This window comes from Bacillus sp. 7705b (assembly GCF_002289525.1).
GTDB classification, from domain to species: Bacteria; Bacillota; Bacilli; order Bacillales; family Bacillaceae; genus Bacillus; species Bacillus halotolerans.
On record NZ_NSDH01000015.1, the window covers coordinates 1 to 57,257 of the forward strand.

General features: G+C 43.3%; 66 protein-coding genes. 6 read left to right on the forward strand and 60 right to left on the reverse strand.

The genetic code is table 11. The features are described 5' to 3' along the window. Positions 1–98: 98 nt before the first annotated feature. From gpsB to CJU60_RS05170, 7 genes are all read right to left on the reverse strand, one after another. Positions 99–395, reverse strand: a complete 297-nt coding sequence (gene gpsB / locus CJU60_RS05145; protein ID WP_010334692.1) for a cell division regulator GpsB — start codon at positions 393–395, stop codon at positions 99–101. Between the two features lie 78 nt (positions 396–473). Then, a complete protein-coding gene (locus tag CJU60_RS05150) occupies positions 474–1,019 on the reverse strand; it encodes an SLOG family protein (RefSeq protein WP_141243765.1) in 546 nt (181 codons plus the stop codon). 89 nt (positions 1,020–1,108) lie between these two features. Continuing rightward, a complete protein-coding gene (gene cotD, locus CJU60_RS05155) occupies positions 1,109–1,336 on the reverse strand; it encodes a spore coat protein CotD (RefSeq protein WP_081638329.1) in 228 nt (75 codons plus the stop codon). 84 nt (positions 1,337–1,420) lie between these two features. Then, a complete protein-coding gene (locus tag CJU60_RS21310; RefSeq protein WP_003230707.1) occupies positions 1,421–1,549 on the reverse strand; it encodes a hypothetical protein in 129 nt (42 codons plus the stop codon). Between the two features lie 100 nt (positions 1,550–1,649). Next, the gene (locus CJU60_RS05160) at positions 1,650–2,891 is read right to left on the reverse strand and encodes a ribonuclease H-like domain-containing protein (protein WP_095713159.1); all 1,242 of its coding nucleotides are present in this window, start codon (positions 2,889–2,891) and stop codon (positions 1,650–1,652) included. A gap of 16 nt (positions 2,892–2,907) precedes the next feature. Beyond that, the gene (gene mrfA / locus CJU60_RS05165; RefSeq protein WP_095713160.1) at positions 2,908–5,157 is read right to left on the reverse strand and encodes an ATP-dependent helicase MrfA; all 2,250 of its coding nucleotides are present in this window, start codon (positions 5,155–5,157) and stop codon (positions 2,908–2,910) included. Positions 5,158–5,261: 104 nt separating this feature from the next. Beyond that, a complete protein-coding gene (locus CJU60_RS05170; protein ID WP_044155315.1) occupies positions 5,262–5,768 on the reverse strand; it encodes a PTS sugar transporter subunit IIA in 507 nt (168 codons plus the stop codon). Positions 5,769–5,904: 136 nt separating this feature from the next. Between CJU60_RS05170 and CJU60_RS05175 the strand changes: the two genes are divergently transcribed. Further along, positions 5,905–6,324: an Hsp20/alpha crystallin family protein gene (locus CJU60_RS05175; RefSeq protein ID WP_095713161.1), complete on the forward strand. Its 420-nt coding sequence runs from the start codon at positions 5,905–5,907 to the stop codon at positions 6,322–6,324. Positions 6,325–6,345: 21 nt separating this feature from the next. On the opposite strand, the gene CJU60_RS05180 is transcribed toward CJU60_RS05175, so the two are convergent. Then, on the reverse strand, positions 6,346–6,720 hold the full coding sequence (locus CJU60_RS05180; RefSeq protein WP_095713162.1) for a YppG family protein: 375 nt from the start codon (positions 6,718–6,720) through the stop codon (positions 6,346–6,348). A gap of 187 nt (positions 6,721–6,907) precedes the next feature. On the opposite strand from CJU60_RS05180, the gene CJU60_RS05185 reads away from it, so the two are divergent. Next, positions 6,908–7,096: a YppF family protein gene (locus CJU60_RS05185; RefSeq protein WP_024121829.1), complete on the forward strand. Its 189-nt coding sequence runs from the start codon at positions 6,908–6,910 to the stop codon at positions 7,094–7,096. Positions 7,097–7,130: 34 nt separating this feature from the next. Here the strand turns inward: CJU60_RS05185 and CJU60_RS05190 are convergent, their stop codons facing one another. Continuing rightward, entirely contained in the window at positions 7,131–7,502 is a 372-nt protein-coding gene (locus CJU60_RS05190; protein WP_024121830.1) for a YppE family protein, read from the reverse strand. Positions 7,503–7,547: 45 nt separating this feature from the next. Next, positions 7,548–7,793 (reverse strand): DUF5446 family protein, encoded by a 246-nt coding sequence (locus CJU60_RS05195; protein WP_095713163.1) that lies wholly within the window; start codon positions 7,791–7,793, stop codon positions 7,548–7,550. A gap of 197 nt (positions 7,794–7,990) precedes the next feature. On the opposite strand from CJU60_RS05195, the gene sspM reads away from it, so the two are divergent. Beyond that, complete coding sequence (sspM, locus tag CJU60_RS05200) at positions 7,991–8,095, forward strand: acid-soluble spore protein SspM (RefSeq protein WP_010334703.1); 105 nt, start codon at positions 7,991–7,993, stop codon at positions 8,093–8,095. Between the two features lie 25 nt (positions 8,096–8,120). Here sspM and CJU60_RS05205 read toward each other — a convergent pair whose 3' ends face one another. After that, positions 8,121–9,083: a DUF2515 domain-containing protein gene (locus CJU60_RS05205; RefSeq protein WP_095713164.1), complete on the reverse strand. Its 963-nt coding sequence runs from the start codon at positions 9,081–9,083 to the stop codon at positions 8,121–8,123. Positions 9,084–9,123: 40 nt separating this feature from the next. Here CJU60_RS05205 and recU point away from each other — a divergent pair, with 40 nt between their 5' ends. Then, a complete protein-coding gene (gene recU / locus CJU60_RS05210) occupies positions 9,124–9,744 on the forward strand; it encodes a Holliday junction resolvase RecU (protein WP_095713165.1) in 621 nt (206 codons plus the stop codon). A gap of 21 nt (positions 9,745–9,765) precedes the next feature. Continuing rightward, a complete protein-coding gene (locus CJU60_RS05215) occupies positions 9,766–12,510 on the forward strand; it encodes a PBP1A family penicillin-binding protein (RefSeq protein WP_095713166.1) in 2,745 nt (914 codons plus the stop codon). A 72-nt stretch (positions 12,511–12,582) separates the two neighbouring features. On the opposite strand, the gene CJU60_RS05220 is transcribed toward CJU60_RS05215, so the two are convergent. The 18 genes from CJU60_RS05220 to CJU60_RS05305 all read right to left on the reverse strand — a co-directional run bounded on the left by CJU60_RS05220 (position 12,583) and on the right by CJU60_RS05305 (position 28,809). Next, positions 12,583–13,077 carry a YpoC family protein gene (locus tag CJU60_RS05220; protein WP_095713167.1) on the reverse strand — a complete coding sequence of 165 codons (495 nt, stop codon included), beginning with the start codon at positions 13,075–13,077 and terminating at the stop codon, positions 12,583–12,585. Next, a complete protein-coding gene (gene nth / locus CJU60_RS05225; protein WP_010334708.1) occupies positions 13,074–13,733 on the reverse strand; it encodes an endonuclease III in 660 nt (219 codons plus the stop codon). The genes CJU60_RS05220 and nth overlap by 4 nt, the downstream gene beginning before the upstream one ends. A gap of 18 nt (positions 13,734–13,751) precedes the next feature. Beyond that, on the reverse strand, positions 13,752–14,450 hold the full coding sequence (dnaD, locus tag CJU60_RS05230) for a DNA replication protein DnaD (protein ID WP_095713168.1): 699 nt from the start codon (positions 14,448–14,450) through the stop codon (positions 13,752–13,754). 93 nt (positions 14,451–14,543) lie between these two features. Then, positions 14,544–15,836 carry an asparagine--tRNA ligase gene (gene asnS / locus CJU60_RS05235; protein ID WP_095713169.1) on the reverse strand — a complete coding sequence of 431 codons (1,293 nt, stop codon included), beginning with the start codon at positions 15,834–15,836 and terminating at the stop codon, positions 14,544–14,546. A 140-nt stretch (positions 15,837–15,976) separates the two neighbouring features. Continuing rightward, positions 15,977–17,158 (reverse strand): aspartate transaminase AspB, encoded by a 1,182-nt coding sequence (aspB, locus tag CJU60_RS05240; RefSeq protein ID WP_024121838.1) that lies wholly within the window; start codon positions 17,156–17,158, stop codon positions 15,977–15,979. Between the two features lie 22 nt (positions 17,159–17,180). Beyond that, positions 17,181–17,666, reverse strand: coding sequence for a cell wall elongation/penicillin-binding protein regulator TseB (gene tseB, locus CJU60_RS05245; protein ID WP_095713170.1), 486 nt, complete (start codon positions 17,664–17,666; stop codon positions 17,181–17,183). An 8-nt stretch (positions 17,667–17,674) separates the two neighbouring features. Then, positions 17,675–17,845: a YpmA family protein gene (locus CJU60_RS05250; protein WP_003225588.1), complete on the reverse strand. Its 171-nt coding sequence runs from the start codon at positions 17,843–17,845 to the stop codon at positions 17,675–17,677. Positions 17,846–17,987: 142 nt separating this feature from the next. After that, a complete protein-coding gene (gene dinG, locus CJU60_RS05255; RefSeq protein ID WP_095713171.1) occupies positions 17,988–20,783 on the reverse strand; it encodes an ATP-dependent DNA helicase DinG in 2,796 nt (931 codons plus the stop codon). A 125-nt stretch (positions 20,784–20,908) separates the two neighbouring features. Beyond that, complete coding sequence (gene panD / locus CJU60_RS05260) at positions 20,909–21,292, reverse strand: aspartate 1-decarboxylase (protein WP_044156733.1); 384 nt, start codon at positions 21,290–21,292, stop codon at positions 20,909–20,911. 2 nt (positions 21,293–21,294) lie between these two features. After that, a complete protein-coding gene (panC, locus tag CJU60_RS05265) occupies positions 21,295–22,155 on the reverse strand; it encodes a pantoate--beta-alanine ligase (protein WP_095713172.1) in 861 nt (286 codons plus the stop codon). A 1-nt stretch (position 22,156) separates the two neighbouring features. Beyond that, positions 22,157–22,990, reverse strand: coding sequence for a 3-methyl-2-oxobutanoate hydroxymethyltransferase (panB, locus tag CJU60_RS05270; protein ID WP_024121843.1), 834 nt, complete (start codon positions 22,988–22,990; stop codon positions 22,157–22,159). Positions 22,991–23,230: 240 nt separating this feature from the next. Beyond that, positions 23,231–24,214 carry a bifunctional biotin--[acetyl-CoA-carboxylase] synthetase/biotin operon repressor gene (locus CJU60_RS05275; protein WP_024121844.1) on the reverse strand — a complete coding sequence of 328 codons (984 nt, stop codon included), beginning with the start codon at positions 24,212–24,214 and terminating at the stop codon, positions 23,231–23,233. Continuing rightward, positions 24,199–25,392, reverse strand: a complete 1,194-nt coding sequence (locus tag CJU60_RS05280) for a CCA tRNA nucleotidyltransferase (RefSeq protein WP_024121845.1) — start codon at positions 25,390–25,392, stop codon at positions 24,199–24,201. Before CJU60_RS05280 ends, CJU60_RS05275 begins: the two co-directional genes overlap by 16 nt. A gap of 4 nt (positions 25,393–25,396) precedes the next feature. Beyond that, complete coding sequence (bshA, locus tag CJU60_RS05285) at positions 25,397–26,530, reverse strand: N-acetyl-alpha-D-glucosaminyl L-malate synthase BshA (RefSeq protein WP_024121846.1); 1,134 nt, start codon at positions 26,528–26,530, stop codon at positions 25,397–25,399. Then, positions 26,527–27,237 carry a bacillithiol biosynthesis deacetylase BshB1 gene (gene bshB1 / locus CJU60_RS05290; RefSeq protein ID WP_024121847.1) on the reverse strand — a complete coding sequence of 237 codons (711 nt, stop codon included), beginning with the start codon at positions 27,235–27,237 and terminating at the stop codon, positions 26,527–26,529. Before bshB1 ends, bshA begins: the two co-directional genes overlap by 4 nt. Continuing rightward, on the reverse strand, positions 27,230–27,643 hold the full coding sequence (gene mgsA / locus CJU60_RS05295; protein WP_044155160.1) for a methylglyoxal synthase: 414 nt from the start codon (positions 27,641–27,643) through the stop codon (positions 27,230–27,232). The genes bshB1 and mgsA overlap by 8 nt, the downstream gene beginning before the upstream one ends. A 15-nt stretch (positions 27,644–27,658) precedes the next feature. Beyond that, positions 27,659–28,462, reverse strand: coding sequence for a 4-hydroxy-tetrahydrodipicolinate reductase (gene dapB, locus CJU60_RS05300; RefSeq protein ID WP_095713173.1), 804 nt, complete (start codon positions 28,460–28,462; stop codon positions 27,659–27,661). A gap of 11 nt (positions 28,463–28,473) precedes the next feature. Then, positions 28,474–28,809: a nucleotide pyrophosphohydrolase gene (locus CJU60_RS05305; RefSeq protein WP_095713174.1), complete on the reverse strand. Its 336-nt coding sequence runs from the start codon at positions 28,807–28,809 to the stop codon at positions 28,474–28,476. Positions 28,810–28,948: 139 nt separating this feature from the next. Here CJU60_RS05305 and CJU60_RS05310 point away from each other — a divergent pair, with 139 nt between their 5' ends. Further along, the gene (locus CJU60_RS05310; protein ID WP_044155146.1) at positions 28,949–29,821 is read left to right on the forward strand and encodes a YitT family protein; all 873 of its coding nucleotides are present in this window, start codon (positions 28,949–28,951) and stop codon (positions 29,819–29,821) included. Between the two features lie 44 nt (positions 29,822–29,865). Here CJU60_RS05310 and ypjB read toward each other — a convergent pair whose 3' ends face one another. From ypjB to CJU60_RS05465, 31 genes are all read right to left on the reverse strand, one after another. Further along, a complete protein-coding gene (ypjB, locus tag CJU60_RS05315) occupies positions 29,866–30,660 on the reverse strand; it encodes a sporulation protein YpjB (protein ID WP_095713175.1) in 795 nt (264 codons plus the stop codon). Between the two features lie 68 nt (positions 30,661–30,728). Then, complete coding sequence (lhaT, locus tag CJU60_RS05320; RefSeq protein WP_176471067.1) at positions 30,729–31,322, reverse strand: lipoprotein heptaprenylglyceryl N-acetyltransferase LhaT; 594 nt, start codon at positions 31,320–31,322, stop codon at positions 30,729–30,731. A 110-nt stretch (positions 31,323–31,432) separates the two neighbouring features. Next, positions 31,433–32,200, reverse strand: a complete 768-nt coding sequence (locus tag CJU60_RS05325; protein WP_010334724.1) for a menaquinol-cytochrome c reductase cytochrome b/c subunit — start codon at positions 32,198–32,200, stop codon at positions 31,433–31,435. 32 nt (positions 32,201–32,232) lie between these two features. Continuing rightward, on the reverse strand, positions 32,233–32,907 hold the full coding sequence (gene qcrB / locus CJU60_RS05330; protein WP_003225560.1) for a menaquinol-cytochrome c reductase cytochrome b subunit: 675 nt from the start codon (positions 32,905–32,907) through the stop codon (positions 32,233–32,235). A 1-nt stretch (position 32,908) separates the two neighbouring features. Continuing rightward, positions 32,909–33,412, reverse strand: a complete 504-nt coding sequence (locus CJU60_RS05335) for a Rieske (2Fe-2S) protein (protein ID WP_010334725.1) — start codon at positions 33,410–33,412, stop codon at positions 32,909–32,911. Positions 33,413–33,553: 141 nt separating this feature from the next. Then, positions 33,554–34,000 (reverse strand): YpiF family protein, encoded by a 447-nt coding sequence (locus tag CJU60_RS05340; protein WP_095713176.1) that lies wholly within the window; start codon positions 33,998–34,000, stop codon positions 33,554–33,556. A gap of 58 nt (positions 34,001–34,058) precedes the next feature. Beyond that, positions 34,059–34,598 carry a ReoY family proteolytic degradation factor gene (locus CJU60_RS05345; RefSeq protein WP_003225551.1) on the reverse strand — a complete coding sequence of 180 codons (540 nt, stop codon included), beginning with the start codon at positions 34,596–34,598 and terminating at the stop codon, positions 34,059–34,061. 69 nt (positions 34,599–34,667) lie between these two features. Beyond that, the gene (locus CJU60_RS05350) at positions 34,668–35,939 is read right to left on the reverse strand and encodes a tetratricopeptide repeat protein (protein ID WP_095713300.1); all 1,272 of its coding nucleotides are present in this window, start codon (positions 35,937–35,939) and stop codon (positions 34,668–34,670) included. 348 nt (positions 35,940–36,287) lie between these two features. After that, positions 36,288–37,574 carry a 3-phosphoshikimate 1-carboxyvinyltransferase gene (gene aroA / locus CJU60_RS05355; RefSeq protein WP_095713177.1) on the reverse strand — a complete coding sequence of 429 codons (1,287 nt, stop codon included), beginning with the start codon at positions 37,572–37,574 and terminating at the stop codon, positions 36,288–36,290. A gap of 10 nt (positions 37,575–37,584) precedes the next feature. Continuing rightward, on the reverse strand, positions 37,585–38,700 hold the full coding sequence (locus tag CJU60_RS05360) for a prephenate dehydrogenase (RefSeq protein ID WP_095713178.1): 1,116 nt from the start codon (positions 38,698–38,700) through the stop codon (positions 37,585–37,587). A 48-nt stretch (positions 38,701–38,748) separates the two neighbouring features. Next, complete coding sequence (gene hisC / locus CJU60_RS05365) at positions 38,749–39,831, reverse strand: histidinol-phosphate transaminase (RefSeq protein ID WP_024121856.1); 1,083 nt, start codon at positions 39,829–39,831, stop codon at positions 38,749–38,751. Between the two features lie 11 nt (positions 39,832–39,842). Further along, the gene (trpA, locus tag CJU60_RS05370; RefSeq protein ID WP_024121857.1) at positions 39,843–40,646 is read right to left on the reverse strand and encodes a tryptophan synthase subunit alpha; all 804 of its coding nucleotides are present in this window, start codon (positions 40,644–40,646) and stop codon (positions 39,843–39,845) included. Continuing rightward, positions 40,639–41,841, reverse strand: coding sequence for a tryptophan synthase subunit beta (gene trpB / locus CJU60_RS05375; protein ID WP_095713179.1), 1,203 nt, complete (start codon positions 41,839–41,841; stop codon positions 40,639–40,641). The genes trpA and trpB overlap by 8 nt, the downstream gene beginning before the upstream one ends. Continuing rightward, positions 41,822–42,475 (reverse strand): phosphoribosylanthranilate isomerase, encoded by a 654-nt coding sequence (locus CJU60_RS05380; protein WP_095713180.1) that lies wholly within the window; start codon positions 42,473–42,475, stop codon positions 41,822–41,824. The genes trpB and CJU60_RS05380 overlap by 20 nt, the downstream gene beginning before the upstream one ends. Positions 42,476–42,479: 4 nt before the next feature. Beyond that, on the reverse strand, positions 42,480–43,232 hold the full coding sequence (gene trpC, locus CJU60_RS05385; protein WP_095713181.1) for an indole-3-glycerol phosphate synthase TrpC: 753 nt from the start codon (positions 43,230–43,232) through the stop codon (positions 42,480–42,482). Further along, positions 43,225–44,241 (reverse strand): anthranilate phosphoribosyltransferase, encoded by a 1,017-nt coding sequence (gene trpD / locus CJU60_RS05390; protein WP_095713182.1) that lies wholly within the window; start codon positions 44,239–44,241, stop codon positions 43,225–43,227. The genes trpC and trpD overlap by 8 nt, the downstream gene beginning before the upstream one ends. Further along, the gene (trpE, locus tag CJU60_RS05395; RefSeq protein WP_095713183.1) at positions 44,213–45,760 is read right to left on the reverse strand and encodes an anthranilate synthase component I; all 1,548 of its coding nucleotides are present in this window, start codon (positions 45,758–45,760) and stop codon (positions 44,213–44,215) included. The genes trpD and trpE overlap by 29 nt, the downstream gene beginning before the upstream one ends. 217 nt (positions 45,761–45,977) lie before the next feature. After that, entirely contained in the window at positions 45,978–46,361 is a 384-nt protein-coding gene (aroH, locus tag CJU60_RS05400; protein ID WP_095713184.1) for a chorismate mutase, read from the reverse strand. Next, positions 46,358–47,446 (reverse strand): 3-dehydroquinate synthase, encoded by a 1,089-nt coding sequence (gene aroB / locus CJU60_RS05405; protein ID WP_095713185.1) that lies wholly within the window; start codon positions 47,444–47,446, stop codon positions 46,358–46,360. Before aroB ends, aroH begins: the two co-directional genes overlap by 4 nt. After that, a complete protein-coding gene (aroC, locus tag CJU60_RS05410; RefSeq protein ID WP_024121865.1) occupies positions 47,446–48,618 on the reverse strand; it encodes a chorismate synthase in 1,173 nt (390 codons plus the stop codon). The genes aroB and aroC overlap by 1 nt, the downstream gene beginning before the upstream one ends. 74 nt (positions 48,619–48,692) lie before the next feature. Beyond that, positions 48,693–49,463 carry a protein-glutamate O-methyltransferase CheR gene (gene cheR, locus CJU60_RS05415; RefSeq protein WP_095713301.1) on the reverse strand — a complete coding sequence of 257 codons (771 nt, stop codon included), beginning with the start codon at positions 49,461–49,463 and terminating at the stop codon, positions 48,693–48,695. Positions 49,464–49,695: 232 nt separating this feature from the next. Continuing rightward, complete coding sequence (ndk, locus tag CJU60_RS05420; protein WP_081638330.1) at positions 49,696–50,145, reverse strand: nucleoside-diphosphate kinase; 450 nt, start codon at positions 50,143–50,145, stop codon at positions 49,696–49,698. Positions 50,146–50,260: 115 nt separating this feature from the next. Further along, positions 50,261–51,223 carry a heptaprenyl diphosphate synthase component II gene (hepT, locus tag CJU60_RS05425; RefSeq protein WP_024121868.1) on the reverse strand — a complete coding sequence of 321 codons (963 nt, stop codon included), beginning with the start codon at positions 51,221–51,223 and terminating at the stop codon, positions 50,261–50,263. 25 nt (positions 51,224–51,248) lie between these two features. Continuing rightward, positions 51,249–51,950 carry a demethylmenaquinone methyltransferase gene (gene menG / locus CJU60_RS05430; protein ID WP_095713186.1) on the reverse strand — a complete coding sequence of 234 codons (702 nt, stop codon included), beginning with the start codon at positions 51,948–51,950 and terminating at the stop codon, positions 51,249–51,251. A 5-nt stretch (positions 51,951–51,955) separates the two neighbouring features. Further along, the gene (gene hepS, locus CJU60_RS05435) at positions 51,956–52,711 is read right to left on the reverse strand and encodes a heptaprenyl diphosphate synthase component 1 (protein ID WP_095713187.1); all 756 of its coding nucleotides are present in this window, start codon (positions 52,709–52,711) and stop codon (positions 51,956–51,958) included. Between the two features lie 165 nt (positions 52,712–52,876). Further along, positions 52,877–53,104 (reverse strand): trp RNA-binding attenuation protein MtrB, encoded by a 228-nt coding sequence (mtrB, locus tag CJU60_RS05440; protein WP_024121871.1) that lies wholly within the window; start codon positions 53,102–53,104, stop codon positions 52,877–52,879. Between the two features lie 21 nt (positions 53,105–53,125). Then, complete coding sequence (gene folE, locus CJU60_RS05445; RefSeq protein ID WP_010334745.1) at positions 53,126–53,698, reverse strand: GTP cyclohydrolase I FolE; 573 nt, start codon at positions 53,696–53,698, stop codon at positions 53,126–53,128. Positions 53,699–53,873: 175 nt separating this feature from the next. Then, positions 53,874–54,152, reverse strand: coding sequence for a non-specific DNA-binding protein Hbs (hbs, locus tag CJU60_RS05450; protein WP_003153447.1), 279 nt, complete (start codon positions 54,150–54,152; stop codon positions 53,874–53,876). A 372-nt stretch (positions 54,153–54,524) separates the two neighbouring features. After that, on the reverse strand, positions 54,525–56,003 hold the full coding sequence (gene spoIVA, locus CJU60_RS05455; protein WP_010334746.1) for a stage IV sporulation protein A: 1,479 nt from the start codon (positions 56,001–56,003) through the stop codon (positions 54,525–54,527). Positions 56,004–56,185: 182 nt separating this feature from the next. Next, positions 56,186–56,920 (reverse strand): hypothetical protein, encoded by a 735-nt coding sequence (locus tag CJU60_RS05460; RefSeq protein ID WP_095713188.1) that lies wholly within the window; start codon positions 56,918–56,920, stop codon positions 56,186–56,188. 21 nt (positions 56,921–56,941) lie between these two features. Next, positions 56,942–57,145 (reverse strand): DUF2768 domain-containing protein, encoded by a 204-nt coding sequence (locus tag CJU60_RS05465; protein ID WP_024121873.1) that lies wholly within the window; start codon positions 57,143–57,145, stop codon positions 56,942–56,944. Between the last annotated feature and the right edge of the window lie 112 nt (positions 57,146–57,257).

Below are 57,257 nucleotides of genomic sequence, written 5' to 3' on the forward strand. Positions count from 1 at the left end.
AGATTCAAGATCTGCAGCGATTACCCGAACGTTAAGAACATGAATTATTATATAACAACTGATTGTCATTTACAAGCGCCATTTTTTACAAGCGCAGATCAATCATAAAGCTTGCTGCCAAAAACATGCTTTTCTAAGTTAGACAGCCGTTTTAAGATATCAAAGTTCGTGGTGTTTGATTGCACTGGCTGTTTTTTGCTGGCTTCTTCAAGCTGTTTTTTCAGCTGCAAATTTTCCTGCTGCAGTTCTTCAATTTCTTGATGGAAGGTTTCATAATCCTTAATGATCATATCTAAAAATTTGTCAACGTCTTCTTGTTTGTAACCTCTAACGCCTGTTTTAAATTCTTTTTCCAAAATGTCTTTCGCAGAAAGCTTTACTTTATCAGCAAGCATCTTTTTCACCTCGTATCGTGAATCATCATCTTATATTTTTTCAGAAATCTGGACGATTGTCAAATTTCTCTTTCTTTGTTATGAGAAGCTGTCTTCCTCTACTGTCACTCTCAGATCATCCATTGTGATAAAGTAGATCGGATAGCCATCCTGTTCGCGTCTTTTTTCAGCTGTCTCAAGCATATACTTTGGGGAACCTGCCATTTCAGAGTCAAATAAAAGCATAAGCGCGTCAGACTTATCAATGAAGAACTGATTTTTTTGTTTAAACTGAAGCGGGCTTTCATACGGACGATGAGTCAGGCTTTCCTCGTAGTCCGCCTGGGCCAGAACAGCTTCATACAGTTCCTTATTCGGTTCTTTCCAGTTCTTTTCCTGCTCGTAAAATGGTGTGATGACAGCAACCTTTAAGTCAGGGTATTCTTCTTGCAAATCATATGCAACTTCGGCCGACCAGAGTTCCGTTCCAAGCTGCCCTGAAATTAAAATCCATTCTAATCCTTCATCCAAAAAAGCAATCAGCCGGTTCTTAATGGCTTTTTTTATGTAATACAGCGCCTTGTCATCCTGTTTAAATATCCCGAGTTCAAACGGTTTATATCCTGTTATTGCTAATACTTTCATCTTTTCACCTGCTTTAAAAAATGGGGCTCCCATTGGGCCCCATTTTATGTGCTGCGTTGGTTTACACCATCAAGCTGCACGTTTCCATACTAGTAATCGCAACAAGGTCTTCCTGCTTGAAAATGCTGATGCGTAGCCGGATCAACATTTGAGAAAGTGTGTGGAAAGTAGTGAACGTGCTGGAAATGCTGGTGATTTACGTTTGTTGTGTGCTGTGGGTGAATGTGCGGCACGATTGTTTTTGAAAACGTATGGTGTTCACAGCAATGAGTAGGATGGACAATCGGCGCCATCATGTGCGGTCTGCAGTGATGCATGATTTAAATCCCCTTTCCATAAACTTTATTACAATACTAAGCTATGAAAAATAGAGGGTACATGTTCTGATGCAAAGACCTATTTTAAAAGTGTGCAATTAAGCTGTCTTTAAAGTTTGAAAATACGAAAGCAATCAAAAACACAACGACGAAGAACAAATAAAAAACACCCTTATACATACCAACTCTCCCTTTAAAAATAACTAACGTCATTTTACAGGATTCGCCGGTATTCTACAACAAAATCGATGTGAATCCAGCAAAAAAATTTCATGGCGAAAGAAGTCGTCTTTTGCGCTTTCCCGGGGAATATTTAAAAGGAATATTTCCTCTTCAGACGGGCAATTCTCACGTGCAGATTTTCCGTTTCTTTTTCTGATAAGGATGCCTCATCGGCAAGTAATTGTTCAGCTGTATGTAAAGCTTTCCCGTATTCCTTTTTCTTATGCTCAAAATATTTCGCAAGCTCTATCGCTGAAGTGTACCTGCATTTTTGGTGCTGAGAATGAGATAGTTTCTCCCAAAGCGGGACTGCATCTTCTAGGCGGTTTTGTTTTTTGTACAGCATTGATAAATCTAAAAGAGCTCTGTCTTTATTTTCAAATGACTTTTCTTTAAGTCTTTCAAGCTGATTGACTGCTTGGCCTGTTTCCTTATGGGCCATAAACCATTTCGCCATTGCGTAAGCTTCATCATGCTCTTTTGGCATATCAGAAGCGGAAAGAATTTTCTTTGACATATGAATGTACAGTGAAATTAACGACAGCACATCCATCTCGTTATGGTGCAGCACACCCTTTAAAAGATCCGGTTCCTGTGCCTTAATAAAATGAAAGTACAGCATCGGTGCCAAATAGCCCGGGGTGTCTTCTTTTCTGCGTACGCCGAGCTCTTCTTTTTCAACTGAGCCAAGCGACACGCGTTCCATTTTGTGCTTCCACAAACGCCTTGCTCCATGCAAGAGGTCAAAATGCCCGAATTCCGGGAGCTTCGGAACTCTGTCACGAATCAGTGTATGCCTTGTTTTTACCTGCGGCCAATCAAAAGCTTTTCCGTTGTAGGTAACAAGTGATGTAATATCAACCTCGCTTAAAAAGCTCTGATACAAGGCGACTTCATTCCCCGGTTTGGGCAGAAGATGCTGTTTGATTACCACTCGATCTTTATATACCCTTGCATGGCCGAGCAAAAAAATCGTATTGCCGGCTCCACCGCCAAGACCTGTTGTTTCTGTATCAAAGAAAAAGAGGCTGTTGTTTTCATATCCTTTTGCAGATAGTGTATGCGACAGGCTGCTTTTATTCCATAACGCGATGACTTCATCAAGCTCGGAAAAACAGTAATGTCCGTGCCGATGGGAGAGCGGATATTCTACTTCCCTGATCAGACAGTATTCATCCTCAAAGAAGAAAGGCTTCACGCCATAAGCCTCCCACTCTTTAAGAAACGGTATATCAGAGCGAATGTCTGAGGTCCCATTCTCTTCTATCTTGTGTTCTGCTTCCTCCAGCACCATATGCTTTTTCATACGCTGGAGTTTTCCTTTTAACGACATGCCTAACCTCCTTTCCTTATGACATTTGGTCCAACAGCTGCAAAATTCGTTCCTTGGCTTTTATTCCTTCTATTTCAGTACCTATACAAGACGGACAGCCATCATGACAAGGACATTGTTTTATCAGCCGCTTAGCCGCTTTATTAATGTCAGCAAACCGTGTAAAGACTTCCTCTGCTAAGCCGATTCCGCCCGGATAATGGTCGTACAAAAATACCGTTGGCAAACCGGTATGGGCAGCTTTGATTTGCGAAACGACATGGACATCATTTCGGTCACACATAATATACACAGGGACAATATGCTGCAAAACATTCGATATGCCGAGAAGCAGCTGTTCGAGTGTCTTTTCTCCAATGTCTTCATCAATTGTTTTGATTTCAAGCCAAGCCGCACTCGTGTGGAGTTCTTCTTCCGGTAAATGGATAGGGCCTGATCCGATATTTTCAAAAGTAGTCATCTTAATCTTTTTAAAAATAGTGGGCAATGCATTTACCGTAACATCGCCGTAATGTAGGGATGTACGGCTCCTCTCTTTTGTTTTGTCAATTTCCAGCACCTTCAGCTGGACTGCCAGATTGGCATCCGTGTAATATTCCACATCAACTCTTCTGACATAAGCCTTTTTATGATCCCAATCAAGCTTTTCCACTTGGAATTGCACGCCTTCATGCAAATAAATCGCTTCATCATGAAGAAGCGTCATCGCACTAAACCGATCCATTTCACCGATGATTCTCACATTCGCAATATCCGTTTGATCGACAATGACCACATTTTCTTGTGAAGCCGAACGCAGACTGATATTGGAAGCAGGAAACGATTCGTTTGCCCAATGATAACGTTCCCCATTGCGGTGCAGGACACCTTCTTCCTGAAGGTACTCGAGAATATCACTGACGTCCAGCGGCCCAAACTCTTCATCGGCTTTAAAAGGAAGTTCATAAGAAGCGCATTTTAAGTGATCAACTAAAATAATTAGATTCTCCGGGTTGATTCTTGCCGATTCCGGCGAACGGTCAAAAAAGTATTCAGGATGGCGCACAATATATTGGTCAATCGGTGTTGAATTGGCGACCATGATAATCAAAGACTCACCGTGCCTTCTGCCGGCTCGTCCCGCCTGCTGCCATGCACTTGCCACACTTCCAGGATAACCCGTCATCACACACACTTGCAGCTGTCCGATATCAACACCAAGCTCTAAGGCATTCGTACTGACAACTCCTAAAATCTCGCCTTCTCTTAACCCTCTTTCGATTTCTCTCCGCTCTTTCGGAAGATAGCCTCCCCGATAGCCTCTGATTGACTTTGTCCCGATCTCTTTTTTCACAAGCTCTTGAATATGGCTTAAAATAATTTCCACCCGGACTCTGCTTCTGGCAAAAACAATGGTCTGCACTTTGTTCTTCAGGAACTCTTTCGCCAGCTCGTTTACTTCTACTGTTGCGCTTTTTCTGATGTTAAGCGGCTGATTAACAATTGGCGGATTATAAAATACAAAGTGCTTCCGTCCGCTTGGCGCTCCGTTGTCATCGACCAGCCTCATTGAGTTTCCGGTCAGCTGCTCTCCCAATTCCTTTGGATTCGCGATCGTTGCCGAGGTACAAATAAAGATCGGGTCACTTCCATAAAACCGACAGATCCGTTTCAGCCGGCGGATTACATTTGCCACATGGCTTCCGAATACACCGCGATACGTGTGCAGCTCGTCTATCACAATATATTTAAGGTTTTCAAACAGACTCACCCATTTTGTATGATGCGGAAGAATGGCCGAGTGGAGCATATCAGGGTTTGTAATCACAATGTGCCCTGCTTTTCTGACTTTTTGTCTGATCGCTGGAGATGTATCTCCGTCATATGTAAAACTTTTAATATCAATGCCCATCTCATCAATGATTTCATTGAGTTCACTTTTTTGATCCTGAGCCAGCGCTTTAGTAGGAAATAAATATAACGCCCGGTTTGTATCGTCCTCAGCGATAGATTGCAGGACAGGCAGGTTGTAGCATAATGTCTTCCCGGATGCCGTAGGCGTTACAGTTACAATGCTTTCACCTTTTTGCACATATTGAAAAGCGGCATATTGGTGGGTATATAAGGCATCAATTCCTCTTTTGGAAAGGGCTGTTTTGAGTCTCTCATCTATACGTTCAGGCATCGGTCTTGTCCTTGCTTCACGAGGCTCAATTTCATGCCAGTTCACAACGTTTTCATTTCCTTTCAATTCAGAAATGAGTTCAGTCAGTGATTTCTTTTTCATTCTTTACACCTCTTTATCAAGTACAGTTTACCGAATATTTGTTTGCATGGCTAGGTGCAAATTTTATACAATCGGACAACAAAAAAGCAAGGCATCCGCCCTGCTTATTTCGCTCTTATTGTGAGCAGCTTTGTTTCGCCTTTATGTGCAGCCTTTTCGCCTGCAGGCTCTATTGTTTCCACAGCTTCCCCATTCATAATGACGATTGGGATGACTGTGCTGCTCGCTTTTTCTTTTATTAACTCCAAATCACACGTGATGAGCGGGTCGCCGACCTTTACTTTGTCACCTTCTTTAATATGAGCGGTAAATCCTTCTCCATTCATATTTACGGTTTCTAATCCGACGTGAATTAACAGCTCGATTCCCGAACGTGTCCGGATGCCCACGGCGTGTTTTGTATGAAACAGCTGAATCACTTCACCTTCAGCAGGTGAAACAATTTCACCATTAGAGGGTTCAACTGCAATTCCTTCGCCCATCATTTTTTGTGAAAAAACAGGATCCGGCACATCTGTCAGATCCATTACCGTCCCGTCTGCCGGAGAATAGATGACCTCTTCCGTAATTTTTTCCTCTGATTTTCCCATTCCGAATAATTTTTTCAGCAATGTGTTATCTCCCTTCCAATTCATCAACCGTTATCCCTTCATTCACCACCTATTTAACCACACTTTCAATTTCGCTTCAATTTATAACAACATCCGGCACAAACGCATAGTCTGATAAAAAAAGGCGGTGGCTCATTTGGAATGTAAAGATGACAAAAAGAATGAATTGTCTAAGAAAGAAGAGATCATCAATCAAGCAATGGACCATCTGTTTCAGTCTTCTGCATTAGGAAATCTTCTACATGGTTTTCAAAACTTGATCGACTCTAGTTTCAAAGATGTACAGACAACGATAGACGTCAGAGAAAGTGATGACGGGCTGTATGTCGATATCACAATTCCTGCAACGTTTCGAGACGGCGAGATTCTCATCGACATTAAGTCCCGGTACCTCCATGTAACGCTTCAGGAAAAACAGAAGGAGCAAAACGCCTCCACATTAACAAGCATGACAAGAACCGTACAGCTGCCTTATGAGGTACACCAGGAAGAAATGGTAACGTCATGGAGTGAGCAGACAATGACGCTTTTCTTCCCAACAAATAAGCATGAATGATTTGATTCATTCATGCTTCTGTTATTTGAAAAAGCTGGTAAATCCCTTTATTAATGAGCCGACTTGATTCATGGCACTCATGACTTGGCCTGTCGTATCCATCATTTTATTAAAGTCAAACTGCCCGTTCGCTTTTTTGAATTGTGACATAATACTTTGAACCTGTGAAGGCTGCTGCTGATTCGGTCTCGGAATAGGATAAGGATTAGGAAATACCGGCGGCTGCATAGGCATAGACTGAGGCGGAATATACAGCTGATAAAACTCCTGTTGTCCGTAATGCTGCGGAACGTACTGTTCAGAATGAACAGGCGCATTCTGCTGATAATATCCCTGCACTTGCTGAGGGTAATAATAACCCAATTGCCGAGGATCGTTTTGAGGTCTCCTTTTCATTGCGATTTCCCCCCTAGACTCAACAGTTTCTCTCCTATATATGTATGAATCATTTCTTTTGTTTGTGTCTGATGCCATCAAGCGTGTTTGTCAAATTGTGTCGAAAGTTTAAATTTTTTAAAAACAGAAAAAAGTCGAATCATTATGATACCATATTTTCAATACAGATGAGAGGGGATGCACCATAATGAACGTATCATACTTAAGCAAACGTTTTGCAGAAATGAAGAAATATGAAACAGACTGTGTGAATAAACTGATGGACTTTGCCAAGTTCCTCTATATTCAAGGACACTTCAACGCAACTGAATTTCGTAACAGTATGAAGGTTCTGGAAGCAAATGGAGCAGAAAGCCCGGCATATGAGCTGAATTAATGTCCGGCCCCCTATAATAAAAATGAAGACAGCTTTATTGGCTGTCTTCACTTGCAATTTCATCCCTCACTGTCTGCAATGTGTAAATGACTGATTCAGTGATGTCTTTGAATCGCTTTTTATGAATGTGATGAACATATGATTGAAGAATCAATTCCAGGAAATTATCTTTTGCGGTCTCTATTTGCTCAGCATGCACATATTTGGGGCGGCGAGCCTTTATAAATTCAAGTGTCCCTTCCGCCCAGTGAGCTGCCAGGGCATCATTCTCCTCCACAGCAGGCTTTATCGTCTCAAAAAAATCGTACGAGTGGTTATTTTCTTTCCCTTCCTGATATCGTGCAGCACCTGTTTCAGCGGCTTCAATCATCTGCTCGGTAACTTTCAGCAATGTTTGTGGTTGCAACATCCTTCACCTCAAAGCTTATCGTACCAAATTTTGCTCATAAATTCAGCCGATACGGTATACCTTGTCCACAGCATACCTCTCTTGAGGGGATCGGTACAGTTCGTTTATACATATATGAAGATCCATGATTTCTTCTTCCAGAACACTCAAACGTTCGTCCTCCGTTTCACGCATTTCAGCCTCGAATACATCTATAGAACGGCTAAGGCTCTGTTCAGCACAGTTTATTTCAGTTTCTATATCAGAAAGCATTCGGAGAATATCTGTCTTGCTTACGTAACCGGACATTTGTGTTCCTCCCTTTACTCTTCTCTCCCGGTTAAATTCTTTGCTCGCACGGCGCAATCCTTCCGCATGACAAAACTAGAAGCAAATCGCCAAACAAACAGGTATTCCACGAAAAGCTGAAGTTTTCGACAAAAAGACACGCAAAAATTGTATGATCCTCACGCTTAATGCACACGATACTTGTGAGGAGGTGCCGTATGAAATCCAGACCGAAAAAAGCCGGCCAGCAAAAAAAGACGGAATCAAAAGCAGTTGATTCTTTAGATAAAAAACTAGGCGGCCCGAACCGTCCTTCTACGTAAGAAGCAAGGAAATTCCTTGCTTCTTTTATTTCTTCAGCCAATGCTCCACCGCAAAGAGCGCATGCAGCTGACGTTTTTTATTTACATACCAGTCGGTCAATTCTATCTGCCGCGGCAATGCCTCCCGTGCAAAGAGGCCTTTCTTTATCTTTCCATGAAACCAATCTGTTTTCTTTCCGTCTAATGAGTGAGTTAATTCAGGGTAGCATGTCCTTAGCATAGGAGATGTCCTTTTTGTGATTCCGATCATTTTTTCCATATCAAAACGGGAGCCTGTATGCGGCACTGTGTGCAAAAAGTCATAAAAAGAAGAAAACAGTTCCGGACTGAACAGCAATTGTGACAGCTGTTTTCCAAGCCTTATCCTTTCTTCAGTTTTAGAAAAACGCTTGGCCGAAATACCGTAGAGAATGCCGTCTGAAGAAGGAAAAATAACGGTGTTGAAATGAAACCAGTCACTTAAATAAAAAGGAATCGTGCCAAAAACGTTCTTTTTGAACGAAGGATTTTGTATAATAGGTGTTTGGATAGTGTTTTGTTCATTTATAATGAGAGCATACATGAGCCGCTCCGTGTTTCGTTCATGCCAAAAACGGGTCCACTCTTCTGTCATAAATTGTGATACGCCAAACAATTGCAGATAGTTGAACAGGGGCTTCCCGGTTTTTACAGACCAGTGGTACAAAAGAAGCTGCGGATAGGCATCTGAAAAGATGAGCCAATTCGCTCTCTCGTAGGCCAAAAAGAACCACCTTTGCTGTGACTCACGCAGACCAAGCTGAAACAGACTGCCCTTTAAATCAGTCATTGACCAGCCGGCATTGCGTGAAACGAAGGAAGCTAAGAGTGACCATTTAATTTCTGGATGGCGGTCATAGAATGCTTTGTAAGCATTCGTTCTTGAAATATTATCGGCGTTTTCGACTGCCGTCTGCCGCTCAATCCGGCGAAGAAGCTTTCTGATGGCCTGTTGTTCTTGCACGTTCATTCACTTCCGTCACTAATAGTTTAATAAGGAGGATGAGAAAGTGATTCGGTATCCTAACGGAAAAACGTTTCAGCCGAAACATCCGGTTTCATCCCAAAACAGTCATAAAAGAGCGCCATCTTACAGTAATCGCGGAATGACCCTCGAAGATGACTTAAACGAAACGAATAAGTATTATCTGACAAACCAAATTGCCGTGATACACAAAAAGCCGACACCTGTTCAAATTGTAAATGTCCATTATCCAAAAAGAAGCGCTGCAGTCATAAAAGAAGCCTATTTTAAACAATCATCGACAACAGATTATAACGGAATTTATAAAGGGCGGTACATTGACTTTGAGGCGAAAGAGACAAAAAACAAAACCTCTTTCCCCCTGCAGAATTTCCATGACCATCAAATTGAGCATATGAAGCAGGTAAAGGCTCAAGACGGTATTTGTTTTGTTATTATATCCGCTTTCGGTCAGGTTTATTTTTTAGAAGCCGATAGGCTGTTTTATTTCTGGGAAAGAAAAGAAAAAAACGGCAGAAAATCCATTCGAAAAGATGAGTTAGAGGAAGCAGCTTATCCGATTTCTCTTGGATACGCGCCAAGAATTGATTATATTAGTATTATTGAGCAGCTTTATTTTTCGCCATCATCTAGTGCGAAAGGTTGATTAACGAAAGGTTGAGATGTTATGTCAGATCAATTTACGAGTCGTGAAGCTCGACGTAAAGCGAACAGCAAGTCGAGCCCTTCACCGAAAAAAGGCAAGAAACGAAAAAAAGGCGGATTGTTTAAAAAGACGCTATTCACTTTACTCATTCTGTTTGTTTTAGGCGTAGTCGGCGGTGCTGTAACATTTGCCGTCATGGTTTCTGATGCGCCATCACTGGACGAAAACAAATTGAAGACGCCTTATTCATCGACAATTTATGATAAAAACGGAAAAGAAATCGCTGAATACGGCTCCGAAAAGCGGTCCTATGTCTCGATAGATGAAATTCCCGATGTTGTAAAAGAAGCCTTTATTGCGACAGAGGATGCCCGTTTTTATGAGCACCACGGGATTGATCCTGTCCGTATCGGAGGCGCCTTAGTCGCCAACTTTACAGATGGCTTCGGGGCTGAAGGCGGAAGTACGATCACACAGCAAGTCGTCAAGAACTCCCTTCTTTCTCATCAAAAGACGCTGAAACGGAAGGTGCAGGAAGTTTGGCTATCGATTCAGCTTGAACGCAATTACTCTAAAGATGAAATTTTAGAAATGTATTTAAACCGGATTTATTTTTCTCCTAGAGCATACGGAATCGGAAAAGCGGCGGAAGAATTTTTCGGCGTCACAGATTTAAGCAAATTGACTGTGGAACAGGCTGCGACACTTGCGGGTATGCCGCAAAGCCCAACGGCGTACAATCCCGTTAAAAACCCGGATAAAGCGGAAAAAAGACGGAACATCGTACTCAGTCTCATGAAAAAACAAGGATTCATTTCTGATTCTCAATATAACAAAGCGAAAAAAGTGGCAGTGAAAGATGAAGGCGTTGTATCACAGAAAGAATATGAAAAAACAAATTCAAATAAATACAGTGCGTTTGTTGAAGAAGTCATGAAAGAAATTGAAGAAAAATCTGATGTCAATCCAGGTACTGACGGATTAAAGATTTATACGACATTAGATACAAAAGCACAAGACAAACTTGATGAATTAATGGACGGAGACACTGTCGGATTTACTGAAGGCATGCAGGGCGGTGTAACGCTTCTCGATACAAAAACCGGAGAAGTCCGCGCGATTGGTGCGGGAAGAAATTCTACGGTTGGTGGCTACAATTACGCGACCCAAGCTCAGCGACAGCCTGGGTCTACCATTAAGCCTATTCTCGACTACGGTCCAGTTATTGAAAATAAAAAATGGTCCACATACGAACAAATTGATGACTCAGCTTATACGTATTCTGATGGAACACCGATCCGTAACTTTGACCACAAATATAAAGAACTAATGTCTATGCGTGAAGCACTTGCGCAATCTCGGAACATTCCTGCTTTAAAAGCATACCAAGCAGTGGGTAGAGATGCTGCTGTAGACTTTGCTAACGGATTGGGACTAGGATTAGATAAAGATAAAGTATATGAATCGTATTCTATCGGTGGATTCGGAAAAGGCAATGTTGGTGTCTCTTCACTGACGATGGCAGGAGCATACAGCGCCTTCGGAAATAACGGAACATATAATGAACCGCATTTTGTAAAGTCTATTGAATTTAACGATGGCACGAAGCTTGACTTAACACCAAAATCAAAGTCAGCAATGAGCGATTATACTGCGTTTATGATTACAGATATGCTGAAAACAGCTGTTAAGACAGGTACTGGACAGCTTGCACAAGTACCCGGTGTAGAAGTAGCAGGAAAAACAGGGACGACCAACTTTGAAGAAAGTGAAATCCAAAGGTACAATATCGCAAGCGACGGTGCCCGAGATTCTTGGTTTGTCGGCTACACACCGCAATATACAGCAGCCGTCTGGACAGGTATGGGAGAAAACGAAGCTGGAAAGAAATCTCTTTCAGCAGAAGAGCAAAAAGTTGCAAAACGCATCTTCGCCCAGCTCATTGCCGATGTCGATGACGGAAGCGGATCATTTGAGAAACCTGATAGCGTAGTGGAAGCGACTGTGGAAAAAGGCTCTAATCCGGCAAAACTGGCAGGGCCGAATACGCCAAGCGATAAAAAGGTCACAGAGTACTTTGTAAAAGGTACATCTCCTTCTACTGTTTCTAAAACATATGAGAAAGAAGAGAAAGAAGAAACAGCAAAACTGTCTGGTTTAAATGTGAAATATGATAAAGATAATCAATCATTGACATTAAGCTGGAAGTACGACGGAGATGCGACCTTTGCTGTTAAGCAATCTGTTGATGGCGGCAGCTACTCTGAAGTTCAAAACAGCTCTGCAAAAGAAGCAGTCATTTCGGGCGTGCAGCCAGGCTCTGTATACAAATTCGAAGTGACAGCCGTCAGTGATGATGGCAAAAGTTCAGCGTCAACATCCTATGAAGTGCCAAAAGCCGAAGAGGATGAAGATAAAGAAGACCAGCAGCAAACGGATGATGAAAATCAAGATGATGAGAAGACTCAGGATGACACACAAACTGATGATTCTCAAACAGATGACAGTCAGACAGATCAAGATCAGACAGATGATTCAACAAACGATCAAGACAAAAAACAAGACAACACGAACACCAATCCGTCCGACAACAGCAACCAAGACCAATCTAACGATAACAGCAACAATAACAACGGCCGCAAAGAAGAGGACGCGTCAGATGGTGACTCAACGGATGATTCATCAGGATCTAATACAGATAAAAACAAAACAAATACATCTGACAATACACAAACGAATTCATCATCAACTGAAAAAACGAATTAAAGACAAAGCCATCACCCTTTAAAAGGTGGTGGCTTTTTTCTGCACAAAAAAACCTCCTTTTTAGGGGAGGTTTTATCGTTTCATCGCGTGATGCTTATAGAAATGCTTCTTCATTTCTGTAAAAAGTTCATCTAGCTGGATAAAGCAATGATACTGGGTCGGCTTCAGCAAAATGAACTCCACTCGTTCAGCCCAATTAATCGGCTTAGCCGGAAATGATTTCTTTGTCAGTTCTGACCAATTCAGCGATATCACCCGCTCACCCGCTGTCCAATGAAATGAAGCCAGTAAACATACAATCCCTTTAAGCATGTCGTTTTGGTCGCATCTGGACTTTCTTGTTTGAAATACAGGGAGAAGTGATTCTTTTGTTTCTTCCCACACTTGAAATAGATACGGAACGTACTTGCCGCTGTTTTCCCATGGCAATATGTCCTGCGTGGCCTCGCAGAAGTCAAAATACAAAGGATTAATCCTTAATGGTTCCTTGATATCAGAGAAGCCAATGTATCCTAGACTGCGCAAATATTGCTCATAAGAAGCTAACAATTCATTCGCTGCCGTCATCGTTTCACCAGCCCTTTTTTATCTCTCTTCTGCCCTTCTCTGCACAGAGAAAGCAATGGACATTCCGCACAGCGCGGCGATTGTGCCTTACAGTGATATCTTCCGAAGAATATGAGACGATGATGGGTAACGGACCAATCTTCTTTAGGAACCTTGCGCATCAGTGTCTTTTCGACTTCCAGCACCGAATCCTTCCACCGGCAGATTCCCAGACGCTTGCTGACCCTCTCGACGTGTGTATCCACTGCAATGGCCGGTACGCCAAAGGCAACAGATACGACAACATTGGCTGTCTTCCGGCCAACTCCTGGGAGTTTCACAAGCTCATCACGGTCCTTCGGTACTTCTCCGCCATAATCTTCAATAATCATTTTACTCAGTTTTTGAATATTTTTTGCTTTATTACGGTACAGACCGATTGATTTGATATCCTGCTGAAGCTCTTCCAGAGAAACAGATAAATAGTCTTCCGGCCGTTTATATTTTTGAAATAATGTTTTGGTCACCCTGTTTACAAGTGCGTCTGTACATTGCGCAGATAAAGCGACTGCCACCACTAATTCAAAAGGATTGGAATGAACAAGTTCACACTCCGCGTGGGGAAACATGTCGCCTATCTTCTCTAAACAGAATTCAATTTGTTTTAGATTTAACACGATTGTCACCTTTTCACTTTATTGTTCAAGCCAATTGTAAAAAGGAACCTGCCTCTTATACTCTTTTTGCGGTTCATTCTGTTTTGTTTGAACACGCCGGAATTTTTGGCTGTGGATTTTGGCCTGTTCCACTGTTTTCAGCCCGTTTTTCTTCCATTCAAACAAAATCCGGTCAATGTAGCGGAAGCTGAGTTTTCCTGATAATACAGCCTCTTTTAAAGCGTGTTTAATCAGCTGTGCATCATGCTGATCCTGATCCTGCCAAATGGCCAGCGTTTCACACTCCAAAGGAGATAACGGTCTTGCAAACTCTTCTTCAAAAATCGTATAAAGGCTTCTTTGTTCCCCTTCTGCTTTTCTTTCTTGTGTTTGATTCTGTGCAAGCTCTATATACTCATAGAGCTTGCCCCATAAAGGCTGGAGTGAATATTTCTCAAACTTGATGCCGTTTTGGTCTTCGCCTTCCTCAATAAACAGAAAACCCTTTTGGATAAACATACGCAATCTGTTTGTGCATTCTTCAACAGAAATCGTCATGCCTTCCTGCAGTTCATGCGGTGTAGGAAAATAAGATCCCTTTTCTAAATGCATTTTGATTTTCAACAGCAGAATCAGTTCTGTTTCATTAAGTCCAAGCTGTTTATAATGGGTCAGCAGAAGATTGGGGATCGTCGACATCCCCATCTCCTGCATATCAATAAATTGCTGTTTTTTCATCGTTACACCTCTTACTGTAAAGGATAGTGTTTTCCCCTTTACTGTAAAAAGTCTCCCTTGCAGGAGACTCTTTTTTTGTTTCATTTAAATGTATTACGGATACAGACGGTTCAACAGTCTTGGGAACGGAATTGTTTCACGTACGTGAGGCGCTCCGCTGATCCAAGCTACTGTACGCTCTAATCCAAGGCCGAATCCGGCATGTGGAACTGATCCATATTTTCTAAGTTCAGCATACCATTTATATGCGTCAGAATCCAGTCCATGTTCTTTAAGGCGCGCTTCCAAAAGTTCCATATCGTGAATCCGTTCAGAACCGCCGATGATTTCTCCGTAGCCTTCAGGCGCGATCAGATCTGCGCAAAGCACTACATCTTCGCGGTCAGATGCCGGCTGCATATAGAACGGTTTTAAGGACGTCGGATAGCGAGTGATGAAAACCGGTTTGTCATAGTGCTCGGCAATCGCTGTTTCATGAGGCGCTCCAAAATCGTCTCCCCACTCGATATCGTCAAAGCCTTTTTCTTTCAGAAAATCAACCGCTTCGTCATACGTAATTCTTGGGAACGGCGCTTTGATTTGCTCAAGTTTTGACGTGTCTCTTCCTAGTGTGTTTAATTCAATTTTGCAGTTCTTAAGAACTGATTGCACGATGAAAGAAACGTAATTTTCCTGTACCTGAAGGTTTTCCTCAAATTCTACAAACGCCATTTCCGGTTCGATCATCCAGAATTCGATTAAGTGACGTTTTGTTTTAGACTTTTCTGCTCTGAACGTCGGTCCGAAGGAGAATACTTTTCCTAAGGCCATTGCCGCAGCTTCCATGTACAGCTGTCCGCTTTGAGAAAGGTAAGCATCTTCATCGAAGTATTTTGTCGCAAAGAGCTCAGTTGTTCCTTCAGGCGCACTTCCAGTCAAAATCGGCGGATCTACTTTTACGAAGCCTTCGTTATTAAAGAATTCGTAAGTCGCGCGAATGATTTCATTGCGGATTTTCATGATCGCATGCTGGCGCTTTGAACGAAGCCATAAGTGTCTGTGATCCATCAAAAATTCCGTACCGTGTTCCTTTGGCGTAATTGGATAATCAGTCGCTTCGTGAATGACTTCAATATCTGTCACAGCTAATTCATAACCAAGCGGAGAACGCTCGTCCTCTTTGACAATTCCTTTTATATAGAGTGACGTTTCCTGCGTCACAGATTTAGCCGTTTGGAAAATGCTTTCTTCAACCTCCGCTTTTACAACGACACCTTGAATAAAACCTGTACCGTCTCTCAGCTGTAAAAACGCGATTTTCCCGCTTGAACGCTTATTAGCGATCCAAGCTCCGATCGTTACTTCCTCACCTACGTGCTTGTACACTTGGTTGATTGTTGTTTTCAAAATATTTCCCTCCAAAACAAGAAGACATTCGGAAGCTTTTGCCCCGCGAACTCTTTTATCATCACTTTATTATACCCGGTCTTAACTGACCGGGTCAATGCAGATAAAAAGCGGCTTTTTGTCAGCCGCTTTCTGATCCGTTAGCTATGTTTTTCTACAAAACGTTTGATTCGTTCCACCGCTTTTTCTAGAAGGTCTAATGATGTCGCGTAGGACAACCGGACATTATCAGGAGAGCCGAATCCGGAACCTGGAACAATCGCGACTTTTTCTTCTTCAAGAAGCGCCTTGACAAATTCATCTACATCTTTGAAACCGCAAGTTTGAGCTGCTTTTTTTGCATTCGGAAATAAGTAAAAAGCACCTTCCGGCTTCACGCAGCTGAAGCCCGGGATTTCAACGAGCTGATCATAAATCGTGTTTAATCTATGCTCAAATGCTTTTCTCATCTCCTCCATTGGCTCAGAAGGTCCGTTGTATGCGGCAATCGCTCCGTATTGTGCAATAGATGTCGGATTTGACGTGCTGTGGCTTGCAAGGTTTGTCATCGCTTTGATGATCTCTTCTGCTCCAGCTGCATAACCGATTCTCCAGCCTGTCATGCTGTGTGATTTTGATACGCCGTTGATGACGATCGTTTGCTCTTTCAAACGGTCAGACAGCTGTGCGATGGAAACGTGTTTTTTTCCGCCGTATGTAAGTTTTTCATAAATTTCGTCAGATACTATCAGGATGTCATGATCAAGGCATACTTCGCCAAGCGCGGCCAGCTCTTCTTCCGTATACATAACGCCAGTCGGATTGCTTGGTGAATTAATAACGATTGCTTTTGTTTTTTCTGTAATCGCTTTTTTCAGCTGCTCAGGAGAAATTTTAAAGTGATTTTCCTCAAGCCCTTCCACATAAACAGGCTGACCGCCAGCGAGTTTCACCTGTTCCGGATAGCTTACCCAGTACGGCGTTGGGATAATCACTTCGTCTCCTTCATCCAAAATCACTTGGAAAAGGGTATACAGTGCATGTTTGGCACCAGTACAGACAATCAATTGAGACGGTTTGTATTCAATATTCTGGTCACGTTTAAATTTCTCTGCAATGCTGTTCTTTAATTCAGCCAAACCGCCTGAAGGCGTGTATTTCGTATGTCCTTCATTCATTGAGCGTACAGCTGCATCAATAATGTGCTGCGGTGTATTGAAGTCGGGTTCGCCCGCTCCAAGGCCGATGACATCATGGCCTGCCGCTTTCAGTTCTTTCGCTTTCGCTGTAATGGCCAGTGTGGTAGACGGTGTTAATGCGGATACTCTTTTTGCCAGTTTCAACTTGAACTCCCCCTAATTCGTCTTAAGGCGTGATATTTTTGAGAATCTTTCCAGTTGTAAAGTCCACATAACTTAAACTGTATTGTCCTTCTTTGTCTAAGTACGTTACTTCCCAAAGCAGGACGTTCCCTTCTCTTGCCAGGTGAACCTCTTTTTGCTTTGAAACCAGCCCTTCATCTTGTATGATTTTCGCCGCTTTGTCCTCGGTGATTCCCTCTTTTGCTTCTTTTGAGAGAATTTTTGCTTTTTTATCTTCAGGAACCCATACATATAATTTGATGCCTTTATTGTCGGTTCCCTTTACGATATAATACTTTTCTTTTCCGACAAATGTTTCGACTTGATCAACGCTGGTGAGGTCGGTTTCTTTTTTCGCTTCAGCAGCTGCTGCTTCGTGCCCCTTTTCCTTTTGTGCCATGGCTGATTTATAAATGTTTGCCGAGACAAGAAGTACTGCTAAAAAAATAATACCAAATATGGCGGTAAATATTAATGCTTTTTTTCTCATCTTCTCACCTACGTACGATAAATAGTAAAAACGGCTTGGTTTTTGTTTTCTTCATCAAGCGCAAGACCGAACATCAGATTATCTCTTTTCAGTGTCCGATTCAGCGTGTCTACAATTTTATAAAGGTCATCCGAATGCTCTACATTAATTGTTGAAAGAATTTCGATTTTGCTTTCCATTTTTTCATCCTCCAAATTGAACAAATATTGTTAGTCATACTCCTTTTCAGGACGCGCCATACTAGTACCACAGAGCGGAAAAACCGCTTTTACAAATAAAACACGTCCTACTCCCACACCGGAAAGCCGCTTTATGCGGCTTTTATTCACTTTTTCCGGCAACATAAGCTTCAATCTCACTGTCAGTCACTTCAGATATTGCGGACGTCGGCAGAGCGTCAAGAAACAGGCGCCCGTAACCAGCGGTTTTGACCCGTCTGTCTAATATGACAATCGTTCCTTTGTCTCCGGCTGTCCGGAGTAAGCGCCCAATTCCTTGTCTGAACGTCAGCACCGCTTCCGGCAGTGAGACCGTTTGAAACGGATTGCGCCCTTTTTTCCTCGCCAGCTCACATTTTGCAGCGTGCAGCGGATGATCCGGAGCCCGGAAAGGAAGTCTCACGATGATCACTGTCGTCAGCTCATCACCAGGGAAATCAACGCCTTCCCAAAAATGATTCGTTCCAAGCAAAATGGCCTGATTGGCTGTTTTGAACGTTTTCATCAGTTTTCCGGGACTGCCGCCGGTTATGCCCTGAGCCAAAAGCTGAATGCCTGAAACACTCATGGCGAGCTTGAGTTCCTGATGCACTTTTTTCAGCATGTCATGAGACGTAAACAGCACAAGGATTTTCGGCTGTTTTTCTTTTGCCATCAGTTCGATATAACGTGCGGTATCCTGTATAAATTCAGTCTGCCCCGTATCTTGGATCGATTTTATTTCTTTTGGAATCATTACCTGCATCCGCTCATCATAAGAAAAAGGCGACGCGATCCTCATTGTGCGGGGGAAAAAGTCGCTTAACCCCAAACGCTCAATGATAAATTGAAACGAATTTTCTATCGTTAGGGTTGCAGATGTAAGAACGACACTGTTTTTCCGGGCAAAAAACTGATCAGCAAGAAGCTCGCCCGGTTCCAGCGGCTGCGCATATATAGCTACTGCATTCTTCGCACCTTTAGCATCTATCTCAATCCAAACCGCTTCATTGTCATCTGAGCCAAAGAACAGCTGATTTAGAGTCTGGCAGTACTCCCCCAAATCATTCATGCTTCTATTATATTCATCGGCCAAAAAAGCATTTTTGCTTTTCATAACCGTCAGATGTTCTTCCATCAGAGCCGTCTGGGTCTCAAAAAGCTGCTGCAAATGCGCCAGCATAGAACAAAGCCTTTCCGCTCCATCTGTTAAAATAGGCCATCCTTTATCGTGACTTTTTTTGTTCACGTTAAAGACAAGACGGTTTAAGTCTTCTTTAGGTTTTCTTCGTTTGACAAAAGAATGCACAGAGCTGAAAAACGCATCACTTTCCGCCTGAATATGCTGAATCCGCTCCTCCACTTCAAAAAATGAATCCACCGGCAGGCTGTGGCGCTGAAAAAGCTGTCTCATTTTTTTCAGAAGCCCCTGCTCTTTCAGCGTTCCGATTCTGCTCAATTTTGTATGCAGTTCTATGTAAGTTGCTCTTTTTCCTAAATGTTCGCTTGCGGCACGTTCAAAATGGTGTGCTTCATCAATGACAAAAGTCCCGCTATCCGGGAGTCTTTTTCTCCGGCTTGCCTCATCGGTTAGCAGAAGAGAATGATTCGTAATCACCAGATCAGACCGCATCGCACTTTGTTTGGCCCGTTCATAAAAACCAATCACTTGATCCCTCTGTTTTCGTTTATAAGAATGATCATCATATGCCAATCTGTCCCACAGCAGTTTTCCGCCTGACGGCAAATTCAGTTCTGCTACATCTCCCGTGTTTGTCTCTGTCAGCCAAACAAGAAGCTGGGCTTTTGTCAAAACGGCATCATAGTTATCGTCTTCCTCATGAAGCACCTGCTCAAACTTATAAAGGCACAGATAATGCGTTTGCCCTTTTAAAATAGCCGCAGTCACCGAAAAAGGGAACATATCTTTGATGATCGGCAAATCCTTCGTCAAAATCTGCTGCTGAAGAAGGGTTGAATACGTGCTGATGACGACCGGCTTTTTTGACTTTTTAGCAAAAAGCGCAGCCGGAATCAGGTAGCCGATCGTTTTTCCGATTCCCGGAGCAGCTTCAATCAGCGCGTGTTCACGATTGGCAAAGGCCTCAGCCACTTCTTTCATCATCAGCATTTGGCCTTCTCTTTTTTCGTACTGGGGCATGAACTCAGAGAGCGCTTTTTCATTTCCTGCTGCCCAATTTTCTATCTCAAATAGAAATTCTTCATCTTCTTTGAGACGTTCAATCACAGGTTCAGGTTCTCTGACAGAAAAAGATGAAAAACGCGTAAAGCCTGGCATATCTGTATGTCTGTTTTCATAAATGAACATATCTAACAAATGCGTCAGATCACTGATAAAATGCTGTGACAGCCTTCTTAACTGCTTTAATGTCGGGTAAGGAAGCCGCCTTAGCTTTTCAAGAATTTCCAAAAAAATAAGTCCTGTGACTTCAGCGTCGCTGTCAGCTCGATGCGGCTGATCATGCCGCAGCTGAAGCTCTTCGCTTAATTCAGTCAGCTTATATCCCTCAAATCCCGGAAATGCGATACGGGAGAGCTCGACAGTATCCAGCACTTCACAATCTGGGAGCTGGAAACCCGCTTTATGTAACTCATGCTTCACAAACCCGAGGTCAAAATGGATATTGTGGGCGACAAAGTAAGCGCCGTCAAGCAAATGAAACACTTCTTCAGCCACTGCTTTAAACGGCGGCTGATTTTCTACCATTTGGTTCGTGATTCCCGTAAGCTGTTCAATAAAAACCGGAATGGATTTATTTGGATTAATATATTTTGAAAACCGCTCAGTAATTTGTCCATTTTCAATTACAACCGCTGCGATTTGAATGATTTTATCGCCCTTTTTTGGCGAATTCCCTGTTGTTTCTACATCTATAACAACGAACCGTTGCTTATTCATTAAAATGGACACCTCAATTCTTGCATACGACAAAAGTGTAACACGTTTTGTACGGAAATGGAGCGGCAAAACCGTTTTACGCTGAAAATCTTAAACGAAAACCCCCGATAAAGGGGGCGGTATATCTACAAAATGGTGCTGGCAGGTTCTTGTCCAAGCATTTGTTCAATTTTGTTTTGGTCATTCAAAACGGCAACTTTCGGCTGATGGTTTGCCGCTTCTTGATCAGACATCATTTTGTAGGAAATAATAATAACCTTATCGCCTTCCTGTACAAGGCGTGCGGCAGCTCCGTTTAAACAGATGACTCCGCTTCCGCGCTGACCGGGAATAATGTACGTTTCCAGGCGTGCTCCATTGTTATTATTCACAATTTGCACTTTTTCATTAGGAAGCATTCCTACCGCATCAATAAGATCTTCATCAATTGTAATGCTGCCCACATAGTTAAGATTTGCTTCTGTAACTGTTGCCCTATGAAGCTTTCCGCTCATCATCGTGCGATACATCATTATATTCTCTCCATTTCTCGAATATCAATAATGATATTGTCTATTAAACGCGCTTTTGAAAATGCAACTGCTACAGCCAGAATAATCTTTCCTTCGAGCTTGTTCACAGGCTCAAGTTCCGGATAAGAAAATAGCTCAACATAATCAATTCTGCCGCTTGTCGTTTCAATGATGTCTTTTGCAGCATTGATGACCGTTTCAGGATTTCTCTCACCTGCTCTGATCAGCTCGGCACTCGTCTGAAGGGCCTGGTAAAGCTTAGGCGCTTCTCTTCTTTCCTCAGCCGTTAAATACACATTCCGGGAGCTTTTGGCTAACCCGTCTTCCTCTCTGACCGTATCTACAGCAACCAGTTCAATATCCATGAAGAAATCACTGATTAAACCATCAACAACTGCCACCTGCTGCGCATCCTTTAAACCAAAATAAGCGCGTGTCGGTTTAACAAGATTGAACAGCTTCGTCAGCACGATGGCAACTCCGTCAAAGTGTCCTTCTCTTGAACGCCCGCATAAAACATCTGTACGTCTCTCAACATGTATCGTTATATTTTTTTCACCGGGATACATGTCACGGGCATCAGGAGTGAAAAGAATATCAACGCCGGCATTTTCCGCAAGAGCGGCATCACGTTCAAGATCGCGCGGATACGCTTCAAAATCCTCCCCGGGACCGAATTGCGTCGGATTCACAAAAATACTCATAACGACGGCGTCATTTTCTTGTCTGGCTTTGTCTGCCAAGGTTAAATGCCCTTCATGAAGAAATCCCATCGTCGGAACAAATCCGATTGTTTTGCCTTCTGACTGATATTGTGTAATGATTTCTTTCAGCTGTGAGATATCTGTAATCTGCTTCATCTTATTTTCCTCCGTACAAGCCTTCCAGGACTGCCTGATTCATCTGAAAGGAATGCTTTTGTTCAGGGAAAGCACGATGTCTTACATCATGGACATATCCACTGATTGCTGTTTCTATAGTGCCGTCAATTTGCGTATATTGTTTCACAAATTTAGGTGTTCTAACAACACCATGGCCGATAACATCGTGATAAACAAGAACCTGTCCGTCCGCTTTTACACCAGCTCCGATTCCAATGACAGGAATGGATAATGTTTCTGCGATTTTTGCCGTGAGTTCTGCTGGCACACATTCAAGCACAAGCATCATGGCTCCCGCTTCCTCACATTTTATACTGTCTTCTATTAATTTCTTGGCGCTTTGTTCATCTTTGCCCTGTACTTTATATCCGCCTAATACACCGACTGATTGCGGTGTCAGCCCTAAATGACTGACAACAGGAATGCCACCGAGCGTCAAGGCGCGGATGGATTCAAACACCCCTTCACCGCCTTCCAGTTTCAGCGCGTCGGCTCCGCTTTCCTGAACGATAGCTGCGGCATTTTTCAGCGTATCCTCTTTAGACAAGTGGTAAGACATAAACGGCATGTCGGTTACGATAAATGTATTTGGCGCACCTCTTTTGACCGCTTTCGTATGATGGATCATATCCGCAACTGTCACGCCGACAGTTGAATCAAGGCCTAGCACGACCATTCCTAGTGAATCACCGACTAAAATCATATCGACTCCCGCTTGCTCAGCAAGCTTGGCTGCCGGATAATCGTATGCCGTCAGCATGACAATCGGTTCTTCATTTTCTTTCATTTTCAAGAAATCAAGTTTTGTTTTCACTTTTTCTCCTCCTCATTTTTAGAGGAGATGAGCTGCCGTTTCTTATACAAGCCAAAAAACCTTCCGCTACACGAGAAGGATTCTTCACTTTCTAAAGTTCGGCGAGTTTCATCCCTCTGTCCCAGTCCTTTTTGGATCAAGGCAGACTGCTGCAATGTCTATCTATTTTTTATGAATAGGTGCAGTTCGCAGGCGATACTGCCCAATGGAAGTATATCAAAATCAACAGGTTTGTACCAACTACAATGAACCCATTTCGATATCTGCCGAATAGATTTTTTTTATGCCTTCCTTTGTTTCTAAAAGAAGAACACCCTCTTCGTCTATTCCTAAAGCTTTCCCATAAAATGTTCCGTTTAGCGTTCTTGCTCTTAATTCACTGCCGATCCCAAGCGCATAGCTTTCCCACAGAAGTTTAATCGGTGTGAAACCATGCGCTAAATAATCGCGGTACCGTTTTTCAAAAGAAAGCAAAATATGCTGCATGACGCTGGCCCGATCTATTTTTTCACCGGCTGCCAGACTGAGGCTCGTTGCGGTTTCCTTTAGCTCCTCTGGAAAATCATCGGCCTCTTGATTAACGTTTATGCCTGTTCCAATAATGACTGAACGGACGCGGTCTTCTTCCGCCTGCATTTCAGTTAAGATGCCGACTGCTTTTTTTCCGTGAATTAATATGTCATTAGGCCATTTAATATCCGTTTGGAGACCTGTTGCCTCCTCTATTCCTTGCACAACAGCTACCGCAGCAAGAAGTGTAAGCTGAGGTGTTTTTTGAAGCGGAATGTCTGGACGCAAAATCAGGCTCATCCAGATGCCTGTTCCTTCTTGAGAATGCCACACCCTTGACATACGCCCTCTGCCGGCTGTTTGTTTATCCGCGACAACGAGAGTACCCTCGGGCGCGTTATCATTAGCAAGCTCATGAGCCTTTTTTTGAGTGGATGAAAGGACGTCATGATAAAAAAGATGCTGGCCCATCACTTCTGTTTTCAGCCCAAACCGAATTTCACTTTCACTGAGTTTTCCAGGCTTTTTGATAAGCCGATACCCTTTTCTTCTGACAGCTTCCACTTCATAGCCTTCTTTGCGAAGCTCCTCAATATGCTTCCATACAGCTGTTCTCGAGCATCCGAGAGCATCACTGATTTTTTGGCCGGAAATAAACTCGCTTCCGGCCTGAGAAAATAATTCAATAAGATCGTTTCTTAAGGTTGATCGCATGTCTTCAGCCACTCCTCTATGTGTTCCTTCTGATTGGAGAGCTTTCCCGTTACAACAGCCTGCTCTATCCGCTGTAATTCTTCAGACACCCATTTTCCAGCGGGCTGGTTTCGCAGTGCAAGTAAGTCCCGCCCTGTGATGGCAAGATCCTTCAGACTTTTGATGGGCAGGCTTTGATAAGCTTCTCTGACTTCCTTCAGTCTCTCGCCGTTCAGCTGCTTGGTTTGCCGGAGCATTGATATTTTGACCGCGGATAAAAGCGCTTTTTCACCAGCCTTGTACATGGACATAGCGTCAAGGCTCTGGCCAAACGTATCGGCAATGTGAGCGGCTTCCTTCATCACTTTTCCAGGGAGCTTCCAGGCTTTCAGGAAAAGCATCGCTTCTTTCAAGTCTATCTGAAGATCAATTAAAAGCGCTGCCCAAAGCTCCTCACGAGAAGCGAGAAGAGAAAACGGAAACTCACTCGCCGTCAGCAGGTTCTCTCGTTTGTGATAAAAACCGGGCAGTTCTTCATAAAGCCCCGTATGTACAAGCATTTGAATGGCCTCTTGGGACGCTTTTCCCAGTAAAAGCTTCTCAAACTCTATTGTTTTCCGTTCGACTGACACATGAGACAAAAGTGTTTTCTCTTTTATGATCGCTTCTTCTGTTTCTTTCGAAAGCGTAAATCCGAGCTGGCTCATAAATCGCACCGCTCTCAGCATGCGAAGCGCATCCTCCTGAAAGCGGTCCTCCGGTTTTCCAACCGTTCGAATCAGCTGCTGATCAATGTCTTTCTTGCCGCCAAAATAATCAAGAACTTGACCGTCAGCTGTCATGGCCATCGCATTAATCGTCAAATCCCTGCGTTTCAAATCCTCTTCTAATGAGGTGATAAAGTGCACTTCTGACGGTCTTCTGTAATCTTCATAATCTGATTCAGTCCGGAATGTAGTGACTTCATAGGTATCATCTTCCCAGAGCACGATAATGGTCCCGTGCTCTTTGCCGACATCAACTGTCCGCTTAAAAAGCCGTTCTACTTGGTCCGGTGCCGCATCTGTCGCAATATCGACATCTCCAATTGTTCGTTTCATATAGCTGTCACGAACTGCGCCTCCGACAAAGTAAGCTTGGTGGCCTGCTTCAATTAATGTGCGGAGCACGGGAAGTGCTTTAATAAAAACTTGTTCCATGTCATCACTCCGGTTCTGCTAAATCGGCATATATCTGTTCATACTGGCTGACAATCTTTTGTGACGAAAATTCATTATTGAGCATTTCCATGGCCGCTTCGGTAAACCGCTTGCTCAGCTGTTCGTCTTCTAAAATGCGAACCGCTTTGGCTGAAGCGGCTTCGACATCGCCGACATCCACCAAAAACCCGCTCACATTGTTTTTTATCACTTCAGGGATACCGCCAATATTGGTTCCGATGCAAGGTACTCCGCATGCCATCGCTTCAAGCAGGACAAGGCCGAAACTTTCTTTTTCAGACAGCAGCAGTTTCAAATCACTGATTGAGTAAAGTTCCTCGACACGGTCTTGATTTCCAAGCATCAGCACTTGTTTTTCCAGTCCATATTTTCTGACAAGCTCACAGGCCACTGATTTCTCAGGACCGTCTCCGACTAAGAGCAGTTTTGCTTTTGTTTTGCCGGCTATATTGCGAAACACCTGGATGACATCCTGCACACGTTTGACCTTTCTGAAGTTGGACACATGGATCACGACTTTTTCATCCGGCAGTATGCCGTGTTTCTCTTTAATGGCCGCTGTGTTTTTCTTAAGATATACACGTTCATCTATGAAATTATAAATCGTTTCTATTTTTTTCTCCGGCTTAATTAAATCGTACGTTTCAGCAGCAAGAGCTGATGAGACCGCTGTCACCCTGTCTGAAGCCTCTATCGCAAAACGGATAAGATCTTTTAAGGATGGATCGTAGCCTAATACTGTAATATCCGTTCCATGCAAAGTTGTTACGATGCCGATATTCCGTTTCAGCATCTGCTTTGCGAGATAAGCGCAAACCGCATGCGGCAGAGCGTAGTGAGCGTGGATGATGTCTAAATTCTCCCGTTCTGCAACCTCAGCGATTTTGCTTGCCAATGTTAAATCATACGGCGGATATTTAAAAACGGCATATTGGTTAACTTCAACTTCATGAAAGTGAATATTAGGATGGTATGTATTTAATCTAAACGGGATGCTCGATGTTATAAAATGGATTTCATGACCCTTTTCAGCAAGCTGTTTCCCGAGTTCTGTCGCAATGATACCTGAGCCGCCGACGCTCGGATAGCATGTAATGCCTATCTTTAACTTTTTCATTGTTCGCCCCCAAGCACATCATGATCCAGCATCAGCATCCGATTGGAAAAGAAGCCCTCGGCGTACCCTACACCCGCTTCTTTGCCGTACAGCTTTTCTCTTGCTTCAATGATCTCGATATAACCGTTCGTCAATGGTGTTGAAACAGAATTCTGTGACGGTACAAACTGGCTTTTGTAGGCATTGAGGCTTTTCTTTTTATCCTCTATTGTATCCGAGATATCAATAACAAAATCAGGCTGATGAAAACCATTTATCATATAATAGTAGACCTTACTTACTTTATGCGCAGGCAGGCTGTTTTCATCTTTATATTTATGAATTCCTGCTGAAAAGATCGCTTCTTCTACCAGTGCGGCAGCATTGCCGTGATCCGGATGACGATCCTTTTTATATGGCATAAACACCGCTTTCGGCCGGCAGGTTCTAATGACTGTGACAATCGCCCGAATCGCCTCATCACTCATCATCAGCCCGCGGTCAGGGAGCGTCAGCTGAATTCTTTTGTCCACACCTAATATACGGGCTGCTTCGGCCGCTTCTTCTTTTCGCAAACTGACTGTTCCGTTTGAAGACAACTCCGCTTCAGTCAAATCGCATATCACAGCTTTTTTTCCCTGTTTGACAAGCTTTGCTATTGTGCCGCCCATACCGATCTCGACATCATCACTATGGGCGCCAAAAGCAAGAACGTCAGCATTATACATGAGGTTCTTCTCCCCGAAGAAGATTGCGGAATTCAAAAACGCCTTCATCAAGTGTGCGAACAAGTATTTCTGCAGTTCCCATATTGGTGGCAAGCGGAATCGAATAAACATCACATAAACGGATTAATGCCGAGACATCCGGTTCATGCGGCTGTGCGGTCAGCGGGTCGCGCAAAAAGATAACTAGGTCAAGTGCGTTAGCGGCAATTAATGCGCCGATTTGCTGGTCTCCGCCTAAAGGGCCGGATTGAAAACGCTGAATTTGAAGGCCGGTCGCCTCTTGAATTTTCAATCCCGTTGTTCCCGTTGCATATAGATCATGATGACTCAAAATCTCCTGATAAGCGGTTGTAAATTGGATCATATCCTGTTTTTTCTTGTCATGCGCGATCAAAGCAATTTTCATCATTTATCCCCCTGTCTAATCAATGATATTTTCCAATCCGTAGACAAGCTGATCAATCTTCATGACTTGTTCTACAGACAGTTTTACACCGGACATGAAGGAAGCACGGTTATAAGAATCGTGACGGATCTGCAGCGTTTGACCGTCCATGCCGAACATCACTTCCTGATGGGCAATCAACCCTGGAAGACGAACACTGTGCAGACGGATTCCGTTTAGCTCCGCACCTCTTGCTCCTGGGAGAATTTCTTTTTCATCTGGATGTCCTTGCTGTTTTTCTTTTCGAACCTCGGAAATCATTTCTGCGGTTTTGAGAGCCGTTCCGCTTGGCGCGTCAAGCTTCTGATCATGGTGAAGCTCAATAATCTCAACATCATCGAAGTAATTGGCAGCCATTTTTGAGAATTTCATCATGAGTACCGCACCCAATGCAAAATTTGGAGCGATGATAGCCCCGATCCCTTTTTCTTCTGTCAGAGATGTAAGTTCTTTCAAATCAGCTTCAGAAAAACCGGTCGTACCCACTACAGGGCGGACACCGTGTTCTAATGCAACTTTTGTATGTACTTTCCCGATTTCGGGTGTAGTTAAATCAATCAATACATCTGGTTTTGTTTCTGTAAAGCAGGCATGGATATCTGTGTAAATAAGAGCATCAGACTCAACAGACATCACATCAGATAATTTGTGCTGATCGTATGTATGGTCAACTGCTCCGACTAGGTCAAAATGAGGTGTTTTTTCCGCCAATTTAACAGCTTCTTGCCCCATTCTTCCCCGCGGTCCTGCAATGACTACTTTAATTGTTTCGTTTGACATCTTGATCTCCTCTACTTTCCTTCTTCTTTTCTAGTCCAGCGGTCTTTATCTCTTGTATTAAATTTATGCATGACTCGGTCATGGGCTTCCTCTAATGAAATATCAAGTGAGTTGGCTAAACAAACCAATACAAACAGCACATCGCCCATTTCCTCTTCCATGCTTTTATCATCTTCAGTCGCTTTTTTTGGTTTTTCTCCAAAACGATGATTGACTTCTCTTGCAAGCTCGCCCAGTTCTTCGGTTAATCTTGCCATCATGGCAAGCGGGCTGAAATACCCTTCCTTAAATTGGCCGATGTAGCGGTCCACCTCAGCCTGTATATCTTTCATTGTTTTATCACTCACTGTACGAAACCTCCTATCATCCTCTTACATGTTAGCTAATTCGGATACGTTTGACAAATGTTTAAGCACGTTTGCTGTTTTCTTTTGCATCCACTATAATATAAACGCTATCTAATGGAAGGAAAAGGGGTTTTGTGTGATGCTTGGAGAAATTAGATTAAAAAACATATTTTTTATTTTAATCGGTGCAGCAATTTTTTCATTTGGCCTGGTTCATTTCAATATGCAAAACAATCTGGCAGAGGGTGGATTCACGGGAATTACGCTATTGCTTTATGCCCTTTTCCATATTAGTCCTTCTATTTCAAACCTGGTTTTGAATATCCCGATCTTTTTTATCGGCTGGCGTTTGCTGGGCAAGACAATGTTTGTATACACCCTAGTCGGTACTGTAGCACTGTCTTTATTCCTCAGCATTTTTCAGCGATATGAAATACATATGCCCCTTCAGCATGATCTTGCGCTTGCCGCTTTATTTGCCGGCGTATTCATTGGAGCCGGCTTAGGCATTATTTTTAAGTTCGGCGGTACGACGGGCGGGGTTGATATCATTGCCCGTTTGGTCAATAAGTATTTTGGGATACCAATGGGCCGAACGATGTTTGCTTTCGATGCTTGCGTGATCATTTTATCATTGCTTACCTATCTCTCTTACAAAGAAGCCATGTACACATTGGTTGCCGTTTTTGTGGCGGCAAGACTGATTGATTTTATTCAGGAAGGCGGATACGCAGCTAAAGGTGCAACAATCATCTCTGCGAAAAACGACCAGATTCAGAAGAAAATTCTTGAGGAAATGGAACGGGGCGTTACCATTTTGAAAGGACAGGGATCCTACACGAAAGAGGATCTAGACGTGCTGTATTGTGTAGTGCCCAAAAACGAACTGGTCATGCTGAAAAGTGTGATTAACTCCATTGACCCTCATGCCTTTGTCGCGGTCAGCGATGTCCACGATGTGCTTGGAGAAGGATTTACACTCGATGAAAATAAAAATCCGCTCCCGCGCTAATGTTTTTTTTGATAACAAAAGGCGGCTGCCGCCGCCCCTCTTACTCATTTTGGATAATCCCGCTTTTTTAGTTTCTTTTTCTCCGCTCTGTATTTTCTGTAACCGACATAAGTAAGTGCAGTAATGATGATACCGCCTGTAGTGATCATCACCCATAACAAAGACGGATCTGCATCATCCTCTTCCACCCTGTCAAATACACTCTTCAGATCGTTCTGGAGTAGGGAAAGCCGTTCAAGCTTCGTACTCTCGGTCATTTGCTGAAACCCCTCTTGCTCAATCACTTCAATATGTTTTCCGACTGTATCAAGCTGATCTTCTGATATATCGATTGTAAGACTTGGATAAATCAAATCATACAAGCTGATAAATTCGTTCCACTTTTCATGAAAGCTCGTACTTTCATTTTTTTGGACATCATGCTTAAGTGCGGCAAAGACCTCCATAATCGGCTTCTCCAGTGACCCCCAAAGGGGATCAGACTGATTGTCAACAGCATCCATCAGCATTCTGAACTGCGCGGCTGCTCTGAGCTTTTGTGTGTCTGATGCATCAGCCTGTTTTAAACTCCGTACCATATCGTTATAGCCCAAAGTAATTTGGCGAATTTGGGCTCCAGTTAACATGCTGTCTTGCTTCTGTTTTTCAGCGGATTTTAATGTTTTTTCAAAATAAGATAAGACTTGCAGCGCCTCTTCATATTTCGACTGGCGGGTCATTTGAAAAACCGTATCGGATAAATCATTCAATTCCTTGAGGCTTCCCCGCTCTTCAGCCTTGGCATTCCCATTATAAAAAATAAGAGCAATCAACAAACAGATCGTCAGCTTTCGTTTCATGCAGGTCCCTCCCACTCTCTCTCCTTACAGAATATGAAGGAAAGGACAAGGATAGACCAAGATTGTCTTTACGTCAGTTGAAGCTTTGTTTGCTTTTTCGAAATGACGAGATAGAAGGCAAGTCCGATTGAAAAGATGCTCAGCCAAAACGTTCCGTATCCTATGTCAGTCATATATTCAGAAAGCATGGAGTATTGCGGCATCATTCCAAACAGATAATCAATGACATCATTATGAAGCGTCCAGGCCGCAGCGATAACAAGATGCCATAGCGAAAATCGAAAATACGGGCTGTACAGCACCCCCTGGACAGCCATTGCAAAATGCGAGGCAATCAGCATATAGCCTTCCCATGGCAAATCACCCGTTACAGCCAATACGAGAAGATTCATGGCGACCGCCCACAAGCCATATTTCACGAGCGTCACTAACGCAAGCGCTTCAAAAAGCGGAGCATTCCGCTTCATGAGAAAGGCCAGCAGCACAAACAAAAAGAAAAACGTTGCTGTCGGGCTGTCTGGGACAAAGATGAGGAAACGGGCCGGCGTCTCCAAAAGCTGAGGCAAGTACCAATAGTATCCGTAAACCGTTCCCAGAAAATTGATCGCTAAGACAAGAATAAGCATCGTTCGCTGTCCTAATACATATTGAAACCATTTCACATCAAATCAACTCTCAGTCTGTAAAAATAATGTGTCCATATAAAAAAGCTGACGCCTGGTCAGCTTTTGATAATAAAAGTATATCCTTCTGTTTCGCAATTCACAATACGTTATTTTGCCGTTGTTTCGGAAATGAATTTCGCAAGTTCTTCAAGCTGCTTATCATTTCCTTTGAACACGCCTGCCGGCATTTGGCCTTTTCCTTCAACAGCGATCTTTTTGATTTCTTCCGGCTTCAGTCCGGTGTCTACCAATGAAGGCCCGGCCGCTCCGCCTTGAAGATTATCCCCGTGACATGAAATACAGCCCTGCTCCTGAAAAATTTTATATCCTTCGGCACTGGTATCGATATCCGCTTCTTTTGTGATTTTCCCCTGCTCCTCCGCCTTTGCCCAGTCGTGAGTAGCTACGGACTGCCAGGTCAAAAATACAGCCGCGGAAATAGCCAAGAGCATCATCCCGACAGCCACGGGACGCTTCCAAGGCCTTCTTTCCGTTCCCCTGTCGAGAAATGGTGCCAAAAGCAGAGCGCCAAAGGCAATCCCCGGCATAATCATAGCGCCGACCACCGTAAAGCTCCCAGCGGCGTATTCATATTTCAAAAGCTGATATAAGAAAAGAAAATACCAGTCCGGCAGCGGAATATAACCTGTATCCGTCGGGTCCGCCATCCGCTCCAAAGGCGGCTGGTGTACAATCGTCAAAACAAGAAAACCGATCAGAAAGACAGCTCCGACCATCCATTCCTTCAATAGGAAATTTGGCCAGAAGGCTTCTGTTTTACCGGGATACTCTGAGTAATCCTTCGGTATATTCGGCTTTTTCTCAGCCGGTATCCTTGAGTCTCCTACAAATTTCATCCCTTTGCCCCGGTGCATGTCATCCCCTCCCTTTTATTCGCAGATCAAGTTTAAAGCGGTCCTGAAATCCCCTGCTTGCGGATCATAATAAAGTGTGCGGCCATCAATCCAAACAAGGCGGCAGGAAGAAAGAATACATGGATCGCAAAAAACCTAGTCAGCGTTTGGGCGCCTACAATATCCGGATGCCCTGCCAGGAGTGTTTTGACTTGCGTCCCGATCAAAGGAGTGGCTTCAGCGATCTGCAGCCCGACTTTTGTGGCAAACAGAGCCTTCATATCCCAAGGTAGCAAGTAGCCTGTAAACCCAAGCCCAAGCATGACAAAAAAGATTAACACACCGACTATCCAATTCAGTTCCCGCGGCTTTTTATACGCCCCTTGGAAAAAGACCCTCAGCGTATGTAAAAACATCATCACAATGACCAAGCTGGCGCCCCAATGGTGCATTCCCCTGACAATCTGGCCGAATGCAACTTCATTTTGCAAATAATATACCGATTCCCAGGCATTTTTAATATCAGGCACATAGTACATCGTTAAAAACATCCCAGACAACACTTGGATAACGGTTACAAAAAACGTCAGTCCCCCAAAACAGTACACAAACGCAGAGAAATGGTGGGCGGGATTCACATGTTCCGGTACTTCGTGATCGGCAATATCCCTCCACATCGGTGTAATATCAAGCCGTTCATCTACCCAGTCATAAATTTTGTTCAGCATGTCACCCTTCCCCCTTAGGCTTTGCTTTTCCAAGATACAGGAAGCCGTCTTTAACTTCTTGCTCGTAATGATCAAGAGGCGCAAGCGGCGGCGTGCCCGGGACATTGGTGCCGTCTTTTTCATAGAGTCCGTAGTGGCAAGGACAGAAAAATTTATTCGGATTTTTAGGATCGCTGTTCCAGTTCACCGTACACCCCAAATGCTTACAAATTGGTGAAAGTGCTACAATCTCATCCCCATTTTTGAAAACCCAAGCTGATCTCGATTCTTCCGACTCATACCAGGCATCGACTTGATTAATTTTGAAATCAAAGCGCTGCGGCTCTTTTGTCAGCTCATCTACGCTGACAACCTGAACCATGTCCTGCTTTCCTGTCGATTTTAATACCGGGTCGAGTGCAAAGCGAACCATAGGCATGAGCATACTAGCCGCCATAAACCCCCCTACGCCTGTAAGCGTATAATTTAAAAATTGACGTCTCGATATATCATGTCTTCCGCCCATCTCTTCTCCCCCCTCAAGGTCAACCCTGCAAACTGACTAAAATAGAAAATATTTCATAACTCTAGACACCCTCATAATATATGAATCTCTCAGCAAGGTCAATATAGCCAAAATATTGTTTATAAGGAAATGTAAGTGTTTTTACGAAGCATTCCATAACTGTAACAAAACGTTCAAAATTTCAGCTGTGCGTTCATCTAATATTTTTCTTTTTATGGAGTCATTTAAGTGCTCTAACGGAACAGAAGGCGCAACAATCATCTTCCCCAATGACTCTTCGCTACTCCAATGATCATCAGCTGTCAGCAGTACAACATGCTGAAAATCTGATTTGACCTCCTCCTGTAAATCTTTCAGCCCTTGAACGGTATTTTCATTTCTATCAACATATGTATAAGCAGGCAATAAATATACCCGTCCTTTTAACTGCCTTTCCAATTCATCAGCTAGAAGCTGCGTAAATTCGCCTCTTTCTGCTGCTATTTTTAATTGGCTCCCCATTTTTATGTTAATTAATGGTATGACAGCGGTATCAATGTAATCTTTAGATTGTAAATAGTCCTTGGCATCAGGCACTTTCCACCTCATCATCGTTCTCCCCTTTTTACGACAACAAGCCTTGCATTACACTGCAAGGCTGGTCATGTTATGTGAGCTGATTCAATTGGCGCGATAATTGTTCAAATGCTTCTTTATCGTGACGATCAAGCGCATCGTCAATGTCTTTTAATAATTTTTCTCTTTGGAATGTAGAAATGGCGTGCTCCAGGATTTGTTCAGCCAGCCCCTGATCTTTTTTGTTTTCAAACAGATCTTTCGGAATGTGAGGGTTGGACTCCAGCACCGCCGCATACTCAGGAGAACTGTAGGCTGAACGGAAATTAAGCTGGATAAACAAATCCTGCTGTTTATTTAATCTAATATCATGAAAAGATTTTTCCGCGTCGGTTGTCATAACATTCTCTTTATAAAACCGAAACGGAACTTCTTCAACACAATGTGTTGACATTATAATGCCTCTCGGGCAAAATTCTGCCTGCTCTACAAAATGAACCTTTTCCATTAAAGAATCGTGGCTCATTAAGTAGTTCAAGATCCATACGCACTCTCTGCGCTTTAGCTGATAATGGTTTAAAAACCAACGGATAAAATCCTTTTTCTCATTGACAGAAACAGGGGTCTGCATGTAATTCCCTCCTCTATCGTTCGTATAATCTATACTTATATGTTCCACATAAGCGGTTAAAATTCCTGCTTATCTCGAAAATTCATCCTCGATCCGCAAGATTATTTCTTCCAGCTCTTCATTGGCTCCGTCTATTTCGAGTACCTTTTTCAATAGCGGCAGCGCTTCTTGTTGGAGGCCTTCTTCTAATAAAAAGGTTGCGTATTCGTATAAGAAATCTCTGTCCTCACGATAGTGAAGAAAAGCTGCTTCAAAGGATTGTTTTGCTTGTTCATACTGCTCTAATTCGGTGTAAGCGCTGGCCAGATACCAATTGTATTTCGGATCTTCTTCCCCGTAGCCCCGCACCTCTTGAATCAGATCAATAATTTGCTCAAAATCCTCTTCCTTATGATACACAGCAAGGAGAGTATGAAGTGCTTCGACAAAACCAGGATCAAGAGCAAGCGCTTCCTGAAGCAGTTTTTTCCCTTCTTCTGACTTCCCGATTTTTAACGCCATCTTCGCGGCATAGAGGAAAAGCTCTTTGTTATATTCATCATATCTGATACCCTCTTTTGCCGTTTTTAATGCCTCTTCATACATCCCTTCAGCCTCATAGCTCTTTGAAAGCGGCATATAAAGTGATGAATAGGATGGATCAAGCTCCTTTAAATCGGACAGCTGTTTAATAGCCGTTTTGATCAGTCCCGCCTGCGAGGCTGTAAATCCATAGCCGAAAATTGTATTAGGGTCAGGATTCTCATCTACAGCTTTTTCATACCACGGAATGGCCTCCTCAAAATCTCCTGATGCACTTAGCGATTCCGCCAGTCTTTGGTGGACATTAACGCCTCCGATCTCACTCTGCTCCCCAGCCGTTCTTTTAAAATATTGAACAGCTTTTGCATAGGCTCCTTGAGTAAAGTATAGCTCGCCTAACGCAAAATCAATGATTGGTTCATTTTCAAGAATAGACTTTGCCTGTAAAAGCTTTTGCTCACTTACTTCGAACAGCCCCTGCATCTGATAAAGATCAGCCATGAGCAGCAGGCTTTCCGGATATGATGGGTCTGATTCCGGGATCGTTTCCAGCACAGCCAATGCTTTTTCTTCTTCGTCAATATCTATTAAAAGTTCAGCATAAAAATTCGTCAGTTCTGTTTCATTCGGATATAAATCATGCAAATCACTGATCAGTGAGATCGCTTTCTCTACATTTCCCCACTCGTAATAAAGCTGTGCTGCGATGGCTTTATCTTCATCATGAAGCTGTTTTTCGGCCTTCGAGAGGGTGTTGAGTCCCTTTTCTGTTTCTCCTGCTTCAACTAATTTTATGGCTTCTTGAATTAATGTATTCAAATCGGACCGGTCCTTTCTTTTCCTAACAACATCAATCATACATAAAAGTCTTATTTGTTCGGGTTAACCCTATCATAATTCAGAGGAAAGCCCTCGGCAAATAAGATGCTTACACTGTACGTCAAGGAATTTCTGAGTCTTATTAGTTTATCAAAAGATCCTGCGATAGCAAATAAAAAAAGGAAGATAGCCCTCTATTACAGTAAAGCAGCCCTTGACCTGCCGACTTGTAAGTAAAGCACCCCTCCCTCTTTTTTAGTTTTTATATTCCTCTATAAGACAGGCTATGTTTTTTTCCTTCGGTTTATGACTGATAAACGCTCACACAACAAATCCTGAAGCATAACTTCAGGATTTGTTTGAAAGCTTATTTAAATGATCAAAAAAGTTTGGATATGACACATGAATGGCGTCTGTCTGTCCGATCTCAACCGGCTCTTCTGTTAAACAGGAAGCTATGCCTAGCATCATCCCGATCCGATGATCTCCATGACTGGATACTTTCGCGCCGCCTTTGAGAGTTTGTTTGCCGTATACCTTCATTCCGTCTTCAGTCGGTTCAATCTCAGCACCGAGCTTTCGAAGCTCTGAAACAACTGTGTCGATACGATTCGTTTCTTTCACTTTAAGCTCTGCGGCATCCTTAATAACTGTTGTTCCCTCCGCCTGAGTCGCAAGAAGGGCAATAATAGGAATCTCATCAATCAAGCGTGGAATAATATCTCCGCCAATTTCAACCGCTTTAAGAGATGACGTTTCAATGATCAAATCTCCATAAGGCTCTTCGCTTTCATCAACAGATGGTATGATTTCAAGCTTTGCCCCCATGTTTTGAAGCACATCGATGACACCGGTCCGAGTCGGATTTAACCCCACGTTTTTCAGTACAATTCTGCTGTTTGGAATCATTGCGCCAGCTGCAAGGAAAAACGCGGCTGAAGAAATATCTCCGGGAACAAAAATATCTGCAGCCGTAAGCTGCTGGCCGCCTTTTATGGAAACGCTTGTCTTGTCCTCTGCCAGTTTCACTCCGAAAGCCGACAGCATCCGTTCAGTATGATCTCTGGATTTATGAGGCTCGGTGACAGTGGTAGTTCCCTCAGCCTGCAACCCGGCAAGCAGAACAGCCGATTTAATTTGCGCGCTGGCCACAGGTGATACATAGTCAATGCCTTTTAATGTACCGCCGCTTACTGACAGCGGTGTAAATTCTCCGCCGGCTCTGCCGTCAATTTTAGCGCCCATTTGTTTCAGAGGCTCTGTTACACGCTTCATTGGGCGTTTCGCAATACTTTCATCCCCAGCTACCGCGCTGTAAAAAGGGCGGCCCGCAAGGATTCCGAGCATCAGACGAATCGTTGTGCCTGAATTACCGACGTCTAACAGACTTTCTGGTTCTCGCAGGGAATCCATCCCTTTCCCGTGAATGACTACATCACTGCCGTTTCGCTCAATTTGAACGCCCATCTTACTAAAGCAATCGATGGTGCTCAGACAGTCTGCTCCCGGCAGAAAATTTTTAACAGTTGTTGTGCCTTTCGCAAGCGCGCCAAACATAACAGAGCGGTGAGAAATAGATTTATCACCGGGAATATGTATTTCGCCGTTTAACGCCTGCACCTTTTCTCTTTTCATTGTTTCCACCTCAATCAGCATAAAAAGTTTCGTATTCTGCGCGGGCTTCTATGCACTGTTCGGCCCGTTTGCGGTCATCATCGGATTGAAAACTGATCCTTAAAATCCCGTTAATATCTTCTCTCGTTTCAATAATGCGGATATTCGTTATACTGATTCGTTCCGCAGCAAGTATAGCCGTTATCTCGGAAATCACACCAGGATGATCCGGCACGTCTACGTATAAATCATAAAATGCCGGTATTGCGCCCTTCTGGCGGAGAGGCAGTCCATCACGGTAGTCTTTTGCCGTTTTAAAATAATTGAATAGTTTTTCCGCATCTCCATGCTCTACATATGTCCGGATCGTTTCAATCTCACGAGTCCACTCATCAAAACGATCTAAAATCTTATCTTTATTATGTAACAGAATATCACGCCACATTGCAGGACTGCTTGATGCAATACGGGTAATATCCCGAAAACCGCCGGCTGCAAACCGCTTCACAAGCGGATAAAGCTCTTCCGAGTGATGGGTCTGATGCACAAGACTGGCTGCAACAATATGCGGAAAATGGCTGATCACGCTCGTTACGCCATCATGCTCTTCAGGCGACATTTCTACAAATTGGGCATTCGTCCCTTGCAGCAAATATTTTAACTGATCAACGGCTTGTCTGTCCGTTTTATGGCCTGGGGTTAAAATATAAAACGCATTTTCAAACAAAAATTCCTTTGCGGCAGCAACTCCTGATTTATGCGAGCCTGCCATTGGATGCCCTCCGACAAATTGGTAGCCGGCAGGCAGCACTTGATCGGCGTAATGAACCACTTTTTGCTTTGTGCTTCCTACGTCAGTAATCAAAAGCGAATGCTTAATTCCTGAATGAGCCAGTTCATCAAGCATAAGCAGCGTTTGCGCAACAGGTGTGGCGATAATAACGGTTGCAGCTTTTTTCGCGCCGTCAATAAACGAATCAGCACTCTCGTCTATCACACCTAATTTTAAGGCAGCCACTACCTGCTCATCTGAGATGTCGACACCAATAATGCATTTTTCCGGATGTTTTTTTTTGATGGCTAACGCAATAGAACCGCCTATCAATCCGAGACCGGCGAGCAATATTGTATCTTTGATTTGATTCATTCGTCATCACCTGGTTCATAGACTAAAGAGGTGATTCTTGACCACCTCTTATAAAATTTCAGCTAAAGTTGCGAGAATTTCCTCGTTTTGCTCTTTCGTGCCGATCGTAATCCGGAGTGAAGTCGGGAACCCTAATGCATTTCCTGATCGGACAATATAACCTTTTTGCAGCAATGCCTGAAACAACTCATCAGACGGGCGGTTAAAGTCTATTAAAACAAAGTTTGTCTGTGAAGGGTAGCACTTTAATCCGTGTGTTTCCGCAAAATCATAATACTGCTGAAGGCCTGCTTGATTTTTCTCGATACAAGAAGCGATAAATTCTTGATCGTCAAGCGCTGCAATCGCTGCAGCCTGGCCAAGACGGCTGGTGTTAAACGGCTCTCTTGCCGGCTCTATTTGGCGGATCAATTTTTCGTCAGCAATACCGTATCCGACTCTAAGCGCCGCTAGACCGTATGCCTTTGAAAACGTACGCAATATCATGAGATTGGAATACGTATTCAAAAGCGGTATGCTTTCCGGGTAATCCTCAGCTGTTACATATTCATAATATGCTTCATCAAGAACAACGAGGACACGAGAAGGAACACGTTCCAGAAATGAAATCAATTCTCCTTCAGCTGTATAAGTGCCAGTCGGGTTGTTCGGGCTGCAAATCCAAACGACTTGAGTCTGTTCGTCAATCGCTTCAAGCATCGCGTCTAAATCATGAGAGCCGTCAGAACGAAGGGCAATTTCACGAACTTCAGCGCCTTCAATCACCGCATTATGCTTATATTGCGGAAAAGTCGGTGCTGCTGCAATCGTGTTTGTTTTGTCGTTTAAAAAAGCCCGGCATATAATTTGGATGATTTCATCTGAACCATTGCCGAAAATAAGTGATGTTTCGCTCACATTGAGGTGCTCACTGAGCCTTGTCCGCAAAGCTGCGCTATATCCATCGGGATAAAGCGCAAGCTGTTGAATTTCATGATGAAGTGCCTCTTTTGCAGCTTCCGAACAGCCGTACGGATTTTCGTTTGATGCAAGCTTCACGACTTTATCCAAGCCATATTCTGCTTTTACTGCTTCAATCGGTTTACCCGGCTGATAAGGCTTCAGTTGTTTTAAATGTTCTTTGATACGCAAATCCAGTCACCTCATTTTAAACTGTACAAACCGCCAAACGTCTTCGCGTAATCTTCAAACTCCTGCACTGCACGATCTCTCGTCTCAGTGCTGATGAGCCGTTCCTTTAATTCTTCTATCTTTTTGACGAGCGCACTTCCCACTACGACACCGTCACAGATTTCATTCATCTTGACCACCTGCTCGCGGCTGGAAATACCAAACCCTACAGCAACCGGCACAGAACTGAGATTCTTCACTGTCCGGATAAATGGATAAGCTGATGAATTGAACTCATTTCGGACACCGGTCACACCTAACGAAGATACACAGTAGACGAAGCCCTCGGCTTGTTCAATAATCGTTTTCAAACGGCTTTCGCTTGTCGGTGCAACTAAAGAAATATACGTTACCTCATGGGTTTTGCATTCCGCTTGAAGGCTGGCGCTCTCTTCTAAAGGCAGGTCCGGAACAAGCAGGCCGTCTATATGATTTTCCCGCAGTAAAGCGAAAAAGTATTCTTTGTTCAATTGTAACACAGGATTATAATACGTAAAGAGGATAATGGGAATATTGACGCCATTTTTTTTCATTTCTCCGCCTAATTCAATCGCTTTTACAATATTCATCCCGTTCTCAAGCGCCCGTTTTGAAGCCCGCTGAATCACCGGACCGTCTGCCAGCGGATCTGAATATGCTACACCGATCTCAAGTGCCGTGGCACCCGCTTTTTGAAGAGACTTAGCCAGTTCGACTGAAACTTCCGGCAACGGATCACCCGCTGTAATAAACGGGATAAACAACTTTCCCGACTGCTGCAGATCTACTTTAAACATGCGCTTTCACCTCATCTTCCAATACGTTCATTAATGTGTTGACATCCTTATCTCCTCTTCCTGATAAGCAGACGAGGATAGTTTGATCCCGCCCCATCTCTTTTGCGATTTTAAATGCCTTCGCTAATGCATGAGCAGATTCGATCGCTGGTAAAATCCCTTCTTTTTCTGACAATAGTTTTAACGCATCTACTGCTTCTTCATCAGTTATGCTATCGTATGTGACACGGCCGCTTTTATGCAAATAAGCGTGCTCCGGACCAATTCCCGGATAGTCAAGTCCTGCTGAAATTGAATAAGGCTCAATAATTTGACCGTACTCCTCTTGAATGAGGTAAGTGAGCGAACCGTGAATCACACCGACAGTTCCTTTCGTAATGGTAGCGGCATGAAGCGGAGTGTCAATTCCTTTTCCTGCCGCTTCAGCACCGATCAGTTCAACATCTTCGTCTAAAAATGCCTGAAACATGCCTATCGCATTACTTCCGCCGCCTACGCAGGCAACGACTTTATCAGGCAGTGTTCCCTCAATGTCTTTCAGCTGATCCTTCGCTTCCTCTCCGATCATTTTTTGAAATTCCCGGACAATTTGCGGGTAAGGGTGCGGTCCGACAACCGATCCGATCATGTAAAAATGATCCTCACAATGCTGAACCCAATAGCGGATAGCCTCATTTGTCGCATCCTTCAGTGTCCCGTTTCCGCTTGTGACCGGCACAACCTCTGCTCCAAGAAGCTTCATTCGGAATACGTTCAGAGACTGGCGGGCGACATCCTCTTCGCCCATAAATACAATGCAGGAAAAACCAAACTTTGCAGCAACTGTGGCGGCGGCTACTCCATGCTGTCCGGCACCTGTTTCTGCAATGATTTTCGTTTTGCCCATTTTTTTTGCAAGCAATGCCTGGCCTAAAGCATTGTTGATTTTATGGGAACCTGTATGGTTTAAATCTTCTCTTTTCAAATAAATTTTAGCGCCGCCTAAATGCTCTGTGACTCGATCGGCATATGTTAATGCGGTCGGCCTGCCGGAATATTCAGCTAACAGCTTATGATATTCTCCCCTAAAAACAGGATCATCCTTTATTTCCTTAAATGCTGTTTCAATTTCTTCTAACGGCTGCATAAGAGTTTCCGGAACAAATTTCCCGCCAAAATCGCCGTATCTGCCTATTTCATTCGGATATGGATACATATCGGTTCATCCTTTCTTCTAAGAGCCTAATCAGTTTGTCATCTTTTTGTCCGTTCTTTTCTATTCCGCTGGCAAGATCGACTCCGCCCGGTTTCCATTTCAATAAGTCTGCGATTGTGTCGGGATTCACACCGCCTGCGATGAAACACCGTTTCCCCGTTTGTTCAGCTTTCTGCTGATATTCAGGCACACACTCCCAAGCAAAAGCCACTCCAGTCCCGCCTCTTGCCCCTTTTACAGATGAGTCAATCACAAAACCGTCTACAGAATCGTTAAAGCGGTCCAAATTCTGAATTGCTGTGCTGTTATGATGGAGCGCCTTCCATATTTCACAATTTGTCAGCAGACGGAGGACTTCAGCATCCTTTGGTGTCTCATCACCATGAAGCTGGATGACGTCAAGCTGCAAATCGCCTGCTATACGGGCAATCGTTCCCAGCGACTCATTCACAAAAACGCCTGCAATCTGTTTCTCGGTACGAACTTGGCTCAGCCACTTTCTCACATCTGCCGGAGATACTTTTCGTTTACTGTCAGCAAAAATAAAACCCAGATAATCTGCCTGTGAATCCGCTGCAAGCCGCAGGTCCTGCAGTGACCGTATACCGCAATACTTTAATGCCGGTTTTTTCACAACCTCACTCCCCATACAAAGCATGGATTGCTTTTTGCTGTGAATGCTGTCTCATCAATGACTCTCCGATTAGAACAGCTTGTGCTCCATGTTCTTTGACAAATGTTAAATGTTCTAAAGAACCAATGCCGCTTTCACTGACAAGCAAGCATTCTTTCGGAACTAGGGATGCAATCTGTTTCGTCTGTTCAAGCGAAGTTTCAAACGTTTTTAAGTTTCGATTATTAATACCGAGAATATCAGGGGTGAATACCTTCACTATTTGTTCAAGCGTCGTTTGATCATGAACCTCCACTAACACGTCCATTTCCTTTTCCCCTGCTTCGAGATACAACTCGTGAAGCTGTACAGGATCAAGCACCTCTCCGATTAACAATATGGCATCTGCTCCAATTCTCTTTGATTCCTCCACTTGAATAGAATCGATAATAAAATCTTTTCTCAGCACCGGAATCGAAACAGCACGCTTTACGTCTGATAAATAACTGTTTTTCCCTTGGAAAAACGGAAAGTCAGTTAAAACAGAAAGCGCGTCTGCCTGCGCAGCTTCATAGTCTTTTGCAATCCGCTCCGGAACAAAATCTTCTTTAATGAGTCCTTTTGACGGCGACGCTTTTTTGACTTCGGCAATCAATCCGATAAAACGGTTCGGGTTAGCCAGCGCCTCTTTAAAAGACCGTTTTTCAAAAGGCTGCTCTTCTGGCAGGATGAGAGTTTTGACTTCTTCTTTTTTTTGATTGATTATGTTTTCAAGCATAGATCTCTCCCTCTTTCTGTTTCAGTCTATCAAGCTGCGCTGCGGCACCTCCGCTTGCAATCGTTTCTAACGCAAGCTCCGTTCCTTCTTTCAGTGTTTCGGCAATACCCGCCGTGTATATCGCAGCGCCGGCATTAAAGGCTGTAATATATAAAGCTGATCGGCTGCTTTTATTTTCAAAAATATTCTGAATCAGATGAGCGCTTTCTGTCGGTGACTGCACCTGTATATCTTCAAGTCTGCCATTTTTGAAGCCGAAGTCTTCGGGTGAAACAGTATATTCCCGGCGCTCTCCATCCTTTATTTCAATCACATCGGTCGGTGATGTAACCGAAAGCTCATCTAAACCGTCACGGCTTGCTGCGAATAGTACATGCTGCGGCTGGAACATTTCGAGTGCGCTTGCCATCAATCCCGCTTTTTCAGCAGAATAGACACCGATCACCTGACGCTTCGCCTGCAAAGGATTGCTGAGCGGTCCGAGCAAATTAAAAATCGTTCTGAATCCGAGCTCTTTTCTTGTGCCCGCCACATGTTTCATGGACGAATGATAAAGCGGCGCAAAGAGAAATCCCATGTTATTTGTTTCAATGCTGATTCTGACTTCTTCAGGTGTGGTTTGGATTGGTATCCCAAGCTCTTCTAGAACATCGGCGCTTCCGCTTTTAGAGGATACGGAGCGATTGCCGTGCTTAGCAATTTTAGCTCCTGCTGCTGAAGCAACGATTGCCGATGCCGTTGAAATATTAAAGGTAGAGATGCCGTCACCGCCTGTACCGCATGTGTCAACCACATCATGAAGTCCGTCTACCGTAAGGGCATGTGTCCGCATGGCCTTCACAAAGCCCGCCAGCTCTTCTGCAGTTTCACCCCGATGAGCCAGGATTGACAATATACCGCCCATTTCAGAAGGAGTCATTTCTGCTGTCATCATCATATTCATAAGCGCTTCCGCTTCAACAGCAGTAAGTGTCTTACCATCAACGCACGTTTGCAGAAATTGGTTCATCGGCTTCATCCCCCTTGCTACGAAACATGTCTTCAGCAATATGAATGGTTTTCAGCAGTGCGCCCGCTTTGTTACAGCTTTCTTCATATTCGGCTTCCGGCACAGAATCAGCAACAATACCTGCTCCAGCCTGTATGGATGCGACACCGTTTTTTACGCTCATGGTGCGGATCGTAATACAGGAGTCGATATTCCCGTCAAATCCGATGTAGGCGATGCAGCCGCCGTATGTCTCTCTCGGTGTCGGCTCCAGTTCATTTAAAAGCTGCATGGCGCGGATTTTTGGGGCCCCGGTTAAAGTTCCCGCAGGAAAAGCCGACATTAGCGCATCGACAGGGTGAACTCCCTCTTTCAACCTCCCTGTGACGACTGAAATGATGTGCATAACATGTGAAAATGAGACGATCTTTGTGAACTCCGGCACAGCAACCGATCCATACTCTGCCACTCTGCCGATATCGTTTCGAGCTAGATCAACGAGCATATAATGCTCCGCTTTTTCTTTTTCATCTTTCATCAGCTCAATTTTGAGTTTTTCATCTTCCTCTTTGTCTGCGCCTCTTTTTCTTGTTCCGGCAATCGGATGGATTTCCAAATGCCCGTCTTGAACGTGGATTAACCGTTCCGGAGAGCTGCCGACAATCTCTCTGTCCGGGAGTTTTATATAATACATATACGGCGAAGGATTGACGATTCGCAGCACTCTGTACAATTCGAAGGAATCTGCTGTTATCGGAATCTCAAATTTTTGTGACAGGACACCTTGAAAGATGTCGCCTGCTTTTATATATTCTTTGATCTTTTCTACATCTGCCATAAACGCTGATTTTTCGTAATTTGAAGATACTGAATCGAAACCTGGTGTCTTATATGACTCAGATGAAAGAAACAGTTCTTTTATGTTTTTTTGATCCATCATCTTATCAATGAGGCCTTGGAGCTCTCGGTGATTTTTATTGAACACAGCAATTTTTTCAGCTTCAGTTTCTTGTCCATTCAATCTAGCATACTGAATAAAGTGGACGTTTTTTGTTTCATGATCATAAGCAATTAATGTGCTGCAAACAAACAGCATACACTTTTCAAATTCCGTTTCCTTCCTGTGGCGAGGAACAGAAGGTTCAATCATCGGAATCATATCATAGCTTAAATACCCGACAGCTCCGCCTACAAAGGGAATGGCAAGCTCTGGCGTTTTGATTTTGTATGCTGCATTCATCCAATCCAGAACCTCTTTTAATTCTTTTCCAGTGTAAAGGGATCGGTCATTCTCATCTTGAGCAGTAAAATCATTTTGCTGTTCTTTGATCGTGAGAAATGGCTGAAGGCCGATGAACGAATATCTGGACCAATTTGATGTGTCATCCTTGCTTTCAAGAAGGTAAGTGATCTTCCTGTCCAGCTGCTCGATCATTTGGATAGGTGTCAGTGTGTCAACTGTGAATGTCTCCACAATCGGTATGGTGCGGTAGGACATACTGTCCTCTAAAAATGCAGAAATGTTTGATTGGAAATTCATTGCTCTCACTCCTTTTGGCAAGGAGAATGAGAAGAAGGCATGAGAGGGAAAATCAAGATATAACAAAATAAACCCAAAAGAAAGGCTTCTTTTGGGTAGAATAAACATACATGTCTCAGCTCAACTACACTCATTCTCTGCTACCCTATTCTCTAACTCAACTCATTCACTAAGCTTTATACACACTCTTGTGTATTTCTAAGCTGTTCTAATCGTATTACAATTCATTATTTTTTGTCAATGATAAATCGGGTCTTAATACAACCGCTTTTTCTAAATAGACATGTCTGATTTGATTCTGAGGAACTTCAGTCTGAACAGTCATCATGACCCTTATACATTTTTTCAGCCCGCCTGTAACATCCATTTCCTGCATACATGTCACCGGCACATACTGCCAGCCAGAAAGCTCACGGACAGCTTTTGCCGGGAAAACAGAGTGCAGGTCAGGCGTCGCCGATAGAAGCATTTGAACAACATCTTCCGGCTTTGTTTTGTTTTCTTCTATCATTTTTTCTAACAGCTGTTTGGTTTTTTGTAAAATCTCTTCTTCAGTATCCTTTTCTACTGTAGTTGCTCCGCGAATTCCACGAATCATCATGATGTCTCCTCCATTCGCCATTTGTTCAGCCAGCTCTCAAGTTCATCTCTTGAAAACGTATGGTCGGCGACTTTTCCTAATTCTTTGAGAACGATGAATTGAATCATACCGCCGCGGGTTTTTTTATCATTCATCATACGGTCTAAAAGCACGGAAGTTGCCGTTTCTTTTTTAATGCGGCTTGGATAGCCTAGGTTCTTAAGCCAGCTGACTAATCGATTTCTGTCCATTTCACAGCCGGCTTCCTGTTCACTTATATATAAAGCAAACTGCATACCGAGTGCTACCGCATCACCGTGGGTGATCTGTCCGTAGCCATACTCCGCCTCAACTGCGTGGCCGAGTGTATGCCCAAAGTTAAGATAGGCTCTGATTCCTTCTTCCTTTTCATCCTGATGAACGACAGACGCTTTAATCGAAATACCTTTAAAAATCATGTCATTCAGCTGCTCACTGGTGATATCGTTCAATGAGTGAATGTCCAGCAGATCTTTCAGGAATTCTCTGTCATAAATAAAAGCATGCTTAATCACTTCTGCCATCCCGGACCGAAGCTCTTTTTCCGGTAGGGAACGGAGAAAGTCCGTATCGTAAAGCACTGCTTTGGGCTGATAAAATGCGCCGATCAGATTTTTTCCAAGCGGATGATTCACCGCTACTTTTCCTCCGACCGCGCTGTCATGCGCCAAAAGCGTTGTAGGCATTTGAATGAAATCAATGCCGCGCATAAAAGTGGCAGCCACAAATCCAGCAAGATCTCCTACAACACCGCCTCCAAAAGCGATGATGCATGAGGAGCGATCCATATGAAATCGAATCGCTTCACTCTGCAGCTTCGTGTACATATCCATTGATTTCGCCTGCTCTCCGCTCGGCACCGTCACTTTTTTCACAGGCCATTTTTCTTCCAGCACGTGAAGCATTTCACCACCGTACAGGCGATCCACTTCTTCATCGGTAACAAGCATAATGCGTGTTAATGGCCTGTTTAGCGAGGTTAATAGTTCGCAAGCCTTTTTTCTGATTCCTTGTCCGATAAATACAGGATACGAAGAGGAAGCGGTTTGAACATGCAGTGTTCTCATTAAAATTCCCTCGACAGTTTTCTCATATTCTCCACGTTTTCTCTAATGCGGTCAATTTGGTCTAAGCCGAATTGTTCAACAACAGCGTTAGCAATTTCCCATGCAACAGCAGCTTCCGCCACTACACTTGCTGCTGGCACTGCGCAGCTGTCTGAACGTTCAATGCTGGCAGAAAATGGTTCTTTCGTTTCAATATCCACACTTTTCAGCGGTTTATATAATGTCGGAATCGGCTTCATGACTCCGCGGACAACGATTGGCATTCCTGTCGTCATGCCGCCTTCCAATCCGCCAAGTCTGTTCGTAGCACGCGTATATCCTTTTTCTTCGTCCCAAATGATCTCGTCATGAACCTCGCTTCCGTTTCTTCCGGCCGCTTCAAAACCGATGCCGAATTCCACACCTTTAAATGCATTAATAGACAGTACTGCCGCAGCAAGCTTGCTGTCCAGTTTACGGTCATAATGAACGTAGCTGCCCACGCCCACCGGCATTCCTTCAACAATCACTTCCACAATTCCGCCGATGGAATCTCCGTTTGCCTTCGCTTCGTCAATGGCATCCATCATTTTTTTGCCTGCTTCTTCATCGTAGCATCTGACCGGAGACTCTTCAGTCACACGCTTCAAGTCATCAATTGAAGTATAATCCGTTTTTTCAGCCTTAACTGCCCCAATCTGTAATACGTGGCCCGCTACCTTAATACCAAGCTCAGAAAGGATCTTTTTAGCGACAGCGCCTGCCGCCACTCTTACGGTCGTTTCACGAGCTGAAGAGCGCTCAAGCACATTTCTCATATCGCGGTGGTTATATTTAATCGCACCGTTTAAATCTGCGTGTCCCGGTCTCGGTCTGGAAATTTGGCGTTTCATTTCCTTTTCTTCTTCTTCAGTAATCGGAGCCGCACCCATAATTTTAGTCCAGTGTTTCCAATCGTTATTTTCTACGACAAGAGCGATTGGTGAACCGAGAGTGCGGGCATGGCGCACCCCGCTCATAATTTTCGCCTGATCCTTTTCGATCTGCATGCGGCGCCCGCGGCCATGGCCTTTCTGGCGTCTGCCAAGCTCAAAGTTGATATCTTCCTCAGTTATGTAAAGCCCCGCAGGCACACCTTCAATAATGGTTGTCAATTGGGGGCCGTGTGATTCACCGGCTGTTAAATATCTCATGACTTCTTCTCCCTTCATCGCATTAACGCTTTTAAGTAAAACTACTATAACATATTTTTCAGCAAAAAGTCAGTCTATCTTTTTTGATAAAAGAATGTATCCGCAGGAGAAAGGCCGAATTTCTCCGGATTGAAGATCTGCTCTGTGCTGCCGACAAAGAGAACCCCATTCTTTTTTAAGCTATGAGCCATTTTTAAGTACAGCTCTTCCTTTGCGTTTTCTGTAAAATAAATAAAAACATTGCGGCACACAATCAAATCAAAGTCTTGCTCGTAGCGATCCGCAAGCAGATTATGTTTTTGAAACCTAATGTTCTTCTTTATGCCATGTTTCACTTCATAGCTCTTATCAGCGTTTTGAGTAAAATAACGATCCTTCACAGAAGACGGCACTTCTTGCAAAGACCGCTCCTGATACACGCCTTTTTTCGCTTTTTCCAGTGCCTTATCATCTATATCAGTCGCCAAAATCTGATAGCCTGGGAGCCCTTTCTGCTGATCTAAAATCATTGCGAGCGTATAAGGCTCCTCCCCTGTAGAGCATGCCGCGCTCCATATTTTTAAAGGCTTAGAATGTTTGATTAAAGGCAAAATAGCTGTTTCAAGAACTTCCCATCTTTTATAATTTCGATAAAATTCTGAAACATTAATCGTCATTCTGTCCAAAGTTTCATTTAAAAGCGCCTGATCCTTTTCTAGTGCCGCTGCAAAATCCTTAAAGCTTTGAAAACCTTTTTTCTCATAAAGAGATGTCAGCCTTCTCTTCATTTGCGCTTCTTTGTATAAAGTTAAATCAACTCCGGTTAATTGCTTCCATTTGGTTGTAAATACGCTGTATGTATCCATCTCTTCTCTCCCAGTCTCGCTGTCTTTTGTCCTAGTATAGCTTGTTTTATCAGGAAATTGTATTGTTTCAAATAAAAAAATCAGCTTTTCAGCTGATTTCAGATGATTGGTAAAGACAGTGGTGGATCCCCTGCCGTTTAGCCATATATTCAAGTCAATGTAAACCTTTACAAAAAAGCCGGAACCGGCGGAGTGCAGATGCCGGCTCTTCTCTCGGCTTTTTCAGCAATGATTAATAGATCCAGCCTGTCATGAGTTGTTGATATGATACTAACTCTTCATCCTTAAAGAAAATATTAATCTCACGCTCAGCGCTTTCCAGAGAATCAGAGCCGTGGATAATATTTTTTCCGACAAACATGCCGAAATCCCCGCGAATGGTGCCTGGCAATGCTTCTTTAGGGTTTGTTTTTCCAATCAGCTGCCTGGTCACTTCAACGACATTTTCGCCTTCCCACACCATCGCAAAAACTGGTCCGGAAGTAATAAACTCAACAAGTTCTCCAAAGAAAGGCTTTCCTTGATGTTCGGCATAGTGTTTCTCAGCCATTTGTTCAGTTACTCTCATCAGCTTTGCGCCAGCTAATTGTAAGCCCTTACGTTCGAATCTAGATAAAATTTCCCCGATCAGCTGCCGTTGGACACCGTCCGGTTTCACCATGATAAAAGTCTTTTCCATCACATTCTCCACCCCATCATATGTATGTATAGGCTTTCACATTGCACACCGAAATCGTAACATCTTTCAGATAATTAATCAATCCGGGGCGGAGAAATTTCTTAATATCTACAAAAAATTAAAATTTTCTTTTGCCGATATATTTTGCGATGGCTGCAAGAGAAGAACGCGCACGCCCTCTCGGAAGCGTGTTAAGTTTTTGGAAAGCTTTTTGCAGATACATCTCGCTCACTGCCATCGATGCTTCAATTGCATCTGTCTTTTTGATTTCTTCAATAATGGGCGCAAGCTGTTCTTGTGTCGTCTCGCTGTTAATTAATTTAAGCTGATTCTTTAAAGCTGGGTTTTTTAATGCATATAGGACAGGCAATGTAACATTTCCTTGAAGCAAATCGCCTCCAACCGGTTTACCCAGTTCTTCTTCAGTTGAAGTAAAATCAAGAATATCATCAATGATTTGATAAGACATGCCGACATAATATCCAAACCAGTAGAGCGCCTTATGAATCTTTTCTTCAGCTCCGGACGCAATAGCCCCCAGCTGGCAGCTGACAGCGATAAGAAGCGCCGTTTTTCTCTTTATGCGCCGCAGGTACGTTCTGAGATTCTGTTCCATGTTGTATTTGTCTTTGATTTGTTCAATCTCTCCAAGACACACTTCAACAATGGTCTGTGACAAGATCCGATGAGCTTTCGGTTCATTAATTCTCGTCATCATTTCAAGAGATCCGGCAAGCATATAATCGCCTGTATACATCGCAATTCGGTTATCCCATTTGGCTTTGATCGTCGGCTTTCCCCGGCGAAGCTCCGCATCGTCAATGACATCATCATGAACCAACGATGCCATATGAATCATTTCCAGAGTGACAGCGACATATTTAATCTTATTGATATCGTAATCGCCAAACATGCCGGAAAGCAGAACGAAGACAGGCCGAATCCGTTTGCCTCCTGCCTGCAAAAGATGAAGACCCGCCTCGCTCAAAAGCGGATAATCGGAGCGTACGGTTTGTTCAAGCTCCCTTTCAATTACATCAATATCGTCATTTAAAAAAGAGTAGGCCATTTTAAATTTCATATCATTCACCCAAACATCTGTGTTTTCATTTCCATCCGATATGCGTGGCAGCAACTCCGCCAGTAAACGAATGATATTTGACATTTTTCAGACCCGCCTCTTCAAACAGGCCTGCCAGTTCCTTCATACCAGGGAATTCTCTGGCTGACTCTTGGAGCCACGAGTATTCTTTATAGCTTTTCGCAAACAGCTTCCCGAAAAACGGCATAATATACTTAAAGTACATAAAATAAGCCTGTCTAAATCCAAACATTTCAGGCTGTGAGGTTTCCAGGCATACTACTTGTCCGCCAGGCTTCACCACACGTCTCATTTCTTTCAGTACGGTCAAATAATCCGGCACATTACGCAGTCCGAAGCCAATTGTTACAAAATCAAATGTATTATCATCAAAAGGGAGCTCCATTGCATTTCCGTGCAGCAGTTCGATTTGACTGAAACCGCCGTCTTTTACTTTCTGTTTGCCGACGCTCAGCATGTTTTCGCTGAAATCCAAACCCTTTATCTCACCGGTTTTACCGGCTGCTTTTGCAAGAGCAATCGTCCAGTCAGCTGTTCCGCAGCAAACATCAAGAGCTTTGTCGCCTTCTTTTACACCCATGATGCGCATCGTTTTATCACGCCATTTTTTGTGCTGCTGAAAACTGATGACAGAGTTCATTTGGTCGTAGTTTTTATATATTTTTTCAAATACTCCGTGTACGCGCTGTTCTTTTGAGTCCTGCATAATGGTTACCCTTCTTCCACTTTCTGATGATAAGTTTCGTCTTGGCTGATTGTCTTCAGGCGGTTTAATAAAATTTGCTGAATAGGTGAGCTTAGAGGCAGAAGTGACTCAATGCTGTTCTTTGCTTTCTTAAAACACTCTTCCAGCATCTCTTCTTTTGTTTTCCCCAGCTGTATAACACTGCCGATCACATCTAAAAATGTATCATTTCCGGTCATAAGCCGCTTATATACAAAAAAATCACTCGATAGCTTATTCCAGCGCGGGAGATTGAAATGTTCAGACACCCGATGGAATAGAGCTGATTCAACGATGCCGACACTTTCGAAAAAATGGTGTTCGTCCTTTACAGATCGGTCATACAGACGAATTTTATGTTCATTGATTTCTTTAATTGCTGTAGCGAGCGTTCTAATCATGTAGATATCCTTCATTTCAGATAGTAATGAATAGTACAGTCCGCTGAAATAATCGCCTGCTAGAACAGTCAATTGGCGGTTCTTGTTTTCGTCTCGTTTTATGACTCTGGCTGTCGTTACTTCATCATGGGTATCAAGGGCGCTTTGTACAAGCATCGCTGTTACAATATAATTTTCTCTGTCATTGTTTTTTATGTCGGCTTCCTCAAATAATGCATGAAAAAGAAGAAGCTTATCCTCATCGATCTTAGGCGCAGAAATATGCTTCGCTAAATAAGGATGAGACAGCTTTTGTTTTATTTTCGTGTTCAGATTGGCTAAAGTTCCGTAGATGTCTTGCAAAAATATCACCCTTGTCCCCAAATTCACATTTATTTCTAAATCATATGTATGAGTTTTATTTTGTCATAAGATTACGCAGGTATCATTATAGCATAAAAAAAACAAATTGGCTGTATCCTCCCGCTGTTTGCGAGCATTTGCTTTAAAACAGCGGGGACAGCCAGCTTATTTTTTTTCGCTTTTCATTTCTCCGTATGCGGTTTGAATGAGCGCCTCTCCTCTGACTTTAATGGCAGAAGTATGCTCTGTAAACTGAGCAATGATCACTTCTCCCTTGTCGAGTTTTTCGGAATGGTGAAACTTTGTGTCCGTTCCCCTTGTCAGGCCGATCACATTCACTCCATCCTCAATTGCTTTAATGACGACAAAATCGCTTGAATGCTTTTCGTTCATTTATAGCACCCTCTATCTTTATTAGTCCTGACGTTTAATATGTTCCAATACTTCTGAACGTGCAGCAGCATCATCTTTGAAAATGCCTCTGACAGCTGAAGTGACTGTTTTGGCGCCCGGCTTTCTTACGCCCCGCATTGTCATACACATATGCTCTGCTTCAACAACAACCATTACGCCATGCGGATCAAGCGTTTCTACGATGCTTTCTGCAATTGTAGAAGTGATGCGCTCCTGAAGCTGCGGACGCTTTGCAACTGCCTCAACAGCACGCGCCAATTTGCTGAGCCCTGTGACTTTTCCGCCCCGCGGTATATATGCAACATGTGCTTTTCCGTAAAAAGGAACAAGGTGATGCTCACACATAGAATGAAACGCGATATCTTTTACTAGAACAAGCTCCTCATGGTCTTCACCGAAGATAGTCTGGAAATGTTCTTTTGGATCTTCATTCAAGCCGGAGAATACTTCGGCATACATCTTTGCGACTCGTTTCGGAGTATCAAGAAGCCCTTCTCTGTTTGGGTCCTCTCCGATCGCTTCTAAAATTTGACGAACAGCTTGTTCGATTTGTTCTTTATTAACTTCTTTCATGTTCTGTGTCCTCCACCAATGAATACATTTAATTTCGATTCTAGCACACATGCCCCGCTAAAAGCAAAGTGAATGCACACGCTCCTAAAAAAATGAAAAGCCCCTTAAGAAGGGGCTTTTCTGTGAAGAAATAAAGTGTATGTAATCTAGATGCATACACGATCTATATTCACAATTATTTTCCGGCAACTGCGTCTTTAAGCGCTTTACCTGGTTTGAAAGCAGGTACTTTGCTTGCTGGAATTTCGATTTCTTCACCTGTTTGAGGGTTGCGTCCTTTACGTGCAGAACGTTCACGCACCTCGAAGTTACCAAAACCGATCAGTTGGATTTTATCACCGTTTTTAAGTGCATCTAAGATCGTATCAAAAACAGAGTCAACTGCTTTTGTCGCGTCTTTTTTAGACAATTCGCTTGCTTCCGCAACCGCATTAATAAGTTCTGTTTTGTTCATGCCTTTCACCTCCTCCCAAAAGGAATAAGCTCAGTTCGTTTATTATCATTTCTTCACAGTTCAGTCTGATTCTAAACCTGCCTGAGAAAAAAATCAGACAAGCAAGAGAAAGACAATTAAACGGCTTTTAAGAAAAACTGCACTCCAAGGAATGTTTGTCCATCAGAGTGAAGAATTTCTGTATGTAGAGTAACACATATAAAAAGCCATATCAAGCATTTTAAAGCGTCAATCCCTTGCTCGTCAAGGATTTAACGTGATTTATCGAACAAATATTCCTTTTTTTCCTTTTTTCATCCTATTCCTTGATCCTTTTCCAATATTAAGAGCAAAGAAAAAAGACCTCCTATTCTATAAAGAGGTCTCCCCGCATTACAGGATAATGGCGATTAAGCCGCCTGATCCTTCGTTTATGATTCTTTCTAATGTTTCTTTTAATTTATATCGTGCGTTTTCAGGCATCAGTGACAGCTTAGCCTGAATCCCTTCTCTCACGATAGAGCTGAGCGATCTTCCAAAAATGTCAGAGTTCCAAATTGAAAGCGGATCATCCTCAAAGTCCTGCATTAAGTAACGCACCAGTTCCTCGCTTTGTTTTTCAGTTCCGATAATCGGCGCAAATTCGCTTTCGACATCCACTTTGATCATATGGATTGACGGTGCGACAGCTTTCAATCTTACGCCGAATCTGGAGCCTTGCCGTATAATTTCCGGCTCATCCAGACTCATGTCAGTTAAAGCAGGCGCTGCAATGCCGTATCCCGTCTGTTTGACCATTTTTAAAGCGTCGGACACCTGGTCATATTCCGTTTTCGCATGGGCAAAATCCTGCATCAGCTCTAGTAGGTGGTCTCTGCCCCTGATTTCAACGCCTACCACTTCTTTTAGGATTTGATCATATAAATGGTCGGGCGCATACAAATCAATTTCTGCAACCCCTTGGCCGAGCTCAATCCCGGCTAATCCGGCACTTTCAATAAACTCAAACTCACTGAATTGACCGACAACCCTGTCGACATCACGGAGGCGTTTAATATCCTTAACAGTTTCCTTCACTGATTCCTGATAGCTCTCGCGCAGCCAATGGTTTTCTTTCAGCACCATGACCCAGCTTGGAAGATTTACATTTACTTCAAGCACAGGAAACTCATAAAGAGCCTCTCTGAGAACATTCAGTACATCGTTTTCCCGCATACTTTCTACGCTCATTGCCAAAACAGGGATATCGTATTTCTCGCTTAAATCCTGGCGCATCGCCTCTGTCTCCGGGTGATAAGGTTTTACTGAGTTAATGACCATAATAAAGGGTTTTCCGACTTCTTTCAGCTCTTCAATGACTCTTTCTTCTGCCTCTATATAGTCACTTCTGGCGATATCACCAATCGTGCCGTCTGTCGTAATAACCACTCCGATGGTCGAATGTTCTTGAATCACCTTCCGCGTTCCGATTTCAGCAGCCTCATGAAATGGGATCGGTTCTTCGTACCAAGGTGTATTAATCATCCGCGGGCCGTTTTCATCCTCGTATCCTTTTGCACCCGGCACTGTGTAGCCTACACAATCTACTAATCTTATATTGACATCGAGTCCGTCTGATACATGAACAGACATCGCCTGATTCGGAACAAATTTAGGCTCTGTAGTCATAATCGTTTTTCCGGCTGCGCTTTGTGGCAGTTCATCCTGCGCACGTGCCCGGTCTGCTTCATTACTGATATTCGGGAGCACCACAAGCTCCATAAATTTCTTAATAAACGTAGATTTCCCTGTACGGACAGCACCAACGACTCCTAAGTATATATCGCCTCCTGTTCGTTCAGCGATATCCTTGAAAATATCGACCTTTTCCAAGTGATCCCCTCCCGGACTTCCTATCCTTATCAATTTTATTAACCTTTTTCAATCAAACACAGGACACTATATGTGTATGACGTTGTCCTATTTCAATATGACATCTTTAGAAAATTTTCTATCCTTAATCTATTAAAGTATAAAAAAACCTTTCTCCCTATTTGTATGCAAGGGAGAAAGGTTCATTCCTTTTTTATATCATTTTCTAAAAAAACAGGTTCTTGTTTGTCATTAACGGTATATTTCACTGAAAATGCGGGGACGAAAGGCGTCTCTTCCCATATTATGCCCTGTATTTCCGTGCCGGGTTTAAAAGTTTTTTTGCTTTTTTTGAGACAGGAAACGAGCTCTGTCCTATAGTCGGCATAAATTTCTCCGTCTCCGTCAATCATAAGCGGCAGGGAGTTTCCTGAGATTGGGCTTGTGACAGAAAGAGAGTCAGCCTCCCCTAGTTTTTTCCCATCAAGCGTAAACAAGTCACGCGCTAATACATCCTGATATGGCGGATATTTATGTTCTTGGCGGTACATTTGAACGCGTAATTTGATATCACGTATTTTTTCTGCCATCTTTACATCAATCAGTTTAACAGTCGGATTATTCTCTACATCGACAAGCACGTATTGATAGTCTCCGCCGCTTTCATATGCCGTGCTTGGAGGTTCAGCCATATATCTCGGCGCTAAACGGTTAAAATCTATCGGATATTTTTGATAAAGCGGTGTTGACATATCTTTTGTTTGAATGGGAAGCAGTCCTCCGTTTGCCTTTTGAAATTCATCAACGGCTGATTGAACCAGCTTTAATTGGTCCTGATATGGAGTGGCTTGTACACTGCTTTTCCGCTCATGTGGATATAAACATCCAGATAAGAAAATCACTGCTACAAAAATCATAGCGCACTTCAGTTTACCCATACAGCACTTCCTTTTACAGCTTTATTCATTAACAGGGCCGCTGAATACCACCACAAATACAATAATTCCTGAAATCAATACACACATGTAAGCAAACGATGAAACCGCAATCTTCAGAAAACGGTTTCGGCATTTAAAACGGCTTAAATAGATGCATGCTACGGCCAGAAACATCAGCCCCATGGAACCAAGGGCAAACCACATTTTGATCAATGCCAGACTCAAATGACCCGCGCCCCCTCCGACATTTGTTTTGTAAGCGTTACATTTTATTTTAATATACAGCGCTTGAAAAGATCAACCAGATTTTCCATCCTTTGATAGAATAAAAAAAACT

Coding starts and splice junctions, on each gene's coding strand:
- CJU60_RS05160 (WP_095713159.1), bottom strand. CDS start 2,891: ATGTCGTTAAAAGGAAAACTCCAGCGTATGAAAAAGCATATGGTGCTG.
- aroB (WP_095713185.1), bottom strand. CDS start 47,446: ATGAGAACACTGCATGTTCAAACCGCTTCCTCTTCGTATCCTGTATTT.
- trpB (WP_095713179.1), bottom strand. CDS start 41,841: ATGTATCCATATCCGAATGAAATAGGCAGATACGGCGATTTTGGCGGG.
- CJU60_RS05220 (WP_095713167.1), bottom strand. CDS start 13,077: ATGACGGCAGCGAATGAATTGTTAGCTTCTTATGAGCAATATTTGCGC.
- aroH (WP_095713184.1), bottom strand. CDS start 46,361: ATGATGATTCGTGGAATTCGCGGAGCAACTACAGTAGAAAAGGATACT.
- cheR (WP_095713301.1), bottom strand. CDS start 49,463: ATGGATACATACAGCGTATTTACAACCAAATGGAAGCAATTAACCGGA.
- CJU60_RS05340 (WP_095713176.1), bottom strand. CDS start 34,000: ATGAGGTGGAAAGTGCCTGATGCCAAGGACTATTTACAATCTAAAGAT.
- CJU60_RS05205 (WP_095713164.1), bottom strand. CDS start 9,083: ATGAACGTGCAAGAACAACAGGCCATCAGAAAGCTTCTTCGCCGGATT.
- CJU60_RS05195 (WP_095713163.1), bottom strand. CDS start 7,793: ATGTCCGGTTACGTAAGCAAGACAGATATTCTCCGAATGCTTTCTGAT.
- cotD (WP_081638329.1), bottom strand. CDS start 1,336: ATGCATCACTGCAGACCGCACATGATGGCGCCGATTGTCCATCCTACT.
- CJU60_RS05460 (WP_095713188.1), bottom strand. CDS start 56,920: ATGGGTAAACTGAAGTGCGCTATGATTTTTGTAGCAGTGATTTTCTTA.
- mrfA (WP_095713160.1), bottom strand. CDS start 5,157: ATGAAAAAGAAATCACTGACTGAACTCATTTCTGAATTGAAAGGAAAT.
- trpC (WP_095713181.1), bottom strand. CDS start 43,232: ATGCTTGAAAACATAATCAATCAAAAAAAAGAAGAAGTCAAAACTCTC.
- hbs (WP_003153447.1), bottom strand. CDS start 54,152: ATGAACAAAACAGAACTTATTAATGCGGTTGCGGAAGCAAGCGAATTG.
- CJU60_RS05180 (WP_095713162.1), bottom strand. CDS start 6,720: ATGAAAAGGAGACCTCAAAACGATCCTCGGCAATTGGGTTATTATTAC.
- dapB (WP_095713173.1), bottom strand. CDS start 28,462: ATGTCAAACGAAACAATTAAAGTAGTCATTGCAGGACCGCGGGGAAGA.
- CJU60_RS05325 (WP_010334724.1), bottom strand. CDS start 32,200: ATGCACCGGGGCAAAGGGATGAAATTTGTAGGAGACTCAAGGATACCG.
- CJU60_RS21310 (WP_003230707.1), bottom strand. CDS start 1,549: ATGACGTTAGTTATTTTTAAAGGGAGAGTTGGTATGTATAAGGGTGTT.
- CJU60_RS05185 (WP_024121829.1), top strand. CDS start 6,908: ATGAACGTATCATACTTAAGCAAACGTTTTGCAGAAATGAAGAAATAT.
- aroA (WP_095713177.1), bottom strand. CDS start 37,574: ATGAAAAGAGAAAAGGTGCAGGCGTTAAACGGCGAAATACATATTCCC.
- dnaD (WP_095713168.1), bottom strand. CDS start 14,450: ATGAAAAAACAGCAATTTATTGATATGCAGGAGATGGGGATGTCGACG.
- bshB1 (WP_024121847.1), bottom strand. CDS start 27,237: ATGTATAATGCTGACGTTCTTGCTTTTGGCGCCCATAGTGATGATGTC.
- CJU60_RS05275 (WP_024121844.1), bottom strand. CDS start 24,214: ATGCGATCAACCTTAAGAAACGATCTTATTGAATTATTTTCTCAGGCC.
- CJU60_RS05280 (WP_024121845.1), bottom strand. CDS start 25,392: ATGGAACAAGTTTTTATTAAAGCACTTCCCGTGCTCCGCACATTAATT.
- dinG (WP_095713171.1), bottom strand. CDS start 20,783: ATGAATAAGCAACGGTTCGTTGTTATAGATGTAGAAACAACAGGGAAT.
- CJU60_RS05310 (WP_044155146.1), top strand. CDS start 28,949: ATGCTTGGAGAAATTAGATTAAAAAACATATTTTTTATTTTAATCGGT.
- hepT (WP_024121868.1), bottom strand. CDS start 51,223: ATGAAATTTAAAATGGCCTACTCTTTTTTAAATGACGATATTGATGTA.
- mtrB (WP_024121871.1), bottom strand. CDS start 53,104: ATGAACGAAAAGCATTCAAGCGATTTTGTCGTCATTAAAGCAATTGAG.
- sspM (WP_010334703.1), top strand. CDS start 7,991: ATGAAATCCAGACCGAAAAAAGCCGGCCAGCAAAAAAAGACGGAATCA.
- trpD (WP_095713182.1), bottom strand. CDS start 44,241: ATGAACCAATTTCTGCAAACGTGCGTTGATGGTAAGACACTTACTGCT.
- trpE (WP_095713183.1), bottom strand. CDS start 45,760: ATGAATTTCCAATCAAACATTTCTGCATTTTTAGAGGACAGTATGTCC.
- ypjB (WP_095713175.1), bottom strand. CDS start 30,660: ATGAAACGAAAGCTGACGATCTGTTTGTTGATTGCTCTTATTTTTTAT.
- CJU60_RS05215 (WP_095713166.1), top strand. CDS start 9,766: ATGTCAGATCAATTTACGAGTCGTGAAGCTCGACGTAAAGCGAACAGC.
- gpsB (WP_010334692.1), bottom strand. CDS start 395: ATGCTTGCTGATAAAGTAAAGCTTTCTGCGAAAGACATTTTGGAAAAA.
- aroC (WP_024121865.1), bottom strand. CDS start 48,618: ATGAGATATTTAACAGCCGGTGAATCACACGGCCCCCAATTGACAACC.
- qcrB (WP_003225560.1), bottom strand. CDS start 32,907: ATGCTGAACAAAATTTATGACTGGGTAGATGAACGGCTTGATATTACA.
- menG (WP_095713186.1), bottom strand. CDS start 51,950: ATGCAGGACTCAAAAGAACAGCGCGTACACGGAGTATTTGAAAAAATA.
- CJU60_RS05335 (WP_010334725.1), bottom strand. CDS start 33,412: ATGGGCGGAAGACATGATATATCGAGACGTCAATTTTTAAATTATACG.
- bshA (WP_024121846.1), bottom strand. CDS start 26,530: ATGAAAAAGTTAAAGATAGGCATTACATGCTATCCGAGCGTCGGCGGC.
- trpA (WP_024121857.1), bottom strand. CDS start 40,646: ATGTTTAAAGTAGATCTGCAGCAGTCGGGAAAGTTGTTTATCCCGTTT.
- panC (WP_095713172.1), bottom strand. CDS start 22,155: ATGAAGCAGATTACAGATATCTCACAGCTGAAAGAAATCATTACACAA.
- CJU60_RS05150 (WP_141243765.1), bottom strand. CDS start 1,019: ATGAAAGTATTAGCAATAACAGGATATAAACCGTTTGAACTCGGGATA.
- panD (WP_044156733.1), bottom strand. CDS start 21,292: ATGTATCGCACGATGATGAGCGGAAAGCTTCATAGGGCAACAGTTACA.
- CJU60_RS05345 (WP_003225551.1), bottom strand. CDS start 34,598: ATGCAGACCCCTGTTTCTGTCAATGAGAAAAAGGATTTTATCCGTTGG.
- tseB (WP_095713170.1), bottom strand. CDS start 17,666: ATGAGAAAAAAAGCATTAATATTTACCGCCATATTTGGTATTATTTTT.
- folE (WP_010334745.1), bottom strand. CDS start 53,698: ATGAAAGAAGTTAATAAAGAACAAATCGAACAAGCTGTTCGTCAAATT.
- CJU60_RS05360 (WP_095713178.1), bottom strand. CDS start 38,700: ATGAATCAAATCAAAGATACAATATTGCTCGCCGGTCTCGGATTGATA.
- mgsA (WP_044155160.1), bottom strand. CDS start 27,643: ATGAAAATTGCTTTGATCGCGCATGACAAGAAAAAACAGGATATGATC.
- CJU60_RS05250 (WP_003225588.1), bottom strand. CDS start 17,845: ATGGAAAGCAAAATCGAAATTCTTTCAACAATTAATGTAGAGCATTCG.